Genomic DNA, 55,416 nt, shown 5'->3' on the forward strand with positions numbered 1-55,416 from the left:
CCGCCCTCTGGGCATCAGTGACAGACAACGGCGGAATCTTCGGACCCGGACGACTCATGCCCAACTAACGACGAATCTCCGACTCAGGTCACTAGCTGACTGTCCGCCCCTTGTTGACCGTTGTTCACCGCCCCTACTGGCACGTTGCGGCACGGGCTCCGGGGCGGCGTCGTGGGAGACGACCACCCGCAAGGGCGTTGCTTGGCTTGGTCGAGACACCTCTCCTCCGTAGTTGTCCGCACAGGGCCTCTTGGTTACAGTTATTGCAGATGCAGTTTCGCCTGAGTCAGTGATTGGAGGCGGCCATGGCTCGTTCCAGCGTTCTCGCCCGCGCTGAGAAGGTCGAACCGGATCCCTCTCACCAGTGCGCGCTCGCCGCGACTGCCCGGATGGAGCCGGATTCGATCGAGGTGCTGGTGCGCACCCCGGACGGCGGCGAACTGGCATTGCCGAGGGAACTGGTCCGTCTTCTCCTGACCTCGGCCGGCGAGCTGTCCCGCGGGCATGCGGTGACGGTCCTGGCGTCCGAGGTGCAGCTGTCGCCTTCTGAGGCCGCTGAGCTTCTGGGTCTGTCCCGACCATTCATCGCCCGCCTGCTCGACGCTGGCGACATCCCCTCGACGAATCTTCCCCGTAGCAGCCACCGTGTGGTCCGCCTCGCGGACGTGCTGGCGTTCCAGCAGCGGCGTGAGCGCCGCAGGGAGGGTCGGCGCCAGATCGCCGAAGTCTTGGCGGACACCGACCTGCCCGATTGATGTGGGTGTCACCGGCAGCGGTGAAGTAGGAAGAGGGGGAGCGTGACGGCGCGGGTCTTTGTGGACACCAACGTCTTGTTTCCGTTCTCGGTGATGGACGTGATGCTGGCTCTCACCGAGGATTCAGTCCACGACATCGTGTGGTCCGAGCGGCTGCTCGCGGAGTGGGAGCGGGTCATCGTCCGGGAGGGAAGACGTTCGGCGGAGTCCGCTGCCACAGTTGCCCAGGCCGTTCGGCGCTTCTTCGCCGACTGTGAGATCCCGGCGGTGGCCTATGGCCACCTTGTCGATGAGATGCCAGGCGATGACCCCGACGATCGGCACCATGCGGCGGCAGCGGTGGCTGCAGGGGCGGACGCGCTGATCACGTGGAATCTCGCCGACTTTCCCGCTGGCGACTTGGCCGAGCGTGGAGTGCGGGTGATCGACCCGGATTCCTACCTGTGTGGGCTGTGTGACGAGTTGCCGCATGAGGTGGTGGAGACGGTGGTCAGGCTTGCCCGAGAGAAGCGCAACCCGCCAGTGACGATTGCCGATGCCGTCGCCCGACTCGCGAAAGCTGGCTTGCCGCGCTTCGCGGACCTCCTGACGCATCACCTTGAGCATCGTGCCATGTGAGCGGGCCGGAGTGGTGCACAGGAGTGCGTGAAACAAGAAAAAATGGACAACAAGGAAGCCTTGGGTCGCTGACCTGAGGCTTCCTTCGTGTATGGGTGGCTGGGCTCGGAAGCATCTTCGTCAGCGACTGGACCCGAATGTTGAGAGATGGCGTAGCCGAGCCGACCTCTATGCGGAAGTCGACGGAGGTAAGAGCGTAGCTGCACTTGCATGAGGACGCACATCACGGGATTTCGGTCAAAAGTGAAACCTATCGATCTGAAAGCGTTACTCATATGTGCAATATTTTAGAAATCTACACATCTAAAGTCTCACTTTTGTCACTTAAGTACAACGACATGAAAGTGGCCCCGCGGGATGCGATCATGCTCTTGGCATATCCATGTTAAAGGGATTCGGGTGAAGAGTGTTTGATCTTCCGGCCTTACCGATCGGGCCTAAATATATGACAATCACCCCAGAGATGGCCGAGCTCTGGTTGACTCACTGCAATCCGACGCACAATCGAGTGCTTTCTGACACCGTCTATGAGCGGTACGCGAAGGCGATGGCCAGTGGTGCGTGGAGGACGACGCATCAGGGGATTGCCTTCGATAAGGGCGGCATGCTCCTCGATGGTCAGCATCGACTGATGGGTGTCAAAGTTTCTGGCGTCTCAATTGAAATGCTTGTGATTCCCAATTGTGAGGCAGAGACGTTCGATGTGCTGGACTCGGGGCACCGGCGCCAAGCGGCTCAGCTTCTTAAAATTCCGCACAGGGTAATTGTGGCTGCGGCAGCTCGAATCATCGGTCAAATGTACAAGATGTGGGACCCGGTTACGCTTTTTGATGGTTTCTATGATACGAGAGCTGCGACTTCTGATATTTTGAAGGCTGTAGCGGCGTGGCCGGAACTTACGACCATGGCGCCAGTCGCCGCCGCGTCGTATCGAGCCGCTGGAATTAACCAGCCCACTCACTTGGTGGTGCTGGCTCAGGCCGCGCGAACTGAGCATGCGGATAAAATTGAGGAATGGGCGAATGGGATTATCTCCGGCGCCAATATGGACGCAAAAGATCCTCGTCTTGTTCTCAGGAACCGGTTCTTCCGAGATCGCGTACTTCTCGGAACGAGTGGTGGGCGCAGGGCGTCCTATAACTTGATTGCAAAGTCGTGGAATAGTTGGGCTCAGGGGAAGCTTACAGGGACCCTTAAAACCCTTGATGGTGAGGGAATTATCCCTGTAATCGGGACCGAGAAGTTCAGGCCTTAGCCTCTCTAGTTGCGAGCGTGCTGAGGGGGCGACCAAGTGGCGGGAAGCGGGTGCCGCTCTGCCGGAGTTTCTGTGGGCGGACCTTCAGCGATGCAGGGACTGGTGCACATGGCCATGGGCCGGGCAGTCGACCGAGAGGGCGGCGCTGATCTACCAGCACTCCGACCACGACCGGCAGAAGGAGGTGGCCGGCGGGGCTGGACCGGATGGTGCGGACGGCGCGTGAGAAGCCCAGGAGAAGGCGCGGGAGGAGCAGGAGGAGAGGACAAGGTGGTGCGGGGCGCCTGAGGGGGTCTGGACAACGACGAAGGCCCTGGTCGCTGGCCAGGGCCTTCGTGGAAGAGCGGATGACGGGAATCGAACCCGCGCTACAAGCTTGGGAATCACCCGGTACTTGAGCGCCCTGATGGTCGCTGACCTGCGGAAAGGCCATCAGGTGCAGGGGTTCTCGGTCGTCCGCTCGCGCCTGCTGTTGACCGCTGTCCACCGGTCCTGCCGGCACGTGGTGGCATGGGGCTCGGTCAGCCGGTTCCGCCCCCCACCCGCGCCAGCCCCAGCTCGTAGGCCGCGATCACGGCCTGCGCCCGATCTCGTAGCTCCAGCTTTGCGAACAGCCGGTTGATGTGGGTCTTCACGGTGTGATCCGTGATCGTGAGGCGGTCCGCTATCTCCGTGTTGGACAGTCCCCGGGCGATCAGGGCGAGCACCTCCGCCTCACGTGCGGTGAGTTCCCCCACGGAGTGGACCGGCAGCCGTGAGGTTCGCGCGTGCACGAACTCGCCGATCACCCTCTTGGTGATCTCGGGCGAGAGCAGTGCGTTCCCGGCCGCCACCACGCGCACCGCGTGCAGCAGTTCGGGGAAGGTGGCGTCCTTGAGGAGGAAGCCGCTCGCCCCGGCGGCGAGCGCGTCGTACACGTACTCGTCGAGGCCGAAGGTCGTCAGGATCAGGACCTTGGTCGTGTTCCCGGACCCGGCCAGAATCTCCCGTGCCGCCTCGATGCCGTTCTTGTGCGGCATCCGGATGTCGAGGAGCACGAGGTCGGGCCGGGTCTCGGCGGCGATGCGCACCGCCTGTACACCGTCCTCGGCCTCACCCACGACCTCGATGTCCTCCTGGGTGTCGAGGAGATTGACGAAGCCCGTGCGGACGACCGCCTGGTCGTCGGCGACCAGTGCCCTGATCACACCCTTCTCCTTTTTCACGCCGGTCACCCGGTCCACCAGGGAAGTTCCGCCTCCACCAGGAATCCTCCGTCCGGGCCCGCGCCCGCGCTGAGCCGGCCGCCGACCAAGGCCGCCCGCTCCCGCATCCCGGTCAGGCCGTGGCCCGTGTCGGAATGCGGTCCGGAGCCCGGGCCCGGACCGTCGTCGTGGACACGCAGCGTGAGCAGCCCCTCGGCGCCGTAGTCGATCTCCACGACAGTGCGGGCGCCGGGTGCGTGTTTGCGCGCGTTGGTCAGCGCCTCCTGGGCGATGCGGTAGGCGGACAGTTCCCAGGCCGCAGGCAGCGGCACCCGCTGCCCGGTGATCCGCAGTTCGGCCTCGCCGCCCACCGTCCGGTGCTGATCGACCAGTTCGGCGAGGTGGTCGAGGGTTGGCTGCGGGGCGGTGAGGGCCGTGTCCCGCTGGCCCTGGGGGGTGCGCAGGACGCCGAGGAGCCGCCGCAGTTCGGCCATCGAGGAGCGGGCGGTGCCGGCGATCTGCTGGAAGCCGTCGCGGGCCTCGGGGGTGAGCCCCGGGGTGGTGTATGTGGCGCTCTCGGCCTGCACGGCGATCATCGACACCGAGTGCGAGACGATGTCGTGCAGTTCACGGGCGATGGCCGCCCGTTCGGCCTCGGCCGCCTGCTGCCGCTCCAAGGCGATCAACTGGGCATGGGCCAGGTCCCGTTCGTCGCGGGTCTCCTCCCGGGAGCGTACCGCGTCACCCATCATGACGGCCCCGAAGATGACCACGGTCAGCAGGAACGACTCGGCGAACAGGCTGAGCGATCCCTTCTCCCAGAGAGCGGGCACCGGAAGGTCCATCCGCGACCAGGTGTTGATGTGCACCAGGTTCACGCACAGCGCCCCAAGCGCGGCCCCCATCACGGCCACCGCGGGGTGAAGCACCCGGCTGCGGCCCAGGGTGTAGCAGCCGATCAGCCCGCTCGCCATGATCGAGAGGTACAGGCTCACGTCGCCGGCGAACCCGAGCAGACCCGCGGCGACCGTGAGGACCGCGACGGGCGGGAACGACCGCCGCCATATCAGCGAGGCGGAGGAGACGAGCACTCCGATCGTGGTGGTCACGGATCCGGGAAAAGCGATCAACTCGGCCACGGCGCCGACGGTCAGGAACCCGCCGGTGACCCAGGGGTAGACGGGCGCGGCGATCCAGGTACGGAAGCGCTGTCGGAGGGGCGTACTCATGTGTCCATGGTCCGTGCCGAGGCGGATGTGCGCGTCGCCGCACGGGTTGACTCTGTGCCCGGATGTCATGCCACGGGTGGAGTCGTGGGTCCGGAGCCCCGGTTGACGTCTTCCGGCCCGTGGATTCCTAGCGTCGGTGGACATGACGAAGAACCTCGAACGGTACGTGCGGCATGTCCGGTGCACATGCCACGAGCGGTACGCGTGGGCCGGCTGCGCGCTCGTCGCGCTGGGGCTCGCTCTGGTCTCGGATCTGGGACCGCATCGCATGTGGGGCGTGATGGCGGGGACGGGCTACGGTGTCGCGGCGGCCCTGGCCTGCGGTGAGCGCTCGCGCCCCGCCGCTCGGTCGGTCGCGGTGGCGGGGGCCGTCGTGGTGCCGCTCGTCTCGTCGGTGGCGGCCGGACTCGGCCAGTTGGAGGTCGCGGTCGTCGAGCGGTCGGGGTGGTCGCTGCTCACGACCGGCAGCCCGTACGTCGCCGTCCCCGAGGCCGTCGCCGACTTCAACCCCTACCTGCCTGGAACGGCACTCTTCGGCGTACTGCCCGGGGATCCGCGCTGGTGGCTGGGCGGTGCCTTCGTGGCGGCCCTCGCCGCGGTTGGTCTGCACCGGTCCCGGCTGCTCGCCTGCCCCCTGATCGCGCTGCCCCTCGCGGTGGGTGGAACGGACCTTCCGGTCGTCGGCCTGATGTGCCTCGGCATCGTCCTCGCCGGGCAGGGGCGGCCCGGCCGTGCGGGGCTGGCGCTCGGCGCCGCCGCCGCACTCAAGTGGACGGCATGGCCCGCGCTGCCCGTGGCACTGGCGCTGATCGCGGCGGGCAGGGGCGGCCGGGCCGCGTTGCGGTACGCCGCGGTGGCCCTGATCACCGCGGCGGCGGGTGTGCTTCCCATCGCCCTCTCCGACCCCTCCGGTTTCCACCGGAACGTCATCGCCTTCCCACTTGGCCTCACCGATGCCACCTCACCGGCCGCGAGCCCGCTGCCCGGCCACCTGCTCGCGGTGTACATCCCCGGCGGCAAGGCGATCGCGCTGGTGCTCCTCGTGATGAGCGCGCTGTCCATGGCGGCGTCGCTGGTGGTGCGGCCGTCGGTGACGGTACGGGCGGCCGCCGCCCGGCTCGCGCTCGGTCTGGGCCTGGCGATGGCCCTGATGCCCTCGACCCGTTTCGGCTACCTGGTCTATCCGCTGACGCTCGGGACGCTGGCGTACCGGACGCGGCAACACCGTGGCACCTCTGTTGTCCCCCCTTCCCAGGAGGCCGCCGCCGTATGAAGCACGATGCCCGACCTCGCACGCTGATCGTCACCAATGACTTCCCGCCCCGGCAGGGAGGCATCGAGACGTTCGTCCGCGAACTGGCCGACCGCTTCCCGCCCGACGAGGTGGTCGTCTTCACCTCGTCTCCGAACCGGGCCGCGGCCGACCCGGTACCCGAGGAGTCCTTTCCGTATCCGGTGATCCGCCACCCGGCACGCACCCTCCTGCCCACTCCCCGGGTCACCGCGCACGCCGCGTCCGTGGCCCGCCGGTATGGCTGTGACCGGGTGTGGTTCGGCGCGGCGGCACCGCTCGGCCTGATGGCGGGTCGACTGCGCCGGACGACGGACATCCGCACCGCCGTCGCCACGACCCACGGCCACGAGGTGTGGTGGGCTCGCACCCCCGGGGCCAGGACGCTGCTGCGCCTCATCGGCACGGAGGTCGACGTCCTCACCTGGCTGGGCGAGAGCACCCGCAGGCCGATCGAGGCAGCCCTTGGCCCCGGGACCCGCACCGCACGCCTGGTACCCGGGGTGGACACCACGGCCTTCCACCCCTCCCTCGACGGAGGCCCGGTGCGGGCCCGTTACGGTCTGGGTCGCCGCCCGGTCATCCTCTGTGCGGCCCGCCTGGTTCCACGCAAGGGACAGGACACCCTGATCAGGGCGCTGCCCTGGATCCGCAGGGTTCTCCCGGACGCCATGCTGCTTCTGGTCGGCGATGGCCCGCACGCCCTCGAACTGCGCCGGCTCGCCCTGGCCGAAGGCGTTGTGGACGCGGTCGTCTTCGCAGGCGGCCACCCCCACCACGCCCTCCCCTCCTTCTACGCCGCGGCAGACGCCTTCGCCATGCCCTGCCGCACCCGCAGGCACGGCCTGGAGGTGGAAGGTCTGGGCATCGTCTACCTGGAGGCCGCCGCGTCCGGACTCCCCGTCCTGGCAGGCGACTCGGGAGGAGCCCCCGACGCGGTACGCGAGGGCGAGACCGGCTATGTCGTCGACGGCCGCTCGGTGGCGGCGACGACGGACCGCCTGACCAGGCTCCTCCGCAACCCCGGGCTCGCCCGCGAGATGGGCGAGAGGGGCCGCAGCTGGGTCCGCGAGGAATGGACCTGGGACCGCTCCTACGCGACCTTGGCGGAACTGCTCGGTCCGGCGCGAGCCGACGGGCCGTGACAGGCCGGTCCGGACAACGACGAAGCCCCAGGTCTCTGACCTGGGGCTTCGTTCAAGAGCGGATGACGGGAATCGAACCCGCGCTATAAGCTTGGGAAGCTCATGTTCTACCATTAAACTACATCCGCATTGCGGCCGGATGAGCCGATCGCATCGTTGCACACTGTACCCCATGCGCCACGGGCGGCGTAGTTCGTCTCTCCTCCGGTGGGTCGGAGTGCCGCGTGGAGGGTGCCCCGTTGATCCCCTAATGTGGCTGTCTCGTCCAGCATGTGTGTAGGGGAAGGGACTTGATGGGTTCCGTGGAGCGCACCGTCGTCCGCTGTGCCGAAGGGCACGTGTTCAGTACCGCGTCGTTTCCGCTTCAGCAGCTCGGGGCCGGGAGGATCGGGCCCGGGCGGCTCCTCCGGTGTCCGCGGTGCGCGCGGTTGAGGCACGCGGTGCCGGTGGAGGCCCGGTCGCGCTGACCTGGGCGGTGGGTGGGGCGTGGGCCGGTCCCGATTGGGGAGGTCCGCGCCCTCTGCGTATCGTGGGGGCGTGCTTCTCTCAGACAAGGACATCCGGGCCGAGATCGATGCCGGGCGGGTGCGCATCGACCCGTACGACGAATCCATGGTGCAGCCGTCGAGCATCGACGTGCGGCTCGACCGCTTCTTCCGGGTGTTCGAGAACCACCGTCACCCCCACATCGACCCCGCGATCGAGCAGCTCGATCTGACGCGCGAGGTCGAGCCGGAGGGCGACGAGGCGTTCATCCTGCACCCGGGCGAGTTCGTGCTCGCCTCCACCTACGAGGTCATCACCCTGCCGGACGACATCGCGTCGCGCCTGGAGGGGAAGAGTTCCCTCGGGCGGCTCGGGCTCGTCACGCACTCCACCGCCGGGTTCATCGACCCGGGCTTCTCGGGGCACGTGACGCTGGAGCTGTCGAACCTCGCGACCCTCCCCATCAAGCTGTGGCCGGGGATGAAGATCGGGCAGCTGTGCATGTTCCGGCTGAGCTCGCCCGCCGAGTTCCCGTACGGCAGCGAGCGGTACGGCTCCCGGTACCAGGGGCAGCGAGGGCCGACGGCCTCCCGCTCGTACATGAACTTCCATCGGACCCAGGTGTGAGGCGGTAGCCGGACATGAGTGAAGTACGCGAGAACCTGACGTACGAGGGCTTCGGGACGGCCGTCCGCGAGCTGGCGCAGACCATCGCCGACGACGGCTACGAGCCCGACGTCGTCCTCTCCATCGCCCGTGGCGGCGTCTTCGTCGCCGGCGGTCTGGCCTACGCGCTCGACTGCAAGAACATCCACCTCGTGAACGTGGAGTTCTACACGGGGGTCGGGACGACGCTGGAGATGCCGGTCATGCTGGCGCCCGTCCCGAACGCGATCGACTTCTCCGACAAGAAGGTCCTGATCGCCGACGACGTCGCCGACACCGGCAAGACCCTCAAGCTCGTCCACGACTTCTGCGTGGACCACGTCGCCGAGGTCCGCTCCGCCGTCATCTACGAGAAGTCGCACTCCCTGGTGAAGTGCGAGTACGTGTGGAAGAAGACGGACGAGTGGATCAACTTCCCGTGGTCCGTCGAGCCGCCCGTCGTGAAGCGCGAGGGCCAGGTCCTCGACGCCTGAGCCGCCCCGATACGCGAAAGAGCCCCCGCGAGGGGGCTCTTCTCGTGTGGCGTCCCGTTACAGCGTGCCCAGCTTGATCAGGCTCAGGAGGGCGGCCAGCTGGATGGCGGAGGCGCCGAGGGCCTTGGGCCAGGGGAGGTCGTGGGAGCGGCCGACCATGAGGGTGAAGAGGGCGCCGGCGGCGAGCCAGGTGGCCCAGCCGATGACCTGGACGAGGCCGTTCTCGCCGCCCAGGAAGAGGGCGAAGAGGAGGCGGGGGGCGTCCGTGAGGGACATGATCAGCATGGAGAGGCCGACCGTGGGCTGCCAGGCGCCGTCGCCGCCCAGCTGACGGGCGAGCGTGTGGGTGACCGCGCCGAGGATCAGGCCGCCGAGGACGAAGCCGACGCCGGTCATCAGGACGTACGGGATGGTGCTCGACAGCGTCGCGTTCAGCACCTCCTCGCGGGCCTGGTCGAAGCCGAAGATCGCCAGCAGGCCGTAGAGGAAGGTGACGACCAGCGCCGGGCCCCAGACCGCGTGGTCGCGCATCCGGAGGAAGGTGTCCGCCGGGCGCAGCACGATGCCGGCGAGGAGGGCCTTCCAGGGCAGGCGGGGGCCGACGGGGGCGGGGGGAGCCTGGTAGGCGCCCGCCTGGCCGTAGGGGTCGTCGACGCTGAACATCTGGGTGTGGCCCGGGTTGTTCGCCGTCGCCTGGTGGTGCTGCTGCGCGTGCGGGTCGCCGAAGTACTCGGGCTCCCCGTACGGCTGCTGCTGTGGCTGTTGCTGCCACTGCTGCTGCGGGTACCCCTGAGGGGGCGCTTCGTACCCGTACGGCGCCTGCTGCGGTCGATGCTGCTGCTGCGGGGGGCGGTTGTCCCGGCCGCGTCCGTTCCTGAATCCAGCCACGTCATTGAACGTACCCGTTTCCGCAGGGCACCCGCTCCTTCGGTGCCGAGCTGTGACATCCCCCAGGGGGTCACGGGGTCGTCGTACGGCCGCGCGGTCACTGTTACGAAAAGGACGTATCACCTCAATGTGGGGTCCGTAGCTTCGGCGGGGTCAGCAGCGAAACCCCTGGGGAGTTCTCCGTGCCTCTCCACCGTCGTACCCGTGTCCTCCGTACCGCCGTCGTCGCCGGCGGCACCTCGGTCGCCCTGCTCCTCCCGGCCGTCGTCGCCTTCGCCGACGACGCGTCCGGCGGCTCCGGGGACCGGCAGGCGGCCGTGCGGGACCAGGTCTCCGGCTGGCCGTCGGCCGACGGGTCCACCGCGCGGAAGCGGTGAGCCTCCGGACGTGACGGAGGGCCGCCCCACCAGGTGGGGCGGCCCTCCGTCGACGCCGTTTCCGTGATGCCGTTACGCGGCCGGCTCGGGCTCCGGCGCCTCGGCCGGGGCCTCGGGCTCGGGGTCGACCGGGGTCTTCACCGACTCCAGGAGCAGCTGCGCCACGTCGACGACGGTGACGGACTCCTTCGCCTTGCCCTCGTTCTTCTTGCCGTTGACCGAGTCGGTCAGCATGACGAGGCAGAACGGGCAGGCGGTCGAGACGATGTCCGGGTTGAGGGACAGGGCCTCGTCGACGCGCTCGTTGTTGATGCGCTTGCCGATCCGCTCCTCCATCCACATCCGGGCGCCGCCGGCGCCGCAGCAGAAGCCGCGCTCCTTGTGGCGGTGCATCTCCTGCTGGCGCAGGCCCGGGACGGCCGACATGATCTCGCGCGGGGGCGTGTAGACCTTGTTGTGGCGGCCCAGGTAGCACGGGTCGTGGTAGGTGATGAGGCCGTCGACCGGGGTCACCGGGATCAGCTTGCCCTCGTCGATGAGGTGCTGGAGCAGCTGGGTGTGGTGGATGACCTCGTACTCGCCGCCGAGCTGCGGGTACTCGTTGGCGATGGTGTTGAAGCAGTGCGGGCAGGTCGAGACGATCTTCTTCGCCGACTTCGGCTTCTTCGTCGACTCGTCCTCGTCGTCCTCGCCGAACGCCATGTTCAGCATGGCGACGTTCTCGGAGCCGAGCTGCTGGAAGAGCGGCTCGTTGCCGAGGCGGCGCGGGGAGTCACCCGTGCACTTCTCGTCGCCGCCCATGATCGCGAACTTGACGCCCGCGATGTGGAGCAGCTCGGCGAAGGCCTTGGTGGTCTTCTTGGCGCGGTCCTCCAGGGCGCCGGCGCAGCCGACCCAGTAGAGGTAGTCGACCTCGGAGAGGTCCTCGATGTCCTTGCCGACGATCGGGACCTCGAAGTCGACCTCCTTGGTCCACTCGACGCGCTGCTTCTTGGCGAGACCCCAGGGGTTGCCCTTCTTCTCCAGGTTCTTCAGCATCGTGCCGGCCTCCGACGGGAAGGCGGACTCGATCATCACCTGGTAGCGGCGCATGTCGACGATGTGGTCGATGTGCTCGATGTCGACCGGGCACTGCTCGACGCAGGCGCCGCAGGTGGTGCAGGACCACAGGACGTCGGGGTCGATGACGCCGTTCTCCTCGGCGGTGCCGATGAGGGGGCGCTCGGCCTCGGCCAGGGCGGCCGCGGGGACGTCCTTGAGCTGCTCGGCCGTGGCCTTCTCGTTGCCCTCCATGTCCTTGCCGCCGCCCGCGAGCAGGTACGGCGCCTTGGCGTGCGCGTGGTCGCGCAGCGACATGATGAGGAGCTTGGGGGAGAGGGGCTTGCCGGTGTTCCAGGCGGGGCACTGCGACTGGCAGCGGCCGCACTCGGTGCAGGTGGAGAAGTCGAGGAGGCCCTTCCAGGAGAACTGCTCGACCTGGGAGACGCCGTAGACGTCGTCCTCGCCCGGGTCCTCGAAGTCGACCGGCTTGCCGCCGGTCGTCATCGGCTGGAGCGCGCCGAGCGCGGTGGCGCCGTCGGCGTTGCGCTTGAACCAGATGTTCGGGAAGCCGAGGAAGCGGTGCCAGGCGACGCCCATGTTGGTGTTCAGCGAGACCACGATCATCCAGATGAACGAGGTGCTGATCTTCACCATGGCGGTGAAGTAGATGAGCGTCTGGAGGGTGGTGACCGACAGGCCCTTGAAGGCCAGGACGAGCGGGTACGAGGCGAAGTACGCGGCTTCGTAGCCCTCGACGTGGTGGATCGCGCCCTCCAGGCCGCGGAGCACGTAGATCGCGAGGCCGATGGTGAGGATCACGTACTCGACGAAGTACGCCTGTCCGGCCTTGGAGCCGGCGAAGCGGGACTTGCGGCCGGCGCGCGAGGGCAGGCTCAGCAGGCGGATGACCATCAGCACGGCGATGCCGAGGATCGTCATGACGCCGATGAACTCGATGTAGAGCTCGAAGGGCAGGAAGCCGCCGATGACCGGCAGGGTCCAGTCGGCCTGGAAGAGCTGGCCGAAGGCCTGCGCGAGGGTCGGCGGCAGGGTCAGGAAGCCGACCGCGACGAACCAGTGCGCGAAGCCGACGATGCCCCAGCGGTTCATCCGGGTGTGGCCCAGGAACTCCCGGACCAGGGTGACGCTGCGCTGGTAGGGGTTGTCGGTCCGGGCGCCGGCCGGCACGGGCTGGCCGAGCTTGAAGTAACGGACGAACTGGCCGATGGCGCGAGCGAGCAGGGCAACGCCGACCACGGTCAGCGTCAGCGACACGATGATCGCGGCGAGTTGCATGACGGGCTCCTCGGGCGGGCCTGGGGCGCGGTTGGCGCGGCCTGTGCTCGCCTCACCCTCGCCCTGAGCCTACTAAGCGGTAACTTAATTAGTCCGTGCTGAGATTACCGGTTTCCGGCGCCGCTCTGTAGCGGCCCTCGCGGTGATCTGTGTCGCTCAGGCAAGCCTTGCCGCGCGGGCGGAGGCGCGCCGGAGGCGACGTCGGCGGACTGCTGGAAGCGTACGCGCCAGAACGGCCAGATCCATGCCGAGCCAGTGGTGGTCCACATAGTGGAGGTCGAGCAGCTCACGCTCCTCCCAGGGCAGGTCGGAGCGGTCGCTGATCTGCCACGGCCCGGTCAGCCCCGGCCGCACCGAGAGCCGGCGTCGCGCCTCGCCCGTGCACTCCCGGTGGGTGGGGGAGAGGGGACACGGGCCGACGAGCGACATCTCGCCCCGCACCACGTGCAGCAGCATCGGCAGCGCGGCCAGCGGGCTCCGGGTGCGGAGGGTCAGCATCGTGAAGGGCCGGCCGCGCAGCCCGGCCACCGTGCGGCGGCGCAGGGCGGGGCCCTCCCGGGTGAGCGCGAGGGAGAGGGCGGCCGCCGCGAGCGCGGGGGAGAGGAGCAGCAGCAGCGCCGTGCCGCCCAGGAGGTCGAAGGCGCGCTTGAGGTCGAAGCCGCGCCGGACGTCGAAGGTGCGCGCGAGGTCGGCACCGCGGTGGTTCGCCGTCATGCCCCGGATCCCTCCGACTGAGATCATGGGATGTTCGTGGGATATGCCTGCTCTGCCTGCTTTGCCCGACAAGGGGCAGCAGGACTCTGCCACTTCTCGCGCCGCGCGTCAGGGAACGACGCGCCCCAGGCGTCTCTTTGAGTGAGTGAAGCGGCGAAGACTTGAGCGCACCAGACTCAAGTCTGTTGACGCCCCGCGGTCCGTCATGCATCCTTGAGTCAGTTCCACTCAAGTCAGTCAGCTGGAGGAATCGAAATGGCACGTGCGGTCGGCATCGACCTGGGCACGACTAACTCCGTCGTCAGCGTTCTGGAAGGCGGCGAGCCCACCGTCATCACGAACGCGGAGGGCGCCAGGACCACGCCGTCCGTCGTCGCCTTCGCGAAGAACGGCGAGGTGCTCGTCGGCGAGGTGGCCAAGCGCCAGGCCGTCACCAACGTCGACAGGACCATCCGGTCGGTCAAGCGCCACATGGGCACCGACTGGAAGATCGAGATCGACGGCAAGAGCTTCAACCCGCAGCAGATGAGCGCCTTCATCCTGCAGAAGCTCAAGCGCGACGCCGAGGCCTACCTGGGCGAGAAGGTCGTCGACGCGGTCATCACCGTCCCGGCGTACTTCAACGACTCCGAGCGCCAGGCCACCAAGGAGGCCGGTGAGATCGCGGGCCTCAACGTCCTGCGCATCGTCAACGAGCCGACCGCGGCCGCCCTGGCCTACGGCCTCGACAAGGACGACCAGACGATCCTCGTCTTCGACCTCGGTGGCGGCACCTTCGACGTGTCCCTCCTGGAGATCGGCGACGGCGTCGTCGAGGTGAAGGCCACCAACGGTGACAACCACCTCGGTGGCGACGACTGGGACCAGCGCGTCGTCGACTACCTGGTGACCCAGTTCAAGAACGGTCACGGCGTCGACCTGGCGCTCGACAAGATGGCCCTCCAGCGCCTCCGCGAGGCGGCCGAGAAGGCGAAGATCGAGCTCTCCTCCTCGACCGAGACCTCCATCAACCTGCCCTACATCACGGCCTCCGCCGAGGGCCCGCTGCACCTGGACGAGAAGCTCACGCGCGCCCAGTTCCAGCAGCTCACCTCGGACCTGCTGGAGCGCTGCAAGGTCCCGTTCCACAACGTCATCAAGGACGCGGGCATCGCCCTCTCCGAGATCGACCACGTGGTCCTGGTCGGCGGCTCGACCCGCATGCCCGCCGTCGCCGAGCTCGTCAAGGAGCTGACCGGTGGCAACGAGGCCAACAAGGGCGTGAACCCGGACGAGGTCGTCGCCATCGGCGCCGCCCTCCAGGCCGGTGTCCTCAAGGGCGAGGTCAAGGACGTCCTGCTCCTCGACGTCACCCCGCTGTCCCTCGGCATCGAGACCAAGGGCGGCATCATGACCAAGCTCATCGAGCGCAACACCACGATCCCGACCAAGCGGTCCGAGATCTTCACGACGGCCGAGGACAACCAGCCGTCCGTGCAGATCCAGGTCTACCAGGGCGAGCGCGAGATCGCGGCGTACAACAAGAAGCTCGGCATGTTCGAGCTGACCGGCCTCCCGCCGGCCCCGCGCGGCGTCCCGCAGATCGAGGTCGCCTTCGACATCGACGCCAACGGCATCATGCACGTGACCGCGAAGGACCTGGGCACGGGCAAGGAGCAGAAGATGACCGTCACCGGCGGCTCCTCGCTGCCGAAGGACGAGGTCGACCGGATGCGCCAGGAGGCCGAGCAGTACGCGGACGAGGACCACCGTCGCCGCGAGGCCGCCGAGTCCCGCAACCAGGGCGAGGCGCTCGTCTACCAGACCGAGAAGTTCCTCAAGGACAACGAGGACAAGGTCCCGGGCGACGTGAAGACCGAGGTCGAGGCCGCCGTCGCCGAGCTGAAGGAGAAGCTCAAGGGCGAGGACGCCGCCGAGATCCGCACCGCCACCGAGAAGGTCGCGGCCGTCTCCCAGAAGCTCGGCCAGGCCCTCTACGCCGACGCCCAGGGCGCCCAGGCCGCCGGTGGCGCCGACGCCGGCCAGGCCAAGGCCGACGACGACGTGGTCGACGCCGAGATCGTCGACGACGAGCCCAAGAAGGACGGTCAGGCGTGAGCGAGGAGACCCCGGGCTTCGAGGAGAAGCCCGACGTCCCCTCCGGCGACGCCGCCGAGGCCGCCGAGTCCCCCGAGGACACGGCGGCCCCGGCCGGGGACGCGAACAGCACGCCGGCGGCCGACGCCGGCCTCACCGCCGCACTGGACCAGGCCCGCTCCGCGCTCTCCGAGCGCACCGCGGACCTCCAGCGGCTCCAGGCCGAGTACCAGAACTACCGGCGCCGGGTCGAGCGGGACCGGGTCACGGTCAAGGAGATCGCCGTCGCGAGCCTCCTGTCCGACCTGCTTCCCGTCCTCGACGACGTCGGCCGGGCCCGGGACCACGGCGAGCTCGTGGGCGGCTTCAAGTCGGTCGCCGAGTCGCTGGAGACCGTCGTCGCCAAGATGGGGCTCCAGCAGTTCGGCAAGGAGGGCGAGCCCTTCGACCCGACGATCCACGAGGCCCTGATGCACTCGTACGCGCCGGACGTCACCGAGACGACCTGCGTCGCGATCCTGCAGCCGGGGTACCGGATCGGCGAGCGGACCATCCGGCCCGCCCGCGTGGCCGTCGCCGAGCCCCAGCCCGGGGCGCAGGGCAAGGCCGAGGAGTCGGAGGACTCCGACACGTCCGAGAAGGACAGCGAGTAACAGCCGTACCCGCACGCGGGAGGAGGGACGTCGATGAGCACGAAGGACTTCGTCGAGAAGGACTACTACAAGGTCCTCGGCGTCCCCAAGGACGCCACCGAGGCCGAGATCAAGAAGGCCTACCGGAAGCTGGCCCGCGAGAACCACCCCGACGCCAACAAGGGCGACACCAAGGCGGAGGAGCGCTTCAAGGAGATCTCCGAGGCGAACGACGTCCTCGGTGACCCCAAGAAGCGCAAGGAGTACGACGAGGCGCGCGCGCTCTTCGGGAACGGCGCCCTCTTCGGAAACCAGGGGGGCCGGGCCGGCGGCCCCGGAGCCGGCGGCTCGTTCAACTTCGACCTGGGCGACCTCTTCGGAGGCGGCGCCCAGGGCGGGCCCGGCGGCTTCGGCGGCGGCGGTGGCGGCATCGGGGACGTCTTCGGCGGCCTGTTCAACCGGGGCGGCGGCGCGGGTGCCCGCACCCAGCCCCGGCGCGGGCAGGACATCGAGTCCGAGGTGACGCTCAGCTTCACCGAGGCCATCGAGGGCGCCACCGTGCCCCTGCGGATGTCCAGCCAGCAGCCCTGCACGGCCTGTTCCGGCACCGGCGACAAGAACGGCACGCCCCGGGTGTGCCCGACCTGCGTCGGCACCGGCCAGGTCTCGCGCGGCAGCGGCGGCGGCTTCTCGCTGACCGACCCGTGTGTGGACTGCAAGGGCCGCGGCCTGATCGCCGAGAACCCCTGCGAGGTCTGCAAGGGCTCCGGCCGGGCCAAGTCCTCGCGGACCATGCAGGTCCGGATCCCGGCGGGCGTCTCCGACGGGCAGAAGATCCGGCTGCGCGGCAAGGGCGCCCCGGGCGAGCGCGGCGGTCCCCACGGCGACCTGTTCGTCGTGGTGCACGTCGACGCCCACCCGGTCTTCGGGCGCAAGGACGACAACCTCACCGTCACGGTGCCGGTCTCCTTCACGGAGGCGGCGCTCGGCGGCGAGATCAGGATCCCGACCCTCGGGGGCCCCGCGGTCACCCTCAAGCTGCCCGCGGGCACGCCGAACGGCCGGACCATGCGCGCCCGCGGCAAGGGCGCGGTCCGCAAGGACGGCACGCGCGGCGACCTGCTGGTGACGGTGGAGGTCGCGGTGCCGGAGGAGCTGGACGACAAGGCCCGCGAGGCCCTGGAGCAGTACCGTACGGCGACCGCCGACACGGATCCCAGGGCGGAGCTGTTCCAGGCGGCGAAGGGAGCGTGACGCGGTGGAAGGGCGACGGCGCAATCCGTACGAACTGACCGACGAGACCCCGGTGTACGTCATCTCGGTGGCGGCCCAGCTGTCGGGGCTGCATCCGCAGACCCTGCGCCAGTACGACCGCCTGGGTCTGGTCTCCCCGGACCGCACGGCCGGCCGGGGCCGGCGCTACTCGGCCCGTGACATCGAACTGCTCCGCCAGGTGCAGCAGTTGTCGCAGGACGAGGGCATCAACCTGGCCGGCATCAAGCGCATCATCGAGCTGGAGAACCAGGTCGCCGCGCTCCAGTCCCGGATCGCCGAGCTCTCGGCGGCCGTCGAGGGCGCGGCCGCCGCGATGCGCCAGCGCGAGGCCCAGGTGCACGCCTCGTACCGGCGCGACCTGGTGCCGTACACCGACGTGCAGCAGACCAGCGCGCTGGTGGTCTGGCGCCCGGCGCCGAAGCGCGGCGAGTAGCTCCGGCACGACTCCGCGAGGCCCCTCTCCGCGAGGCCCCTCTCCGTGAGGCCCCCTTCTCCGGAAGGGGGCCTTCGGCGTCCTCAGGGGGCGATGAGCTCGGCGACGATGTCGCCGAGCGTCTCCCACCAGGGCGCCGCGCCGGTGCCGAACGCGGCGGCCAGCGCGGTGCCGACGGCCAGGTCGAGCGGGGTGGGTACGGTGCCGGGGCCGGCGTCCCACTCGTCGGTCACCCGCCCGTCGCCGCTGGAGCTCAGGGTGCCGATCCGCCGGCCGTCCCGGCTGAGCCGGCTCTCCCCGTGCGAACAGGGCACGAGCCGGTACCGGAGGCCCCCGGTGTGGACGTCCACCCGGTACGAGCGCCGCAGCAGCCGCCCGCGGGACGGCCGGACGACGGCGGGCGCGCCGTCCACGGTGAGGGTCAGCAGGGCGGCCTTGCGGGTGCCGATGGGCGTGTGCTCGTCGGCCGGCGTCCCGGCCGCCCGGACGAGCTCCACGACGGGCAGCCCGGTCCCGGAGACCAGGAGGGTGCCGGCGGGGCCGTCGAGCGCGATCTGTACGTCCACGGTGGTCAGTTGTCCCGTTCGAGGATGCCGGACCGGGCGACGAGGTAGCCGAGCTGTGCCCGGCTCCCGCTCCCCAGCGTGGCCGCGAGCTTGGCGATGTGCGCCCGGCAGGTCCGCACGTTCATCCCGAGCCGGCGCGCGATGGCCTCGTCGACGTGGCCTTCGACGAGGAGTTTGGCGATGGAGAGCTGGATGCCGCTGACGCCGTCGACCGAGGTCGTGTAGGGGATGTCCTCCTCCCAGGGGACGCCGTAGAGCCAGAACTGGTCGAAGACGCCGACGAGATACCGGATGAGCCCTTCGTGGCGGAGCTCCAGGGCGACCCGGCGGTCGGTGCGGGCGGGGACGAAGGCGACCCTGCGGTCGACGACGATCAGCCGGTCGATGATCTCCTCGAGGGTGCGGACCTCCAGGCCGTAGGGGCTGATGCGCTCGACGTACCCCATGGTGGCGGAGTGGTGCCGGGCGGTGTGCTGGTAGAGGGTGCGCATCCGGATGCCGCGTTCGAGGAGGGGTTCCATCCGGCGCAGGCCGTCCTGGACGACCTCGGGTTTGCGGCCGCTGCCGGGCTGGATGGTGAGGAGTTCCTCGGTGCACTCGTCGAGGACGCGGTCCAGGGAGTCGTTGATGGCGTCGAGCCCCTCCAGGACGGTGATCGCCTGCACGGCGGAGGCGTCCGGGGTGCTGATCGACATGAACGGCTCGAACGCGTCGGCCAGCGACAGGGCGCGCTGGCGCTGTTGCTGGATCTCCTGCTCGATGGGATGGACCAGCTTGTTCAGGGCGACCGACGGAGGCACGGGACGGAGCCAGCGCACGTCGTCCGGATCGGTGCGGACGAGGGCCAGTTCGATGAGGCACGGATCGCCGGCGAGGTCGGTGCGGGCTATCCGACCGGCGCGGAGAGCGGCGGCGTACCGGGCTTTTCCGGCATCGCAGGGCTCTCCCGGGCGATGGTCGGTGTCCGCTCCCTCCCGTATTGACACCATTTCGGCCCCCCTCAGGGTCTTGAATTACAGGAACATGATGCCTGGCGGTGGTGGCAGAAGGGATCGGTGTGAGTCATCGTCTTAAACGCGGGGGGAGGTAGTGATTAAAAGAGGTGGAGATCGGCCATGACCAGGATGGTTCGTGCACTTGGCGCCATAGCTTTCGCTGCCGCGGCTGCTGTCGGTGGCTTCGCCCTCAACGGCGAACCGACGTGGGACGCTCCGCCCGCGCACGTCGTCGCGGCTCCGGTCGAGCCGACGTGGGACTTCGCCCCGGTCGGTGAGCGGGAGCCCACGTGGGACTCCGCTCTCGGTGCGAGCGAGCCCACGTGGGACGTCGCGCCGGCCGGCGAGCGGGAGCCCACGTGGGACTCCGCCCCGCTGGACCTCGGCGCATGACCGTCCCTCCGGACGACCGGGTCTTCCGTAGGGAGATGGCTTCGGCCTACCGGTCCGGTTGGCACTTCGTCGATCTCGTCACGGCCATCCCCCACCGTGGCGACTCGCTGAAGGTCACCCTGTTCGGAGAACCCGTCGTCGTCGCACGGGAACAGGACGAGGATGTCCGGGCCTACCGGTGCCTCAGGCGCCCCCGTGGCGCACCGCAGCCCATCCGCTGTGCCGTCAGGTACGGCATGATCTTCGTCAATCTCGACCAGCGGGACCACCAGCTGATCGAGCCAGAGACCATCACCGCCACCCCCCGCAGTGCCTGAGCGATTCCCCCGTCGTTGTAGATCGCTCAGGTGCTACCCCCACACAACGGCGCCATCGCGGACCTGAACCGCGATGGCGCCGTTGTGCTTTCCGCGTTCCCGCCGGCCGGGGCTACGCGCGGCCCATCGCCCGGGTGAGGGCGATCTCGATGACCACCCGGTCGGGGTTGGGCGTCGGGGTGCGGCCGTAGCGGTCGGCGTAGCGCGCCACCGCGCCGGCGACCTCCTCCGCCTCCGTGCGGATCCGGGCGACGCCCTCCAGGGTGGCCCAGCGGCCCTTGTCGACCTGGCAGACCGCGACCCGCGCGCCGTCCGGGCCGGCCGCCAGGACGTTCGCGACCTTCCTGCTGTGCTTGTTGGTGATGACCCGCGCCAGGCCGTTCTCGGGGTCGTACGTGACGCCGACGGCGACCACGTGCGGGGTGCCGTCCGGGCGCGGGGTGGTCAGCGTGCACATGTGGTACTCGCGCCAGAAGCTGAGGTACGAGTCCGTGGGGTTCCTCGGGTCAGTCGCCATACCCGGAAACTACCGCCGGTTCCCGCGGCTCCGATACCTTGAGCGGAATAGACTCAACTTTATGTACGCTGTATGAGTCAGACGACGTCAAGGACCACACCCAGGAGGAGACCCCGCACGTGGACGCAGAACTGACCAACAGGAGCCGGGACGCGCTGAACACGGCGAGCAGCCGCGCCGTGTCCCAGGGGCACGCCGACCTCACCCCGGCCCATCTTCTTCTCGCGCTTCTGGCCGGTCACGGACGTCCCGAGGCGGCGAACATCACCGACCTGCTCGCCGCCGTCGAGGCCGACCAGGCCGCCGTCCGCGCGGGCGCGGAGCGGCTGCTCGCCGCCCTGCCCAGCGTGACCGGGGCGACCGTCGCACCGCCGCAGCCCAACCGCGAGCTGCTCGCCGTCATCGCCGACGCCGCCGAGCGCGCCAAGAAGCTCGGCGACGAGTTCCTGTCCACGGAGCACCTGCTCATCGGTCTCGCCGCCAAGGGCGGCCAGGCCGGCCAGGTCCTCGACCAGCAGGGCGCGACCGCCCGGCGCCTCCAGGACGCCTTCGAGAAGGCCCGGGGAGGCCGCCGCGTGACCACCGCCGACCCGGAGGGCTCGTACAAGGCCCTGGAGAAGTTCGGCACGGACTTCACCGCCGCCGCCCGCGAGGGCAAGCTCGACCCCGTGATCGGCCGCGACCACGAGATCCGGCGCGTGGTGCAGGTCCTCTCCCGGCGCACCAAGAACAACCCGGTCCTCATCGGCGAGCCCGGCGTCGGCAAGACCGCCGTCGTCGAGGGCCTCGCCCAGCGGATCGTGAAGGGCGACGTCCCCGAGTCGCTGCGGAACAAGCGGCTGGTCTCCCTGGACCTCGGCGCGATGGTCGCCGGCGCCAAGTACCGCGGCGAGTTCGAGGAGCGGCTGAAGACCGTCCTCTCCGAGATCAAGGAGAGCGACGGGCAGATCATCACCTTCATCGACGAGCTGCACACCGTCGTCGGCGCGGGCGCCGGCGGCGACTCCGCCATGGACGCCGGCAACATGCTGAAGCCGATGCTCGCCCGCGGCGAGCTCCGCATGGTCGGCGCCACCACCCTCGACGAGTACCGCGAGCGGATCGAGAAGGACCCCGCCCTGGAGCGCCGCTTCCAGCAGGTCCTGGTCGCCGAGCCGTCGGTCGAGGACACCGTCGCCATCCTCCGCGGCCTCAAGGGCCGGTACGAGGCCCACCACAAGGTGCAGATCAACGACTCCGCCCTGGTGGCCGCCGCGACCCTCTCCGACCGGTACATCACCTCCCGCTTCCTCCCCGACAAGGCCATCGACCTCGTCGACGAGGCCGCCTCCCGGCTCCGCATGGAGATCGACTCCTCCCCGGTCGAGATCGACGAGCTCCAGCGCTCCGTCGACCGGCTCCGCATGGAGGAGCTGGCCCTCGCCAAGGAGACCGACCCGGCCAGCGTCCAGCGCCTGGAGAAGCTCCGCCGCGACCTCGCCGACCGCGAGGAGGAGCTGCGCGGCCTCACCGCCCGCTGGGAGAAGGAGAAGCAGTCCCTCAACCGGGTCGGCGAGCTGAAGGAACGGCTCGACGAGACCCGGGGCCGCGCCGAGCGCGCCCAGCGCGACGGCGACTTCGACACCGCCTCCAAGCTGCTCTACGGCGAGATCCCCACCCTGGAGCGCGAGCTGGCCGAGGCCACCGAGGCCGAGCGCGAGGTCCAGAAGGACACCATGGTCAAGGAGGAGGTCGGGCCGGACGACATCGCCGACGTCGTCGGCGCCTGGACCGGCATCCCCGCCGGCCGCCTCCTGGAGGGCGAGACGCAGAAGCTGCTCCGCATGGAGGAGGAGCTGGGCCGCCGGCTCATCGGCCAGGGCGAGGCCGTCCGGGCCGTCTCCGACGCGGTGCGCCGCACCCGCGCCGGGATCGCCGACCCCGACCGGCCCACCGGCTCCTTCCTCTTCCTCGGCCCCACCGGCGTCGGCAAGACCGAGCTGGCCAAGGCGCTCGCCGACTTCCTCTTCGACGACGAGCGGGCCATGGTCCGCATCGACATGTCGGAGTACGGCGAGAAGCACTCGGTGGCCCGCCTGGTCGGCGCGCCCCCCGGCTACGTCGGCTACGAGGAGGGCGGCCAGCTCACCGAGGCCGTCCGCCGCCGCCCGTACAGCGTCGTCCTGCTGGACGAGGTGGAGAAGGCGCACCCGGAGGTCTTCGACGTCCTGCTCCAGGTCCTCGACGACGGCCGCCTCACCGACGGCCAGGGCCGCACGGTCGACTTCCGCAACACGATCCTGATCCTGACCTCGAACCTGGGCAGCCAGTACCTGGTCGATCCGCTGACGCCCGAGGCGCAGAAGCGGGAGCAGGTCCTGGAGGTCGTCCGGGCCAGCTTCAAGCCGGAGTTCCTCAACCGCCTCGACGACCTGGTGGTCTTCTCCGCGCTCGACCGCGCCGAGCTGGGCCGCATCGCCCGCCTCCAGATCGACCGCCTCGCCCGGCGGCTCGCGGACCGCCGGCTCACCCTGGAGGTCACCCCGGAGGCCCTGGAGTGGCTGGCGGAGGAGGGCAACGACCCCGCGTACGGCGCCCGCCCGCTGCGCCGGCTCATCCAGACGGCCATCGGCGACCGGCTCGCCAAGGAGATCCTGGCCGGCGAGGTCCGCGACGGCGACACGGTCAGGGTGGACCGCTTCGAGGACGGCCTGATCGTGGGCCCGGCGCGGTAGGCCGGGGCGCGGTTCAAGTCAGCCCGCAGCGGATCCGTACCGGCGGGGCTTGCCACGGACCGGCCGGGATGGGGGAGGATGGCGACATCCGTACGAAGGGAAATACACGGTGAGCATCGACCCGTCCTCGATTCCGAATTTCGGGGGACAGCCCCAGCCCCAGGCAGGACCGGCGGGCCCCGTCGTCCCCGACCAGGACCTGGTGAAGCAGCTCCTGGAGCAGATGGAGCTGAAGTACGTCGTCGACGACGAGGGTGACCTCGCGGCGCCGTGGGAGGAATTCCGCACGTACTTCATGTTCCGCGGCGAGAACGAGCAGCAGGTGTTCTCGGTGCGCACGTTCTACGACCGTCCGCACTCGGCCGACGACCGCGCCAAGATCCTCGACGCGATCGACGACTGGAACCGTCGCACCCTGTGGCCGAAGGTCTACACCCACCTGCACGAGGAGGAGGACGGCTCCGCCACCCTCCGCCTCATCGGTGAGGCGCAGATGCTGATCGGCACCGGCGTCGCCCTGGAGCACTTCGTCTCCTCCACGGTGAGCTGGGTCCGCGCCTCCATCGAGTTCGACAAGTGGATCGTCGAGCAGTTCGGTCTGGCCTCCCCGGAGGAGAAGACCGAGGGCGAGGGCGACGAGGCCTGAGCCCCGCCGCGACCGCGTGGAAGCCGGGTCCCCCCTGGGGGCCCGGCTTCCGGCGTTCTCAGCCCAGCCGCTTGAGGCGGTCCACCGCCTCCTGGAGCACGTCGGTCCGCTCGCAGAAGGGCAAGGCGTGAGCACGGAGCACCGAGGAAACTCTGGCACTCAGAACACAATCTGAGTACAGTCCGAGTATGAGCCTTGCTTACCTGGGAGCCGAGCCCGAGTCGGTTTCGTTCACGGATCTGTCGAGAAACCCGAAGGCTGTAGCCGCCCGGGCCGCCGCCCTCGGTGCTCTGCGTGTCACGCATCGGGACGCGCCCGACATGGTGCTGACGACGGCCGTGCACGCGGAGCGCACCGAGGAGAACCTCACGACGGCGTCCCGGCTCTTCCTCGCGCTCATGAAGCACGATGACGGAGCCCGGTCGCTCCTGCTGGCGCTGCCTGAAGTCTTCCCTTGGGTGCGGCACCTGGACGACGAAGAGATGCGCGCCTTCACCGTGGAGCTCCTGGAAGCTCTGTCCGACGCGGCGGAGCTGGGTGCTCGGGAGGCCGTGCACCGTGCGCTGGTGTCCTGGAGGGCGACGGCTCGCATCAACGCTGATCCGGAACAGCTCAAGGAAGCTCTGCGTCCGCTCGACGGGGATGACCTGGGGCCGGTCGAGGTGGGCGGGTGAGCCCGAAGAAGGGCGATCGTGTCAGTGTCCCACCCCTGAGCGGCTGGAACGTGGTCTTCGGGACCACGGAGGCGGTGACGGGGTGGGAGGAACTGTGCCGCGCGGCGCTGCCCAGCGCCCACCGATGCCTGGAGGCGTTGCGCACCGACCCGCTGTCGCGTGACAACTGGAACCGTCACCACCAGCTGCGCGGGAGGCTCGCCACCAAGGAGTGGAAGGGCTCCGCGCTGGAGCAATGGGAGTTCGAGGTTACGAGTGGCGGCCGTGTGCGCTACCTGGTCAGCCCCGAGACGTCGACCGTCATCCTGGTCTACGCATCCACTCGGCACCCCAAGGACACCGAGTAACTCGTAGTTCTGGTGCGGCACGGGCTCCGGCTGAAAGGCCGGGCCCTGTGCCTGCACCTCCATCTGGCTCGCGGTCAGCGAGCCAGCCGACCGAGGCGTTCAACCGCCTCTTCCAACACAACCGTCCGCTTGCAGAAGGCGAAGCGGACGAAGGGGGCCCCGGCCTCGCGGTGGTCGTAGAAGACGGCGTTCGGGATGGCGACGACACCGGCCCGCTCGGGCAGCGAGCGGCAGAAGGCGAAGCCGTCGTCGGAGCCGAGGGGGCGGATGTCGGTGGTGACGAAGTAGGTGCCCTGCGGGCGGTAGACCTCGAAGCCGGCCTCCGCGAGGCCCTCGCTCAGCAGGTCCCGCTTGGCCTGGAGGTCGGCGCGGAGGGCCTCGTAGTAGGTGTCGGGGAGGCGCAGGGCCTCGGCGATCGCGTACTGGAAGGGGCCGGAGGAGACGTAGGTGAGGAACTGCTTCGCCGAGCGGACCGCCGAGGTCAGCTCCGGGCTCGCGGTGGTCCAGCCGACCTTCCAGCCGGTGAAGGAGTACGTCTTGCCGGCCGAGCCGATGGAGACGGTCCGCTCGCGCATGCCGGGGAGGCTCGCGATCGGCAGGTGCTCGGCGCCGTCGAAGACCAGGTGCTCGTAGACCTCGTCGGTGACGACGAGCAGGTCCCGCTCGACGGCCAGCTCGGCGACGGCGGTGAGCTCGGCGCGGGTGAGGACGGTGCCGGTGGGGTTGTGCGGGGTGTTGAGGAGGATCAGGCGGGTGCGCGGGGTGACGGCGGCCCGCAGTTCGTCGAGGTCGAGGACGTAGCGGCCCTCGTGGGGGCGGAGGGTGACCGGGACGCGGGTGCCGCCGGCCATGGACACGCAGGCCGCGTACGAGTCGTAGTACGGCTCCAGGGCGATCACCTCGTCGCCGGGCCCGACCAGGGCCAGCAGGGCCGCCGCGATGGCCTCGGTGGCGCCGGCCGTGACCAGGACCTCGGTGTCGGGGTCGTACTCCAGGCCGTAGCGGGCGCGCTGGTGGTCGGCGATCGCGGTGCGCAGCTCGGGGACGCCGGGGCCGGGCGGGTACTGGTTGCCGCGGCCGTCGCGCAGGGCGCGTACCGCCGCCTCGCGGATCTCCTCGGGGCCGTCGGTGTCGGGGAAGCCCTGGCCGAGGTTGATCGACCCGGTTCTGGCGGCGAGCGCGGACATCTCGGCGAAGATCGTCGTCCCGAACTCGGCGAGCCGGCGGTTGAGCAGCGGTCGTGTCATGGCGGCCATCCTGGGCCGAAGCTCTGGACTTGCTCAAGTGCGCTTTGCGGGTGGCGCGGGGCGGGAATCCCCGGGGCAGAGGCGGCAGGGTGCCGCCGTACGGGGGGGGACGACGATGGAGATCCTGGTCACGATGTTCGTGATCGTGGTGGTGGCCGGCCTGATCGTGTCGGGTGCCAAGGGCGGCGGGAAGAGGAAGCGGCGCGGCGGCTGGTCCGACGGCGGGAGCGGCTGCGGCGGCGCGAGCTCGTGCGGTTCCAGCTGCGGGGGAGGCTGTGGTGGCGGGGGTGACTGACGGGGCCGGTGGGACGACGGCCCCGGGGCGGGGCGGGACGGGCGTCCCGGACGGCTCCGCCGTTCGCCCGGCGACCGATTCCGTTTGAACAAACGAACTGTGGGGTCCCCGAAGGGGATGGAAACCACGGCAAGTTGGGTAAAAACGCTGCGAGTCGTCCGGCGTCCGTGGTTCTCTCGCTCGTGTCAGAGACAGCCCTCGGACCGTGTGTGGACCCGAGTCGGCGATTCCCCCACTGCCGTTGAAACCCTCTCCGGGGCGCCCCCGGCCCACCCGCCAAACCGTGTTTGCGGAGCCGACCCATGCTCACCACCCTGAAGACCTCATACACCGACACGCGCGCGGCCGACCTGGCCTGGGCGCTGGGCCGCGAGCCGCTGCCCGCGCTCGCCGTGCTCGATCTCGAACTCTCAGGCGCCAAACTCCAGTTGAGACTGCTCGGCGCCTCCCACCAGGTCCTGCTGGAGGAGGAGGGCCGCCACTGCTCCGAGACCGTCGCCTGCATGCCGGGCAGCAGCACCCCGCTGCCGCTCGGCGTCTCCAAGCGCATCGGCGAATGGGAGTACGAATTCGCGGCCCGCGTCGAGACGCTCACGCAGGGCTCCTTCGCGGGCCGGGCGCAGGAGCTGCTCGCCCTGGTCGCGGACCATCCCCACGGCCTGGCCGGCACGTTCCCCGGTTCGCCGCACGCCTTCACGGCGATGCTGGCGCAGCGTCACGAGGGCCAGGTGCGCTGGCGGACCTGGCACGCCTACCCGCAGGAGGGCCAGCTCGTGGTCACCCGCACCAGGATCGGCGCCCGTATGCCCGCCGCGCTCTGATGCGCCTCCCCGGTGCCCCAGGTGCACTCGTGTGGGTGACAAGGGGCGAGTGGGTCGTGACGTAGCGTTACGGGCATGATCGAGCCGACCGTGACCCTGCCACCCACGAGGGTGCGACGCCGACCGCCGCCGCGGCCGCGCGACACGGTGCGGTGGCCGGTCCTCGCCGTCGTCTTCGTCTGTGCCGCCTGCGGTCTCGTCTACGAACTCGAACTCGTCGCCCTCGCCTCGTACTTGATCGGCGACTCGGTCACCCAGGCGTCCGTCGTGCTCTCCGTGATGGTCTTCGCGATGGGCCTGGGCTCGCTGCTCGCGAAGCGGCTGCGCTGCCGTGCCGCCGTCGGCTTCGGCCTGATCGAGGGCGCCCTCGCGCTGGTCGGCGGCACCTCGGCCCTGGTGCTGTACGCGTGCTTCGCCTGGATCGGCGAGTCGCGCTGGGTCCTGGTGGCCTTCTCGCTCGCCATCGGGGTCCTCATCGGCGCCGAGATCCCCCTGCTGATGTCGCTCATACAGCGGGCGCCGGAACGGTCCGTCGCCACCGGCCGGGCGGGCCGTTCCGGCCGGCCGGGGCGGGCCGGCGACCCCGACGACGCGGCCGGCACGGTCGCCGACCTCTTCGCCGCCGACTACGTGGGCGCGCTCGTCGGCGGCCTCGCCTTCCCCTTCCTGCTGCTGCCCTGGCTGGGCCAGCTCACCGGCGCGCTCGTCACCGGCGCGGTCAACGCGGTCGCCGGCGCCGCGCTCGTCCTCTGGTTCTTCCGCCGCGACCTCACGGCCCGCACCCGCGCGCTCGTCATCGGCGTCAACCTCGCCGTCCTCGGCCTGCTCGCCACCGCGACCGTCCTCGTCGGCGACTTCGAGGAGGCCGCCCGCCGGGCCGTGTACGGGGAGCGGGTACGGGTCGCCGTCCACACCGAACTCCAGGAGGTGGTGGTCACCGGCGGCCGCGAGGGCCCGCCCGACCTCTACCTCGACGGCCGGCTGCGGGTCGCCGGCGAGGACGAGTACCGCTACCACGAGGCGCTCGTCCACCCCGCGATGAACGGGCCGCACGCGCGCGTGCTCATCGTCGGCGGCGGCGACGGCCTCGCCGCCCGCGAGGTCCTCCGCTACCCCGGCGTCCGCTCCGTCACCGTCGTCGAACTCGACCCCGGCGTCGTCCGGCTCGCCCGCACCGACCCCGCCCTCGCCGCGCTCAACGACCAGGCCTTCCGCGACCCCCGCGTGGGGGTCGTCCACGCCGACGCCTTCCACTGGCTCAGGGGCTCCGCCGGGCGTGTGCAGGAACGGTACGACGTGGTGATCTCCGACCTGCCCGACCCCGGGATCACCCCCAGCACCAAGCTGTACTCCCAGGAGTTCTACGGCCTCGCCTCGGGCGTCCTCGCCGACGGCGGCCGGCTCGTCGTGCACGCCGGGACCGCCACCGACCGGCCCCGCACCTACTGGACCGTCGACGCCACCCTGCGCGCCGCCGGCTACGCCACCCGGCCGTACAGCACCGAGGGCCGCGCCCCCGGCTTCGCCGCCGGACCCGACCGCACCGGACGGGCCGGCGCCGGCGCCGGCCGCCACGAACCCGACGACTGGGGCTTCCTGCTCGCCGTCCGCGGCGCCCGGCCGTCCGCCCTCGGGCTCGCGGCGGACGCGCCCCCGCCGCGCTCCCTCGCCCCGGGCGATCTGGCCGCCGCCGCCCGCCGCGCCGAGCGCACCCGGCTCACCGGCCTGCCGCCGTCGACGCTGGTGCACCCCCGGTACGGGCACTGACACGGGCACCGACACGGGCACGGGAGCGGGGCGGGGGATCGGTGCGCGGGTCCGTCGCGGAACGGGCGACGACGAGCGCCCCGCTGAGTAGGCTCGGTTCCCATGGAGCATGAGGTGTTCGTCCCGGTCCCGGCCGAGGCCCTGCGGGCCGCCCTCACCGACCCGGCGCGGGTGGCGCGCTGCGTGCCGGGCCTCCAGCGGGACGCCTCCTCGGACGCCCCCGGGACGGGCGCCGGGACGGGCGCCGAGGCGGAGTCGGGGACGGGATCGGGGCCGGAGCCGGGGGCCGGGGCCGACGGCGAGGCGGGCTCCGGAGCGGGCCACGACCTCGTCGGGAGGTTCCGGCTCCGGGTCGGCGGGCACACCATCACCTACCGGGGCGGGTTGCGGATCGTCGAACGGGACGGCGCCATCACCTACGAGGGCGAGGGCGCCGAGGCCCGCGGCAAGGGCGTCGCCGAGGTCTCCCTGACCGTCGTCCTCACTCCGGCGGCCGAAGGCACCGGACTCAGCTTCACCGGCGCCCTCACCGCCACCGGCCGGCTCGCCGAGGAGCCCGAGGAGGCCCGCGCCGCCGCCCGCGACCGCCTCCTGGGCGCCTTCGTGGAGGCCGCCGCGGCCCTCGCGGCCGAAGCCGCCGCCGAGGCCGGCCCCGACGGCCTGACCTCCTTCGGCACCGGCGCCTTCGACGGCGTCCCCGACGCCGTCGAGCTCGGTCTCGGGGAGGACGTCCTCCCCGAGGCGGTCGCGCCCCCGGAGTTCCCCGCGGCGAGGCCCGCCGCCGAGGCCGCCCACGCGCGCCGGACGATGATCGGCCGGAGCGCCGAGGAGGTCGACCACGCGCCGCCGCGCGGCCGGTACGCCCCCGTCCCCGCCCCCGAGCCGAGCGGTGCGGGCGCCACCCTCCGCTGGGTCGCTCCCGCCGCCGCGCTCGCCCTCGCCTCCGCGGTGATCGTCACCCGGGCGCTGCGCCGCCGCCGCTGACCCGGACGGGGTGAGGACGGGGCGAGGACGAGACGGAGACGGTGCCCGGACGGTGCCGCCGAAAGTCCCCGTTGAAACGGTCCAATCAACCGGGCCGGAGGACTTAGGGTCGGGGCGTGAGCAACCTGACGCGACTGACGGCGGGCGACGCCGAGCTGACCATCAACGCCGAGCACGGCGGCCGGATCGAGAGCCTGCGCATCGCCGGCACCGAGGTCCTGAAGCAGGGCGAGCGCTACGGCAGCTTCCCGATGGTGCCCTGGTGCGGCCGGACCGAGAACGGCCTGTTCCGCGACGGGGCCACCACCCACCAGCTTCCCGTCAACGCGGCCCCGCACGCCATCCACGGCACCGTCCGCGACCGGGCCTGGACGGTGGCCCGCACCTCCGCCGCCGAGGCCGTCCTCACCTGCGAACTCGACGACCCGTGGCCGTACAAGGGCCGCGTCACCCAGGTCTTCGAACTGGCCGAGGACCGACTGACGCTGCGGTTCGGGGTGGAGGCGTACGACGACTCCTTCCCGGCCCAGGCCGGCTGGCACCCCTGGTTCCTGCGCAACCTCGGACAGGGCGGCGAGGACGTGCGGATCGACTTCACGCCCGGCTGGCAGGAGGAGCGCGGTGCGAACCACCTGCCCACCGGCCACCGCATCGCCCCGCTCCCCGGCCCCTGGGACGACTGCTTCGGCATGCCCGACGGCGTCGACGTCACCCTCGTCTGGCCCGGCGAGCTGGAGCTCAGGGTGACCAGCCGCGCCGAGTGGGTCGTGATCTACGACGAGCCCGAGGACGCGGTCTGCGTCGAGCCGCAGTCCGGTCCGCCGAACGGCCTCAACACCCACCCGCGCCTGGTCACCCCCATCGACCCCCTGGAGGTCGAGAGCGTCTGGGCCTGGCAGCGACCCTGAGCCCGGCGCCCTTAAGCTCGGGGCATGACTGACGTACGCGCTGAACTGCTCCAGCAGATCAAGGACAAGGCCGTGGTGCACGGCAAGGTGACCCTCTCCTCGGGTCTGGAAGCCGACTACTACATCGACCTTCGCCGGATCACGCTGGACGGCGAGGCCGCGCCGCTCGTGGGTCGGGTCATGCTCGACCTGACCGCGGACCTGGACTTCGACTGCGTCGGCGGCCTCACCCTGGGCGCCGACCCGGTCGCCACCTCGATGCTGCACGCCTCCGCCGCGCGCGGGCAGCGCCTCGACGCCTTCGTGGTGCGCAAGGCGCAGAAGGCGCACGGCATGCAGCGCCGGATCGAGGGCGCGGACGTGAAGGGCCGCCGCTGCCTGGTGGTCGAGGACACCTCGACCACCGGTGGCTCCCCGCTGACCGCCGTCGAGGCGGTCCGCGAGGCCGGCGGCGAGGTCGTCGCCGTCGCCACGATCGTGGACCGGGGCGCCGCCGACGCGATCGCCGGCGCGGGCCTTCCGTACCTCACGGGCTACCAGCTCGCGGACCTCGACCTCGCCTGAGCCGGCGGCCGGACGGGACGGCACCGGCTGGGGAACGGCACCCGGCTCGGGGCCGGGCGTCGCCGTGGGGACCGGCGTAACCGCCGCGAAGTCGTGACTTAGGTCCCGGACCCCGGTAAATGCGTTCCTGACCTGCGCTTTTATCGAAAGGCGGGGTGTTTCACGTGAAACACCCCGCCTTTCGGCATGCGGTGCCCGTGGGAGCCCGTACGAGAGTCTGGAAAGATGGCACCGACGATGACGTCGCCCTAGGTCAGGGATACAGCAACGCCCACACCCGCACATCACAAGGAGCGGACGAATGCCCATCGCAACCCCCGAGGTCTACGCCGAGATGCTCGACCGGGCGAAGGCTGGCAAGTTCGCCTACCCGGCCATCAACGTGACCTCCTCCCAGACCCTCCACGCGGCGCTGCGCGGGTTCGCCGAGGCCCAGAGCGACGGCATCATCCAGATCTCGACCGGTGGCGCCGAGTTCCTGGGCGGCCAGTACAGCAAGGACATGGTCACGGGCGCCGTCGCCCTGGCCGAGTTCGCCCACATCGTCGCCGCGAAGTACGACATCACGGTCGCGCTGCACACGGACCACTGCCCGAAGGACAAGCTGGACGGCTACGTCCGTCCGCTGCTCGACGTCTCCGCCGAGCGCGTCGCCCGCGGTGAGAACCCGCTCTTCCAGTCCCACATGTGGGACGGCTCCGCCGAGACCCTCGCGGACAACCTGTCCATCGCGCAGGAGCTGCTCGCGAAGGCCCACGCCGCCAAGATCATCCTTGAGGTCGAGATCACCCCGACCGGCGGCGAGGAGGACGGCGTCAGCCACGAGATCAACGACGAGCTCTACACCACGGTCGACGACGCGATCCGCACCGCCGAGGCCCTGGGCCTGGGCGAGAAGGGCCGCTACCTGCTCGCCGCCTCCTTCGGCAACGTGCACGGCGTCTACAAGCCGGGCAACGTCGTCCTGCGCCCGGAGCTCCTCAAGGACCTCCAGGACGGTGTCTCCGAGAAGTTCGGCCAGGCGTCCCCGTTCGACTTCGTCTTCCACGGCGGCTCCGGCTCGACCGCCGAGGAGATCGCCACCGCCCTTGAGAACGGCGTGGTGAAGATGAACCTCGACACCGACACCCAGTACGCCTTCACCCGCCCGGTCGTGGACCACGTGTTCCGCAACTACGACGGTGTCCTGAAGGTCGACGGCGAGGTCGGCACCAAGTCCACCTACGACCCGCGCACCTGGGGCAAGCTCGCCGAGGCGGGCATGGCCAAGCGCGTCACCGAGGCGTGCGAGGCGCTGCGCTCGGCCGGCAGCAAGCTGAAGTAAGCCGTGTCCGAAGGGCCCGGCACCCTCGCGTGAGGGTGCCGGGCCCTTCGCGTACCGGTAAGCAGGCGAGGAGGCGATGGAGGGCTGATGAACGACTTCGACCACGACCACGACCACGACGGCGACTACGACTTCGACGGGATACGGGACCGGCGGGGCACCTGGTCGGTCCAGTGGGACGGCATCGCGGACCGCTTCGGCGTCTCCGACCTCCTCCCCTTCACCATCTCCGACATGGACTTCGCCTCCCCGCCCGAGGTCCTCGACGCGCTCCGCGCCCGGATCGACCACGGCGTCTTCGGCTACACCGACTGGCGGCTCGGCGGCGACGACGGCTTCCGGGAGGCGATACGCCACTGGTACGCGACCCGGTACGACACCGCCGTCGACACGGAGGCGCTGGTGTACGCGCCCTCCGTGCTCAACCAGGTCTCCCAGCTGCTGCGGATGTGGACCCGCCCCGGCGACGGCGTGGTCACCCACACCCCCACGTACGACGGCTTCCGCAAGGCGGTCACCGGCCTCGGCCGCGAACTGCGCGGAGTCCCGCTCGGGGACATGGAGGCGCTGGAGCGGGAGCTGGCCCGCCCGGACAGCACGATGCTGCTGCTCTGCTCGCCGCACAACCCGACCGGGCGGGTGTGGACGGAGGCGGAGCTCACGGAGTTCGCGCGGCTCGCCCGCCGCCACGGCGTGCCCGTCGTCAGCGACGAGATCCACGCCGACCTCACCACCGACGGGTACCGGCACATCCCCTGGACCCGGATCGCGGAGGCCGGCGGCGACCGGCGCTGGGCGCTCGTCACCTCCGGCACGAAGGCCTTCAACTTCCCGGCGCTCTCCGGCTCCTACGGCTTCGTCGGCGACCCGGAGGAGCGGGCGGCGTTCGTCCGGCGGATGGAGACCGGCGAGGGCCTCGCCTCCCCGGCCGTCCTCTCGCTCACCGCGCACATCGCGGCCTACCGGCACGGGGCACCCTGGCTCGACGCGCTGCGGGAGTACGTCGCCGGGACGATGGCCACGCTCGCGGAGCGGCTCGCCACCGGCCTGCCCGGGGTGGAATGGAGTCCGCCGCAGGCCGGCTACCTCGCCTGGATCGACCTCCGGCCGCTGGGCGTCGACGAGACGCGCCTCCAGGAGGAACTGGTCCGCGTGGAGAAGGTCGCGATCATGCCCGGCGGCACGTACGGCACCCCCGGCTTCGTCCGCCTCAACCTCGGCTGCGCCCGCGCCAAGGCCGAGCGGGGCATGGACGCCCTGGTCAGCGCGGCGACACGGCTGCGGACCGACGGGGCCTGAGGCGGCGGGGCTGTGGGCCGGTGGAGTCTGAGGCGACACGACTGCGGACCGACGGGGCCTGAGGCGACGCGGCTGCGGACCGGCGGGGTCTGAGGAGGCACGCGTCGCCGGAACGCGGGACCATGCAGGCATGAGTGCGGCCGGGCCCGAGGTGCGGATGGCCTCCACCCGAGGGCGGTGGATCGTCCTGACGACCGTGCTCGGCTCCGCGATGGCCCTGCTCGACTCGACCGTCGTCAACGTCGCCCTGCCCCACATCGGCGAGGACCTCGGCGCCGACCTCGCCGTACTCCAGTGGACCGTCAACGCCTACATGCTGACGCTCGCCGGTCTCATCCTCCTCGGCGGCTCGCTCGGCGACCGGTACGGCCGGCGCCGGGTCTTCGTCGTCGGCGTCGTGTGGTTCGCGCTCGCCTCCCTGCTGTGCGGACTCGCCCCGAACGCCGGCGTGCTCATCGCGGCCCGGGCCCTCCAGGGCGTCGGCGGAGCGCTCCTCACCCCGGGGTCGCTCGCGCTGATCCAGGCGAGCTTCCACCCGGACGACCGGGCCCGCGCGGTCGGGCTGTGGTCCGGGTTCGGCGGGGTCGGCGCGGCGGTCGGGCCGTTCGTCGGCGGCTGGCTCGTCGACGGGCCCGGCTGGCGGTGGGTCTTCCTCCTGAACGTGCCGCTCGCCGCCCTCTGCGTGCCCGTCGCGCTGCGGCACGTCCCCGAGTCCCGCGACGAGGCCGCCCGGGGCCGCCGCTTCGACGTGCTCGGAGCGGTGCTCGGAGCGGCGGCGCTCGGCCTCGTCACGTACGCGCTGATCGACGCGGTGTGGTGGGCGGGGGCGGCGGGCGTGCTGGCCGGGGCCGGGTTCGTGCTGCTGGAGCGGCGGCGCGGCGAGCGGGCGATGGTGCCGCCGTCGATCTTCCGCTCCCGTCTCTTCACGGCGGTGAACCTGGTGACGCTGTGCGTGTACGCGGCCTTCGGCGGCTTCTTCTTCCTCGCCGCGCTCCAGCTCCAGGTCGTCTCCGGCTACTCCGCGCTCGCCGCCGGGACGGCGCTGCTGCCGACCACCGTGCTGATGCTGCTGCTCTCCGCGAAGTCCGGCGAGGTGGGGGAGCGGATCGGGCCGCGGATCCCGCTGACCGTCGGGCCGCTGCTGTGCGCGGCGGGGATGCTGCTGATGCTGCGGGTCGGCGCGGACGCCTCGTACGTACGGGACGTGCTGCCGGCCCTCGTCGTGCTGGGGCTCGGCATGACCGTGCTGGTCGCGCCGCTGACCGCGACGGTCCTCGCCTCCGTCGACGTCTCCCGCGCGGGGCTCGCCAGCGGCATCAACAACGCGGCGGCGCGGGCGGCGGGGCTCGTCGCGGTGGCGGCGCTGCCGTTGCTGACGGGGATGGGGCCGTCGGCGTACCTGTCGCCGACGGAGTTCGACGCGACGTTCGACCGCGCGATGCCGATGTGCGCGGGTGTCCTCCTGCTGGGCGCCGCGCTGTCGTGGACCACCCTGCGCGCCCCCCGCCCGGCCGCCTGCCACCCGACCTGCAGGACCCACTGCGCCGTCTCCGCCCCGCCCCTGGACCCGGGAACCCGGTGAGACCCCCCCCGGGTCCCGCCCGCGACGGACGGGGCCCGCGACGACAGGGACGGCGCCCGCGGCGGAACGGCGGGGCTGGGGCAGACTGGGGGGATGGTTACGCACGAGAATCTGTTGGGTGGGCCCGCGCCCACGCTGTTGCCCGACGACCCCGGCCCCCGTGAGGCCCTCGCGCAGGGCACCGCCCCCGCCGAGGTCGCCGCGAAGTACCCGACGTCCTCCCTGGCGTGGGCGCAGCTCGCGGACGACGCGTTCGAGGCGGGCCGGGTGGTGGAGTCGTACGCCTACGCCCGTACCGGCTACCACCGCGCCCTGGACGCGCTGCGCCGCAACGGGTGGAAGGGGCACGGCCCGGTGCCGTGGGAGCACGAGCCGAACCGCGGCTTCCTGAGGGCCCTGCACGCGCTGGCGCGGGCCGCCGGGGAGATCGGCGAGCAGGCCGAGTACGAGCGGTGCACGACCTTCCTGCGGGACTCCTCGGAGACGGCCGCCGAGACCCTGGGCTGACGGGAGGCCCACCCCCGGCCGGTACGATCCCCGGACCGGCCTGAAACAGGGGGGAACTGTCGTGGGCAAGCGGGGGGCGCCTGACCGGCGCCGACAGAACCGACATAGCGGGCGGAGCCGCCGCGGCGCGAGGACGCGAGTCACGCGTCGCGGACGGCTCGTCCTGTCGACCCTGGTCCTGATGGGCGTCTCGCTCGGCGCGGGCGTGGCGCTCGCGCACTTCCAGGGCGAGCGGGACGCCGCCGCCCCGACCGCCCGGGCCCCCAGGTCCGAGGCACCCCCGGTCCCCGCGCCCACGACGGCCGCGCCGACGCCGAAGCCCACCCCGAGCAAGAAGCCGAAGCCCAAGCCCAAGCCGAAGCCGAAGCCGACCGCCACCACCAGGAAGCCCCCGACCGTGCCGCAGTCCGGGCCCGGCACCTTCACGACCGCCACCGCCTCCGGCAAGGTCTCCGGCACGAGCGGCACGCTGCGCCGGTACCGGGTGCAGATCGAGGAGGGCGTGGACCTGTCGGCGCGGGGCACCGCCGAGGAGATCGAGGCGATCCTCGCCCATCCGCGCGGCTGGGCCGCGCACGGCCGGGGCCGCTTCCAGCTGGTGGCGTCGGACGCCGACTTCGTGATCCGGATCGCCACCCCCGACACCGCCGACGCGCTCTGCGCCCGGCAGGGCTTCAACACGCACGGCGAGCTGAACTGCGAGACCGCCGACGGCGTCGTGGTGAACCTCAAGCGGTGGATGCTGGGCTCGCCGACCTTCGCCGGGCCGCCGGAGGAGTACCGGCATCTGATCATCAACCACGAGGTCGGGCACGAGATCGGGATCCGGCAGCACATGGGGTGCGGAGGGCCGGGGAAGCCCGCCCCCGCGATGATGCAGCAGATCAAGGGTCTGAACGGATGTCGATCGAACGCTTTTCCGTATAGCGAAGACGGGATCTACATCACCGGTCCGATCGTGTCATGATGCGCTTGGGACGCGTGCGAAGGAGCACGCCTCCCGAGGGGACCGGAGCTCCCGTGGCGCGCCGTCGAGCGTGCGCGGTGGAGCGGACCGCTACCCGGTAGCCCGTATCGAGGAGACAGAAATGTCACCCACCCCAGGTTCTCCCGATGCCTCCGGAGCCGGCTCGGTCGTCGACGACCCGAACCTCGACTTCGCAGGTACGACGCCCTACGAGGACTACGTCCAGGCGGACGTCCTCACCCACCTCCAGCACCTCCGCTCGGACGACCCCGGCGAGATGGTCTTCCTGGTCACCACCCAGGTCATGGAGCTGTGGTTCACGGTGATCGTCCACGAGTGGGAGACCGCGAGCCGCGCCCTGCGCGAGGACCGCCTGCCCGTCGCGATCGACGCCCTCAAGCGCTCGGTGCGCGAGCTGGAGGCGCTCAACCACTCCTGGCGACCGCTCTCCCAGCTCACCCCCGCCCAGTTCAACGCCTACCGCGGCGCGCTCGGCGAGGGCTCCGGCTTCCAGTCGGCGATGTACCGCCGCATGGAGTTCCTGCTCGGCGAGAAGTCGGCGTCCATGCTCGTCCCGCACCGGGGCGCGCCCCGCGTCCACGCCGAGCTGGAGAAGGCCCTGCACGAGCCGAGCCTGTACGACGAGGTGCTCGGCTTCCTCGCCCGCCGGGGCCTGCCCGTGCCGCCGTCCGTCCTCGCCCGCGACCTGGCGCAGCGGTACGAGCCCTCGGCGCAGGTCGAGGCCGTGTGGGCGGCGCTCTACGCGGAGCCCGAGGCCGACGGCAACGCCGAGCTGGTCCGGCTCGGCGAGGCGCTCAGCGACGTCGCCGAGCTGGTGTGGCGCTGGCGCAACGACCACCTGGTGGCGACCCGCCGCGCGATGGGCTCCAAGACCGGCACCGGCGGCTCGGCCGGCGTGGCCTGGCTGGAGAAGCGCGCCCAGAAGAACGTGTTCCCCGAGCTCTGGACGGCCCGCAGCCATGTCTGACCTCCACGAGCGCGCACGGGCGCTCGACGCCGCGGACCCGCTGGCCGCCCACCGTGCGAAGTTCGCCCTCGACGACGAGACCGTCTACCTCGACGGCAACTCGCTGGGCGCCCTGCCCGCACACGTCCCCGCCCGGATGGCCGACGTCATCGGCCGCGAGTGGGGCGAGCTGCGGATCCGTTCCTGGGACGAGTCGGGCTGGTGGACCGCCCCGGAGCGGATCGGCGACCGGATCGCCCCGCTCGTCGGCGCCGCCGCCGGACAGATCGTCGCCGGCGACTCGACCAGCGTGAACGTCTTCAAGGCGGTCGTCGCGGCGGCCCGTCTCGCGGGAGAGGGACGCGACGAGATCCTGGTGGACGCGTCGACCTTTCCCACGGACGGGTACATCGCCGAGTCCGCCGCCCGGATGACCGATCACCGGATCGTGCCCCTCGACCCGGCCGACATCCCCGCCGCGGCCGGCGAGCGGACGGCGCTCGCGCTCGTCAACCACGTCGACTACCGCACCGGCCGGCTCCACGACCTGCCCGGCACCACCGCCGCCCTCCACGCGGCGGGCGCGCTGGCCGTCTGGGACCTGTGCCACAGCGCGGGCGCCCTGCCCGTCGGACTCGACGCGCACGGGGTGGACCTGGCCATCGGCTGCACCTACAAGTACCTGAACGGCGGCCCCGGTTCGCCCGCGTACCTGTACGTCGCGGAGCGCCACCAGGACCGCTTCGACTCGCCGCTGCCGGGCTGGACCTCGCACGCCGACCCCTTCGGCATGACCCCCGGATACCGTGCCGCCGACGGCGCCGTCCGAGGCCGCGTCGGCACCCCGGACATCCTGTCCATGCTGGCCCTGGAGGCGGCGCTCGACGTGTGGGACGGGGTCGCGATCGAGTCCGTCCGCGCCAAGTCCCTCGCCCTCACGGACTTCTTCCTGGAGTGCGTGCGGGCGTACGTCCCCGAGGGCCGGGTCACCCCGATCACCCCCGCGGCACACGCCGAGCGCGGCAGCCAGGTGGCGCTGGCCTGTGCGGACGCGCCCACCGTCATGCCCGAGCTGATCAAGCGCGGTGTGGTGGGCGACCTGCGCCGTCCGGACATCCTCCGGTTCGGCTTCACCCCGCTGTACGTCGGCTTCGTGGACGCCGAGCGCGCGGCCCGCGTCCTCGCCGACGTACTGGCCGGGACGCCCACCGGGACGATCGCCGGGACGTAGCCGACTCACCCGTGGTGGACGGCCGATGACCGGTCGTCAGGTCGGATCTTCAGCTGATCTGCGGGGCCCGTGACCCTGATACGGTCCCCGCAGGTCAGGCCGATTCGGCCCCGTCACCGAGAGGTTGGAACCCCCCATGCCGGACCCCGCCGCGCGCGACGCCGCCGAAGAGGCATCGGCCTTCTCGCACCCGGCCGTCCCTCCCGACGCCACCGCCGCGTACGGCGAGCACCCCGACCAGATCGTCGACCTCTACGCACCCAAGGCCGGCGGCGGGCGCGCCCCGCTCGTCGTCGTGCTGCACGGCGGCGCCTGGCGGGCCCCCTACGACCGGCACCACATCAGCCCCTTCGCCGACTTCCTCGCCCGCCGCGGCTTCGCCGTCGCGAGCGTCGAGTACCGGCGCGGCCCCGGACTGCCCCACCAGGACGGTACGGCCCCGGTCGCGGGCCGCTGGCCGGAGACCTTCGACGACGTGGCCGCCGCCCTCGACGCCGTACCGGAGCTCGCCGCCGCCCATCTGCCGCAGGCCGACCCGCACCGCACGGTCCTCACCGGGCACTCGGCCGGCGGCCAGCTCGCCCTGTGGGCCGCCGCCCGGCACGTCCTGCCCGCCGGCTCCCCCTGGCGGCTGCCCGCCCCGCCCGCGCTCCGCGGCGTCGTCGCCCTCGCCCCGATCGGCCACTTCGACCGGGCCCGCGAGCTCGACGTGTGCGGCGGTGCCGTGACCCAGCTGCTCGGCGGCGAGAAGGCGTACGACGAGCGGGCCGCGGCCACCGACCCGGCGCGACTGCTGCCCACCGGCATCGCCACCGCCCTCGTCCAGGGCCGCGAGGACCTCACCGTCCCCGCCGAGGTCGCCGACGCCTACGTGGAGGCGGCGGCGAAGGCGGGCGAGACCGTCGGCCTGACGCTCCTGGAGGGCGTCGGCCACTTCCCGCTCATCGACCCGGCGGCCGACGCGTGCGCCGTGGTCGCGGAGGAGCTGGCGCAGCTCGCGTTCTGAAGGAACCCGGCGGGCTCGCCGGGTTCCTTTTCCCTTACCCGCCGGTTTTTTTCCCTTAACCGTCGCCGACGGCTGCGGATATTCTCTGACTGCTCCAACTGCCGTGACTACAGGGGGACAAGAGGCCATGGGGACGGACGACCAGACAGGTGCGGTGCCGCCGCCGCCTCCGCCGCCGCAGCACCCGCCCTCCTACCCGCCTCCCGCCTCGTTTCCGCAGCCGCCGCCGCACCCGCCCCGGTCGGACCAGCCCCGGTGGGCGTGGTGGGTGGCGGGGATCGCCCTGCCCCTGCTGGGCATCGCGGCCAGCGTGATCGTGGGCATGGACCGGGGCGACACGCCCCCGGCGGCCTCCTCGACCTCGTCGTCGTCCTCCTCTTCCTCCCCCTCCTCGGACTCCTCCTCCGGCGACCGGGCGGAACCGGCCACCTCCACCTCCGCCTCGGCCTCGGCCGACGAGAGCGTGGAGCCGCCCCTCGACCCGCCCGACAGCCCCCTCCCCAGCGGGTCCAGCGCGTCGACGACCCGGGTGGACCTGGCCTCCCCCCGGGGGCACGGCCCGGCGCGCGAGTCCTCGTGGGGCCTCACCCCCGCGCCCTGCACCAACCACGAGCAGCAGCTGATCGACCTCGACACGGGCCAGAGCCGTGTCGAGAGGGAGTCCGGCGGAAGGATCGAGGAACCCGGCGGGGCCGAGCTCCAGTACTGGCCGGACACCTGCACGGGCAGTGACGACTACCTCCTGAGGGGCGTCCCCAACACCCGGGTGGGCCTCCTGCGGGCCGACGACCCGCACACCGCGGAGAACTGCCGGAAGGTGTCGAACACCGGCCTGCCCCCGCTGAACCTGAACGACACCGGGACGATCGAGCAGGCCGGCTTCGTCGTCGGCGCCGCCATCTGCGCCGTGACCACGGAGGGCTCCGTCGCCATGGCGACGATCGACCACATCAGCGACGGCGGCATCGGGGGAGAGGACACCGCCAGCGGCACCCTCTACGTCTGGCCCAGGACGTCCTGACCGGGACGCGGAGGAGCGCGTAGTACTCAAGGGGGACGGCCCGGGATCCGTATCCAGCGGGACGCGGGCCTCCCCGGCCGTTCCGTACCGTGGTCGGCGTGACCCAGACACAGCCCACCGAGACGAGCCGCAGCCCCGAGTACCGCCTGGCGCAGTCCATGGTCGGCGGGCTGCGGCAGGAACTCTTCCACGACGCCCTCGACTACCGGCCGCTGCCGCGCATGGACGCGGAGAGCGGCCCCACCCGGTTCCTGCCGCGCCGGATACGGGCCCACCTGGGCCTGCTGCCGCACGCCGTCGTCGGCTTCTTCGCGGCGATCGTCTTCCTCCTCGGATACGAGAGCGCCCGCGGCGGCGCCGGACCGGTGGCCTTCCTCTACACGGTCGTCCCGCCGGCGATCGTGCTCCTCACCCTGATCCGGCCCGTCTTCGCCTTCTGGGCCTCGCTCGCCGCCGCGCCCCTGCTCGGGATCCTCTCCGGCTTCGCCGGCGGCTGGCCCTGGACCCCGAACGCCTTCGCCGCGCACGTCGTGGTCGTCGTCGTGGCCGCCGCCCGCACCGGGCCCCGCGCCGCCGCCTGGATGTGGGTGGTGACCGCCGGATACGCCCTCTTCGCCGAGATGTTCCTGGGCCTCGGCCGCAGCTCCGACACGGTCCCGCTGCTCTTCGTCACCGCCCTCGGCCTGCTCGTCGTCACCCTCGTGCAGACCCGCCGCCAGGCGGCCCGCGAGGTCACCGCCCAGCAGACCGTCACCGCCGTCGAGCGCTCCAAGCGGACCCTCCTGGAGGAGCGGACCACCATCGCGCGCGAACTGCACGACGTCGTCGCGCACCACATGTCGGTGGTCGCCATCCAGGCCGAGGCCGCGCCCTACCGCGTGGAGAACCCGCCGCCGGAGCTGGAGCAGGCCTTCCTCACCATCCGGGAGAACGCCGTCGCCGCCCTCACCGAACTGCGCCGCATCCTCGGCGTCGTCCGTGCCGAGGACTACGAGGCCCCCGACGCCCCGCAGCCGACCCTCGCCGACCTCGACGGGCTCGTCGGCAACGTCCGGGAGGCCGGGCTCGACGTCACCCTGACGGTCACCGGCGCGGTGCGCGAGCTGCCGCAGGGCGTGGAGCTGTCCGCGTACCGGATCGTCCAGGAGGCCCTGTCCAACGTGCTGCGGCACGCGCCCGGGGCCACTGCGAAGGTCGAGCTCGGGTACGTGCTCGGCGGGCTCGGACTGCGCGTCGTCAACGGCCCCGCGCGGGGACTGGTGAAGCCCTCGCCCGGGGCGGGGCACGGCATCACCGGCATGCGGGAGCGTGTCACGATGCTCGGCGGGGAGATGACCGACGGGCCGACCGACGACTCCGGCTACGAGGTCGCCGTCTTCGTCCCCGTCCAGCGAGAAGGGACCGACCAGTGATCAGGGTGCTGATCGTCGACGACCAGATCATGGTCCGCGAGGGCTTCTCGGTGCTCCTCGGCGCGATGCCGGACATCGAGGTCGTCGGCGAGGCCGTCAACGGCCGGGAGGCGGTCGCGCAGGTCGCCGCCCTCCGCCCCGACGTCGTCCTCATGGACATCCGGATGCCCGAACTGAACGGCATCGACGCCACCCGCGAGATCGTCGCCGCCGACGCGGACGCGAAGGTGCTGGTCCTCACCACCTTCGACCTCGACGAGTACGTGTACCAGGCGCTGCGCGCCGGCGCGTCCGGCTTCCTCCTCAAGGACGCCTCCGCCCGGCAGCTCGCGGAGGGCGTCCGGGTCGTCGCCGCCGGGGAGGCGCTGCTCGCGCCGACCGTGACGAAACGGCTCATCACCGAGTTCGCGAGGGCCGCCGACACCGCGCCGAAGGCGCCCGCCGTCGCCCAGATCGGCGAACTCACCGAGCGCGAGACGGAGGTCCTCGTCCTCATCGCGCAGGGCCTGTCCAACCAGGAGATCGCCGGCCACCTCGTCGTCGCCGAGTCGACCATCAAGACCCACGTCAGCCGGATCCTGGTCAAGCTGGGCCTGCGCGACCGGACACAGGCGGCGGTCTTCGCGTACGAGGCACGTCTGGTGCAGGTCGGGCGGTAGCGTCCACGGCATGGACGCCGTCGCCGCCTTCGACCCCTGGTCCCCGGAGTTCGTCGCCGATCCCTACCCCGCGTACGCGGAGCTGCGGGAGGGAGGCCGGGCCCACTGGTACGGGCGGACCGGGCAGTGGCTGATCCCGCACCACGAGGACGTGTCGGCGCTGCTGCGGGACCGGCGCCTGGGCCGTACGTACACCCACCGCTTCACCCACGAGGAGTTCGGGAGGGAGGCGCCGGACCCCCGGTACGAGCCCTTCCACACCCTCAACGACCACGGGCTGCTCGACCTGGAGGGCGCCGACCACACCCGGATCCGGCGGCTGGTCTCGAAGGCGTTCACCCCGAGGACGGTGGAGCGGCTGGCGCCGACCGTACGGGAGCTGGCGGCCGGCCTGGTGGCCGAGCTGGTCGCGGCCGGCGGCGGCGACCTCCAGGCGACGGTCGCCGAACCGCTGCCGGTCGCCGTCATCGCCGCGATGCTGGGCGTCCCGGAGACGGACGAGGAGCGGGCCATGCTGCGGCCCTGGTCGGCGGCGATCTGCGGGATGTTCGAGCTGAACCCCACGGAGGAGACGGCCCGGGCCGCCGTCCGCGCCTCGATCGAGTTCTCCGACTACCTGCGGGAGCTGATCGCCCGGCGGCGGACCGAGCCCGGCGACGACCTGATCTCGGCGCTGATCGGGGTGGAGGAGCTGACCGAGCAGGAGATGGTCTCCACGTGCGTGCTGCTGCTGAACGCGGGGCACGAGGCGACCGTCAACGTGACGGCGGGCGGCGTGTGGACGCTGCTGCGTCACGATGCCTGGGCGTCCCTCACCCCCGGGAACTCGTCCACAGCTGTGGACGAACTCCTCCGCTACGACACGCCGCTCCAGATGTTCGAGCGCTGGGTCCTCGACGACATCGAGGTCGGCGGGACGCCGATCCCCCGCGGCTCGGAGGTCGCGCTCCTCCTCGGCTCCGCCAACCGGGACCCGGCGCGCTTCGGCCCCACGGCGGACACCCTCGACCTCACCCGCGCGGACAACCCCCACGTCACGTTCGGCGCGGGCGTCCACTACTGCCTCGGCGCGCCGCTGGCCCGCCTCGAACTGACCGCGGTCTTCGAGGAGCTCCGCCGGCAGGCCCCCGCCCTCCGCCTCGCCGCGCCCCCCACGCGCACCCCCGGCTACATCATCCGAGGCCTGACCACCCTCCCCGTGGAACTCTGACCCCCACGGCCCCGCAGCGGTCAGGACTGGAGGTCGCGGTGGCGCAGGGCCGTCAGGCCGGCGGCCGTGAGGGCCACGGCGAGGGCGCCGAGGAGCAGCAGCGGGGGCCAGGACGGGTCGCCGCCCGGGAGCTTGGGGAGGTGGGCGTACGGGGAGATGTCGAGGACCGCCCGCGGGAGGTCCAGCGCGGGGCCGATCCAGCCGAGCGCCAGGCACAGGCCCGCCACGCCCCACCCCGCCCCCGCCGCCCGGGGCACCGCGCCCCAGAGGAGGACGGCGACCCCCGCGAGGGTCCAGACGGCCGGCAGCTGGGCGAGCGAGGCTCCCAGGATCGGGCCGAGGCCGTGGCCGTACGACAGGGCGAGGCCCAGGCCGCTCAGGGCGAGGATCAGCGCGGATCCGGCGTAGGCGAAGGCGAGGTGCCCCGCGGCCCAGCGGATCCGTCCGAGGGAGCCCGCGAGCAGCGGCTCCGCGCGGCCGGAGGTCTCCTCGCCGTGGGCCCGGAGCACCGCTCCGACCGCGTACAGCGCGGCGAGCATCCCGAAGAGGGAGACCATCGTGGCGAGGAAGGCGTCGGTGAGGGCGGCCTGGCCGCCCATCCGCTCGAAGATCTCCCGTGCCTTCTCGTTGTCGCCGACGAGTTCCGCCGCGCCTTCGGCCATGCCGCCGAAGACGAGCCCGCCGAGGAGGAAGCCGAGTCCCCAGCCGGTCAGCGCGCCGCGCTGGAGCCGCAGGGCGAGCGCCCCGGCGGAGGCGAGCCGGCCGGCGGCGGGTCCGGGCCGGGTGGCGAGGAAGGACGCGCCGACGTCGCGCCGCGCGGCGAGCCCGTACGCGAGGACCGTCTGGACGAGCACGGCTCCGGCGATCAGGGCCGGCACCCACCACCGCTCGTCGCCGTAGGCGCGGACGTTCTCGGCCCAGCCGACGGGGGAGAGCCAGGTGAGGAGGGAGCCTCCGGTGGCGTCTGTGGAGTCGCCCGCCGCCCGCAGGACGAACGCGAGGCCGAGGACGCCGCCCGCGATGCCCTTCGCGAGCCGGGCGCTCTCGGTGAGCTGCGCGGCGAGCGCGGCGACGGTCGCGAAGACCATGCCGGTGCCGCCGACGGCGAGGGCGAGGGCGAGCGCTCCGGCGAGGCCCTGGCCGGCGAGTCCGGCGACGATCAGGAGGGCGGTCGCGGCGTTGAGCGTCAGCGCGGCGAGGAGCGCCGAGGTGAGCGGCGCGCGGCGGCCCACCGCCCCGGCGGAGAGCAGTTCCTGGCGGCCCGTCTCCTCCTCCTCGCGGGTGTGCCGTACGACGACGATCAGGCTCGCGACGGCCGCGAGGACGGCGGCGAAGGTGCCGAAGCGCCAGGCGACGAGCCCGCCGAGGGAGTCGGAGAAGACCGGCCCGTAGAGGGAGCGCAGGGAGCTGTTGGCGGTCATGGACGCGGCGAGCTCGGCGCGCGCGTCGGCCGTTCCGTAGAGCCCTTCGAGGGAGCCGGGGCCGGAGGCGACGAGGCCGCCGGTGACCAGGGCCCAGAGGGGGAGGGTCAGCCGGTCGCGGCGGAGCGCGAGCCGGGTGAGGGTGCCGGTGCCGGCGAGGGCGGTCATGACGCCACCTCGGTGTCCGCGTAGTGGCGGAGGAAGAGCTCCTCCAGGGTGGGCGGGGTGCTGGTGAGGGTGCGGACGCCGGCGGCGAGGAGCGCGGCGAGGACGGGGTCGAGCTTGTCGGTGTCGACCTGGAGGCGGACCTTGCGGTCCTCGACGCGCAGGTCGTGGACGCCGGTGAGCCGGTCGAGCCCCTCGGGCGGCCCGGCGAGTTCGGCGGTGACGCTGGTGCGGGTCAGGTGGCGCAGCTGCGCGAGCGAACCCGATTCCACGGTGCGGCCCTTGCGGACGATGCTGACCCGGTCGCAGAGGGTCTCGACCTCGCTGAGGATGTGGCTGGAGAGCAGGACGGTCCGGCCCCGGTCGCGGGCCTCGCGGACGCAGTCCTGGAAGACCTCCTCCATCAGCGGGTCGAGGCCGCTGGTGGGCTCGTCGAGGACGAGGAGTTCGGCGTCGGAGGCGAAGGCGGCGACGAGGGCGACCTTCTGCCGGTTGCCCTTGGAGTAGGTGCGGCCCTTCTTGGTGGGGTCGAGCTCGAAGCGTTCGACGAGCTCGGCGCGGCGGGCCCGGTCGAGGCCGGTGCCGCGCAGCCGCCCGTACAGGTCGATGACCTCGCCGCCGGAGAGGTTGCGCCAGAGGGTGACGTCGCCGGGGACGTACGCGAGCCGCCGGTGGAGGGCGACCGCGTCGGCCCAGGGGTCTCCGTCGAGCAGCCGGACGGTGCCGGCGTCGGCGCGCAGCAGCCCGAGGAGGACGCGGATGGTGGTGGACTTCCCGGCGCCGTTGGGGCCGAGGAAGCCGTGGACCTCGCCGGTGGCGACGGTGAGGTCGAGTCCGTCGAGGGCGTGGGTGCGGCCGAAGGACTTGTGGAGTCCGGTGACGGCGAGAGCGTTCGTCATGCTTCGGAACGTACGCTCATTTCACAAACTTGTGAAGTTAAGGAAGCATATAAAGTCGGTACGGAGGCGCGGAGGCGCGCGAGCGAGGGAGACGATGACGCCATGACCAGGAGTGAAGAGGAAGCGGTGTCCCGGTTCGTGGAGCGCTTCGCCGCCGAACTGACCGAGGCCGGGATGCAGCGCATGGCCGCCCGCGTCTTCGCCGCGCTGCTCGCCTCCGAGACCGCCTCGCTGACCTCGGCGGAGCTCGCCGAACAGCTCGTGATCAGCCCCGCCGCCGTCTCCGGCGCGATCCGCTACCTCACCCAGGTCGGCATGGTCGCCCGCGAGCGCGAACCGGGCACCCGCCGCGAGCGGTACGTGCTCCACAACGAGATCTGGTACGAGACCTTCACCCGCCGCGACCAGGTCCTGATCCGCTGGGAGAAGGTCCTGCGCGACGGCGCCGACACCCTCGGCCCGGCCACGGCGGCCGGCGCCCGCACCGCCGAGACCGCCGACTTCTTCGCCTTCCTCCAGGAGGAGATGATCTCGATGATGGACCGCTGGAAGGAGCGGAAGGCGAGCCGCGAGGCCCAGTCCTGAGCCCCCGCCCTCGGCCCTGAGCGGCCCCGGCTTCCGGCGCGGGCCTGGTGGGGCGGTCGGACCCGTGGAGCGGTCGGACCCGTGGGGCGGGCCGGACCGGTGGAGCGGGTCAGACCGGTGGCGTCGGCTCCCGGGGCAGCGTCAGCCCCCACCCCCCGGCCCGGACCGTCCAGGTGCGGCGGCGGACCGGGCCCGCGACGCGGCCGTCGGCGCGGTAGCGGAAGTCCGGGCCGGAGACCGTGAGGGTGCCGGCGACGGCGCGGCGCGGCGCGGTGGCGGGGCCGGCCGGGTGGACGGTCACCTCCGCCGTGCCGTCGCCGGTGTCCGCCGGGCGGGCCGTCACCGCCGTCACCGGCGCGTCCACGTCCGCGAGCAGCACCCCGTCCGCCTCCACCCGCAGCCGGTGGACCAGGACGCCGGGGAACGGCGGCGCCGGCCGCACCAGGGTGCGGACCAGGGAGCGGCAGGTGCCCCAGACAGAGGGGGCCGTGCCGGCGGCGGGGACGGGCACGGCGGGGACCCGCAGATCGCCCAGGACCACCCCGTCGCTGTCGTCCACCAGCAGGTCCAGGCTCCGTACGGCCCCGTCCAGGACCGTCCGGGCCGCCGCCACCGCGCCGTGCGGCACGCCGAAGCCGTACGCGACCTCCAGGGCGTCCGGCGGGCCGATCGGGACGAGCGAGAGCGGCGCCCGGTCCCGGTGGAGCAGCGTCACCGCGCGCAGCAGCGCCCGGTCGTCGCCGAGGACGACGGGGCGCCGGGAGCCGCGCCGGGACAGGGCGCGGGAGAATTCCTCGGGGGAGTCCGGCAGGCAGATCTTCGCCTCCGCGCCCGCGAACAGGACATCCTTCGCGATCCGCACGGACTCGCCGTCACTTCGGCGGGCGACCGGGTCGACGATGACCAGCAGCTGGTCGTGATCCGACACCTCGGTCCTTCCTCGGGTAGCATCTTTGTGCAAGAGCCCCTTGCGCTATTGCGCCAGGGGCTTCGTCTATTCCGGGGCACACCGGTGAGGCGGCGTACGCCCCCTGACCTTGGACATGCCCCGCCCGGAAGGGGTGTACGCCTGTGCCCGCACTTGTGCTGCTCGGTGCTCAGTGGGGTGACGAGGGCAAGGGAAAGGCCACCGACCTGCTCGGTGGATCCGTGGACTACGTGGTGCGTTACCAGGGCGGCAACAATGCCGGCCACACGGTCGTCGTCGGCGACCAGAAGTACGCGCTCCACCTCCTCCCTTCCGGAATCCTCTCCCCGGGGTGCACCCCGGTGATCGGAAACGGTGTGGTCGTCGACCCGGCGGTCCTGCTCTCCGAGCTGAGCGGACTGAACGACCGCGGCGTCGACACGTCGAAGCTCCTGATCAGCGGCAACGCCCATCTGATCACCCCGTACAACGTCACCCTCGACAAGGTGACGGAACGGTTCCTCGGCAAGCGCAAGATCGGCACCACGGGTCGCGGCATCGGCCCCACCTACGCCGACAAGATCAACCGCACCGGCATCCGGGTCCAGGACCTCTACGACGAGTCGATCCTGGAGCAGAAGGTCGAGGCCGCCCTGGAGCAGAAGAACCAGCTCCTCGCCAAGGTCTTCAACCGCCGCGCCATCGAGTCCGGCCGGATCGTGGAGGAGATGCTCCAGTACGCGGAGCAGCTCCGCCCGTACGTCGCCGACACCACGCTGATCCTCAACAACGCCATCGACGAGGGCAAGGTCGTCCTCTTCGAGGGCGGCCAGGGCACCCTCCTGGACGTGGACCACGGCACGTACCCCTTCGTCACCTCCTCGAACCCGACCGCCGGCGGCGCCTGCACCGGCGCCGGCGTGGGCCCGACGAAGATCAACCGGGTCATCGGCATCCTCAAGGCGTACACGACCCGCGTCGGCGCCGGCCCGTTCCCGACCGAGCTCTTCGACGCGGACGGCGAGGCCCTGCGCCGCATCGGCGGCGAGCGTGGCGTCACCACCGGCCGTGACCGCCGCTGCGGCTGGTTCGACGCGGTCATCGCCCGCTACGCCACCCGCGTCAACGGCCTGACCGACTTCTTCCTCACCAAGCTGGACGTGCTGACCGGCTGGGAGGAGATCCCGGTCTGCGTCGCGTACGAGATCGACGGCAAGCGCGTCGAGGAGCTCCCGTACTCGCAGACCGACTTCCACCACGCGAAGCCGATCTACGAGACCCTGCCCGGCTGGTCGGAGGACATCACGAAGGCCAAGACCTTCGCCGACCTCCCGAAGAACGCGCAGGCCTACGTCAAGGCGCTGGAGGAGATGTCCGGCGCCCCGATCTCCGCCATCGGCGTCGGCCCCGGCCGCACCGAGACGATCGAGATCAACTCCTTCCTGTAGGCGGCACGCCGAAGGGCCCGCGTCCCGTGAGGGGCGCGGGCCCTTCGTGCTTCCGCCGGGCCGGGAGGACGTCAGTCCTCCCGGTGGTACTCGGCCGGCTCGGTGTCCACCATCGGGTAGACCTGGAGGATCTCCTTGCCCTTGTACGTCGTCAGCACCAGGTAGCTGCCGAGGTCGTCGCGGACGCACTCCGCGTCCGCGCCGGGTTCCAGGGCCATGGGCCCGATGACGTACGGGGGCGTGGTGCCCGCCAGGATCGCCGTCCAGGTGCAGTTGACCGCGTCGGACAGCGTGTTGCCCTGCTCGTCCATGCGCGGGTAGACGCTCAGCGAGCGGAAGACGGCCGAGCCGACCGCGCCCTGGGCGATCGTCACCTCGTCGGTGTAGCGGCCCGCCTCGGGGCCCTCGACCAGGGGGTCCATCTTCCAGCGGCCCAGGTACTTCGCGGGCAGGATCTCCGAGCCGGTGCGGGCCTTGTGGAAGGTGGTCCGCGCGGCGCCCGACGTCCATTCGAGGACCTCGGGGGAGCGCAGGGTGAGGGTCTGGTGGGCGGCCGCCATGCACCGCCGGGCGGGCACGCTGGTGGTCACGTCGGACTCGCCGAGGACGACCTTGTCCTCGTCGGCGGAGACGAGCCGTGAGCGGCCCATGCACAGCCGGCCGTCGCCGACGTGGGTGTAGACGGCGGTCTTGGCGCCGGGCGCGCCCTGCCCGAGCTCGATCCGGACGGTCTCGCGCGGGTGCTCCCCGGTGCCCTGGAGGACGCCCTCCCAGGCGCCCAGGAAGGCGGCGGGCACGGCCCCGGCGGGTCCGGAGGAGGCGGAGGAGGAGGACGAGCCGGAGGCGGTGCCCTTGCCGTCGCCGCCGGGGGCGTCGCCGGGGCCGCCCAGCGGCCAGAGGGCGTAGCCGACGCCCGCCGCGGCCGCGACGGCGACGGTCGTGAGCGCGGCGGTCAGGACCCGGCGGCGGGAGCGGGGACGCGGCTCCGGGCCGGGGCCGGGAGCGGGCGGGCCGGACGCCGGGCCCGTCGGGCCGGTCACCCCCGTCGGCCCCGTCCGGTCACCGGCCGCCGCACCGCCCGCCGTACGCTCCGGGGCGCGCTCCGTCCCGTGAGGGCCCTCGGCGCCCTCCGCGCTCTCCGCCTCCAGGAGCCGGGCCGCGTGCCGGCCGAGGCGGGCGAGGACGTCGGCGGGCAGCCAGGGATCGGAGACCGGCAGCGTCTCGGCGATCTCGGCCGCCGTCGGCCGCTGCGCCGGGTCCTTGGCGAGGCAGGCCCGGATCAGCCCGGTCAGTTCGGGCGCCACGTCCGTCAGGTCCGGGTCGTCGTGGGCGATCCGGAACATCAGCGCGTGGACGCCGCTGTCGGAGGTGCCGAAGGGGGAGCGGCCGGTCGCCGCGTAGGCGAGGACCGAGCCCAGGCAGAAGACGTCGGAGGACGGGCCCAGCTTCTCGCCGCGCACCTGCTCGGGCGACATGAAGCCGGGGGAGCCGACGACGGCGCCGGTGCTGGTGAGGCCGCCGTCGGTGACGGTGTCGACGGCCCGGGCGATGCCGAAGTCGATGATCCGGGGGCCGTCGACGGTCAGCAGCACGTTGGACGGCTTGAGGTCGCGGTGGACGAGCCCGGCCCGGTGGATGTGGTCGAGGGCCCGGCCGAGGCCGGAGCCCAGGGCGCGGACGGTCGCGGACGGCAGCGGCCCGTACTCGTCGCCGACGACGGTCCGCAGCGAGGGCCCGGGCACGTACCCGATGGCCACCCACGGGGAGGCGGCGGTGGTGTCGGAGCCGAGGACGGGCGCGGTGCCGGTGCCGCCGACCCGTTCGAGCGCCTCGACCTCACGGGCGAAGCGGCGCCGGAACTCCTCCTGGGCGGCCAGTTCGGCGTGCACCACCTTCACGGCGACGGTCCGCCCGCCGGCCGAACGCGCGAGGAACACCCGGCCCATGCCGCCGACCCCGAGCCGGCCGACGATACGGAACGGGCCGATGCTGACCGGGTCTTCCGCGTTCAATGGCTCCACGTGGCAAGAGGATGCCAGACCGGGCGGAGGGGCCGGGGCACGCTCCGGGTCACGGTCCGGTGTCGGCCGCCCCCGTGGATCCGCACCCCCGCCGGGTGCGCGGGGGCTCGTCCGGCCGGGCCCGAGGGGCTCCTCGGGCCCGGCCCGAGGGGGGCCGGGGGCGGGGTCGTCCGGGTGGCCCGGCCGGGGTTGCCCGGGCCGGAGGAGCGTGGATGTAATGGCCGTGAGGGGGCCCTTCCGGAGGAGGAACCCCATGCGTGTCGTCGAAGTGAGCGCCTACGGCGGACCCGAGGTCCTCAGATCGGTGCGCCGTCCCGAGCCGGATCCCGCCGACGCCCCGGGGCGGGTCCGGGTGAGGCTCAAGGCCGCCGGGGTCAACCAGGCGGACCTCAAGATCCGCTCCGGCCGGTTCGCCGCCGCGCTCGGCGCGCTGGCCCCGCCCTTCGTGCTCGGCTACGACTTCGCGGGCAACCTGCTCGATCCGGCCCCGGGCCTCGCCGTGGGCACCCGGGTGGCCGGTTTCGTGCCCTGGGTGGCGGAGGGGACCGGGGAGGGGACGTACGCGGAGACGATCCTGGTGGAGCCCGGGTGGCTGGCCCCGATCCCGGACGAGGTGGACTTCACGGCGGCGGCCTCGCTGCCGCTCTCCGCGCTGACCGCCGCGCAGGCGCTGGACCTGATGGCGCTGCCGGAGGGCTCGACGCTCCTGATCACCGGCGCGAGCGGGGTGGTGGGCCGGTTCGCGGTGCAGCTGGCGGCGCGGGCGGGCCACCGGGCGATCGCCCTCGGCGACGCCGACGACGCGCACGAGCTGCGGCTCCTCCACGCCGACGGCATGGTGCCGCGCGGGGCGCCCGAGGACGTGATCACCGGGGTGCTCGGCTTCGCGCCGGACCGGGTGGACGGGATCTTCGACGCGGCCCTGATCGCCGATCCGCTGCTGCCGGCCCTCAAGGACGGCGGGGTGTTCGTCTCCGCCTCCGCCGAGCGGGTGCCGGTGGCCGAGCGGGGCGTCCGCGTGGACGTGGTCGAGGGCCGCCCGGACGCGGCGCGCCTGAAGGAGCTGCTCGAACTGGTCGGCGCGGGCGGCCTCGCGACCCGGGTGGCCGACGTGCTGCCGCTGGAGTCGGCGGCGGAAGCCCACCGGCGCGCCGAGGCGGGCCACCGGCCGGGCCGCATCGTCCTGATGATCTGAGCGAACCCGACCTGACGCCACGTCAATCATCTTCCCCTCGCCCCCTGGTGACCTCCGTCCCAGGGGGCGGATTCTGGTCTAGACCTTGACAGGTACAGACCAGTGCCGCTTCGCTGGCCTTCCCCCCACCGGAAGGACGACAGCGCATGCGACGTCTTCTCGCCCTGATCGCCGCCCTCTGTACGGCAGTCGGGCTCGCGGTCCTGCTCCCCGCCACCGCCGGCGCGGCCCCCGCCTGCGTCACCGCCTGGAGTTCGGGCCAGGTCTACACCGGCGGCATGACCGCCTCCTACAACGGCCACAACTGGTACGCGAAGTGGTGGACGCAGAACGAGCGTCCCGGCTCCAGCGACGTCTGGCGCGACGAGGGCGGCTGCGGCACGGGCGGCGGGGGCGGCACCCCCGACCCCTCCGGATTCGTCGTCACCGAGGCCCAGTTCAACCAGATGTTCCCGAACCGGAACCCCTTCTACACGTACGCGGGTCTGGTCGCCGCCACCAAGAAGTACCCGGCCTTCGCCGGCACCGGCAGCGACACCGTGAAGAAGCAGGAGGCCGCGGCCTTCCTCGCCAACGTCTCCCACGAGACCGGCGGCCTCTACTACATCGTCGAGCAGAACACCGCCAACTACCCCCACTACTGCGACGCGAACCAGCCCTACGGCTGCCCCGCCGGCCAGGCCGCCTACTACGGCCGCGGCCCGATCCAGCTCTCCTGGAACTTCAACTACAAGGCCGCCGGCGACGCCCTCGGCATCGACCTCCTGAACAACCCCTGGCGCGTCGAGCGCGAGCCGGACGTCGCCATGATGACCGGCCTCTGGTACTGGAACACCCAGAACGGCCCCGGCACCATGACCGCCCACAACGCCATGGTCAACGGCGCCGGCTTCGGCGAGACCATCCGCTCCATCAACGGCTCCCTGGAGTGCAACGGCGGCAACCCCGCCCAGGTCCAGAGCCGCGTCACCAAGTACCAGCAGTTCACCCAGATCCTCGGCGTCCCGACCGGCGCGAACCTGTCCTGCTGATCCCGCACGGCCCTCCTCGGCTCGCCCCGACCACCCGGTCGGGGCGAGCGCGGGCATGAGCGAGCCGAGGAGGCCGGGCGGCCGGTCGCGCCCCGCCGGTCACCCCTCCCGCTCCGTCCCCGCCTCGACCTCCTCCAGCGCCGCCGAGAGCCGGTCGAGGACCCGTACCGTCTCCTCGAAGGCGGCCGGACCGCCCAGCGCGGCGGTCAGGCGGGCGGCCAGCTCCGCGTGGCCCGGGTCGATGCGGGCGATCGCCGCGCGGCCGGCGTCCGTGGGGGCGAGCAGCTTGGCGCGGCGGTGCGCCGGGTTGGGGGCGTAGGCGGCGAGGCCGTCGCGGACGAGCAGGTCGGCGATCCGCTGGACGCTCTGCCGGGTGATGCCCATGACCCGGGCGATCCCCGCCACCGGCAGCGGTTCGGGGAGCACCGCCCCGAGCACCTGCCACCACGCGGCGGTCAGCCCGGCGGGCTCGGCCAGCTTCTCCGCGACGGAGAGGAACTGCCCGTTGAGCCGGAAGACGCCGAGGGCGGTCCGGCTCAGGGCGTCCTGCTCGGTGCGGCGGCTCATCCGTTCAGCTCGGCGAACGCCGCCAGGTCGGAGTCGTGGAAGAGCCGGAACCAGGCGTCCCGCCGCCCCTCGTACGCGCCGAGCCGGGCGAAGATCTCGCGGGCGAAGGCGACCGGCTCGGTCGGCCCGGCGGTGACGAGGTCCCCGTCGGTGACGGCGTCGGCCTCCACGTACCGCTCCGCGCCCGCGTACCCGGTGGCGGCGAGGTAGAAGGGCGCGGCGCTGGTGTGCGCCCGGTCGTCGAGCAGCCCCTCCCGGGCGAGCCCGGCGGTGGCGCCGCAGATGGCGGCGACCGGCACCCCGGCGTCCAGGAAGCTCCGGGCGGCGGCGGTGAAGGGGGCGAGCTCGTCGCCCTCGTCGTACTTCTCGGCCCCGGGAAGGATCAGCAGGGCGCTGTCCTCGG

55 protein-coding genes and 1 tRNA gene (1 of these 56 only partly in view) are annotated in these 55,416 nt (G+C 71.8%); 40 read left to right on the top strand and 16 right to left on the bottom strand.

What is annotated here, in order from left to right; all coding sequences use genetic code 11:
• Positions 1–305: 305 nt before the first annotated feature.
• The 3 genes from ACFQ8C_RS08925 (at position 306) to ACFQ8C_RS08935 (ending at position 2,628) form a co-directional block, all read left to right on the top strand.
• A complete protein-coding gene (locus ACFQ8C_RS08925; protein ID WP_383453742.1) occupies positions 306–755 on the top strand; it encodes a helix-turn-helix domain-containing protein in 450 nt (149 codons plus the stop codon).
• Positions 756–797: 42 nt separating this feature from the next.
• Positions 798–1,373, top strand: a complete 576-nt coding sequence (locus ACFQ8C_RS08930; protein ID WP_383453744.1) for a PIN domain-containing protein — start codon at positions 798–800, stop codon at positions 1,371–1,373.
• Between the two features lie 463 nt (positions 1,374–1,836).
• On the top strand, positions 1,837–2,628 hold the full coding sequence (locus tag ACFQ8C_RS08935; protein ID WP_383453746.1) for a hypothetical protein: 792 nt from the start codon (positions 1,837–1,839) through the stop codon (positions 2,626–2,628).
• 521 nt (positions 2,629–3,149) lie between these two features.
• On the opposite strand, the gene ACFQ8C_RS08940 is transcribed toward ACFQ8C_RS08935, so the two are convergent.
• Together ACFQ8C_RS08940 and ACFQ8C_RS08945 are read right to left on the bottom strand one after the other, a co-directional pair.
• Positions 3,150–3,815 (bottom strand): response regulator, encoded by a 666-nt coding sequence (locus ACFQ8C_RS08940; protein ID WP_383453748.1) that lies wholly within the window; start codon positions 3,813–3,815, stop codon positions 3,150–3,152.
• Positions 3,816–3,838: 23 nt separating this feature from the next.
• A complete protein-coding gene (locus tag ACFQ8C_RS08945) occupies positions 3,839–5,041 on the bottom strand; it encodes a sensor histidine kinase (RefSeq protein WP_383453750.1) in 1,203 nt (400 codons plus the stop codon).
• Positions 5,042–5,183: 142 nt separating this feature from the next.
• Between ACFQ8C_RS08945 and ACFQ8C_RS08950 the strand changes: the two genes are divergently transcribed.
• Together ACFQ8C_RS08950 and ACFQ8C_RS08955 are read left to right on the top strand one after the other, a co-directional pair.
• A complete protein-coding gene (locus tag ACFQ8C_RS08950) occupies positions 5,184–6,314 on the top strand; it encodes a glycosyltransferase 87 family protein (RefSeq protein ID WP_383453752.1) in 1,131 nt (376 codons plus the stop codon).
• A complete protein-coding gene (locus ACFQ8C_RS08955; RefSeq protein WP_383453754.1) occupies positions 6,311–7,477 on the top strand; it encodes a glycosyltransferase family 4 protein in 1,167 nt (388 codons plus the stop codon). Before ACFQ8C_RS08950 ends, ACFQ8C_RS08955 begins: the two co-directional genes overlap by 4 nt.
• A 57-nt stretch (positions 7,478–7,534) precedes the next feature.
• On the opposite strand, the gene ACFQ8C_RS08960 is transcribed toward ACFQ8C_RS08955, so the two are convergent.
• Positions 7,535–7,605: transfer RNA gene (locus tag ACFQ8C_RS08960), tRNA-Gly, on the bottom strand.
• Between the two features lie 409 nt (positions 7,606–8,014).
• Between ACFQ8C_RS08960 and dcd the strand changes: the two genes are divergently transcribed.
• The gene (gene dcd / locus ACFQ8C_RS08965) at positions 8,015–8,590 is read left to right on the top strand and encodes a dCTP deaminase (protein WP_046910319.1); all 576 of its coding nucleotides are present in this window, start codon (positions 8,015–8,017) and stop codon (positions 8,588–8,590) included.
• 14 nt (positions 8,591–8,604) lie between these two features.
• Positions 8,605–9,102, top strand: coding sequence for a phosphoribosyltransferase (locus ACFQ8C_RS08970; protein WP_383453756.1), 498 nt, complete (start codon positions 8,605–8,607; stop codon positions 9,100–9,102).
• A 57-nt stretch (positions 9,103–9,159) separates the two neighbouring features.
• Here ACFQ8C_RS08970 and ACFQ8C_RS08975 read toward each other — a convergent pair whose 3' ends face one another.
• Complete coding sequence (locus ACFQ8C_RS08975) at positions 9,160–9,990, bottom strand: Yip1 family protein (RefSeq protein ID WP_383453758.1); 831 nt, start codon at positions 9,988–9,990, stop codon at positions 9,160–9,162.
• A gap of 182 nt (positions 9,991–10,172) precedes the next feature.
• Here ACFQ8C_RS08975 and ACFQ8C_RS08980 point away from each other — a divergent pair, with 182 nt between their 5' ends.
• The gene (locus tag ACFQ8C_RS08980) at positions 10,173–10,367 is read left to right on the top strand and encodes a hypothetical protein (RefSeq protein ID WP_383453761.1); all 195 of its coding nucleotides are present in this window, start codon (positions 10,173–10,175) and stop codon (positions 10,365–10,367) included.
• Between the two features lie 72 nt (positions 10,368–10,439).
• On the opposite strand, the gene ACFQ8C_RS08985 is transcribed toward ACFQ8C_RS08980, so the two are convergent.
• Both ACFQ8C_RS08985 and ACFQ8C_RS08990 read right to left on the bottom strand, forming a co-directional pair.
• Positions 10,440–12,704 (bottom strand): heterodisulfide reductase-related iron-sulfur binding cluster, encoded by a 2,265-nt coding sequence (locus ACFQ8C_RS08985; RefSeq protein WP_383453762.1) that lies wholly within the window; start codon positions 12,702–12,704, stop codon positions 10,440–10,442.
• A gap of 156 nt (positions 12,705–12,860) precedes the next feature.
• A complete protein-coding gene (locus ACFQ8C_RS08990; protein ID WP_383453765.1) occupies positions 12,861–13,418 on the bottom strand; it encodes a sugar transferase in 558 nt (185 codons plus the stop codon).
• 255 nt (positions 13,419–13,673) lie between these two features.
• On the opposite strand from ACFQ8C_RS08990, the gene dnaK reads away from it, so the two are divergent.
• The 4 genes from dnaK to ACFQ8C_RS09010 are packed head-to-tail and all read left to right on the top strand — an operon-like array spanning position 13,674 to position 17,834.
• Positions 13,674–15,515 (top strand): molecular chaperone DnaK, encoded by a 1,842-nt coding sequence (gene dnaK / locus ACFQ8C_RS08995; protein ID WP_383453768.1) that lies wholly within the window; start codon positions 13,674–13,676, stop codon positions 15,513–15,515.
• Positions 15,512–16,147, top strand: a complete 636-nt coding sequence (gene grpE, locus ACFQ8C_RS09000) for a nucleotide exchange factor GrpE (RefSeq protein ID WP_383453771.1) — start codon at positions 15,512–15,514, stop codon at positions 16,145–16,147. Before dnaK ends, grpE begins: the two co-directional genes overlap by 4 nt.
• Positions 16,148–16,180: 33 nt before the next feature.
• A complete protein-coding gene (dnaJ, locus tag ACFQ8C_RS09005; RefSeq protein ID WP_383453774.1) occupies positions 16,181–17,380 on the top strand; it encodes a molecular chaperone DnaJ in 1,200 nt (399 codons plus the stop codon).
• A gap of 4 nt (positions 17,381–17,384) precedes the next feature.
• Positions 17,385–17,834 (top strand): heat shock protein transcriptional repressor HspR, encoded by a 450-nt coding sequence (locus ACFQ8C_RS09010; protein WP_383453777.1) that lies wholly within the window; start codon positions 17,385–17,387, stop codon positions 17,832–17,834.
• Between the two features lie 83 nt (positions 17,835–17,917).
• Here the strand turns inward: ACFQ8C_RS09010 and ACFQ8C_RS09015 are convergent, their stop codons facing one another.
• Both ACFQ8C_RS09015 and ACFQ8C_RS09020 read right to left on the bottom strand, forming a co-directional pair.
• Positions 17,918–18,400, bottom strand: coding sequence for a hypothetical protein (locus tag ACFQ8C_RS09015; protein ID WP_383453778.1), 483 nt, complete (start codon positions 18,398–18,400; stop codon positions 17,918–17,920).
• Between the two features lie 5 nt (positions 18,401–18,405).
• A complete protein-coding gene (locus ACFQ8C_RS09020) occupies positions 18,406–19,389 on the bottom strand; it encodes a helix-turn-helix transcriptional regulator (RefSeq protein WP_383453781.1) in 984 nt (327 codons plus the stop codon).
• A 135-nt stretch (positions 19,390–19,524) separates the two neighbouring features.
• Here ACFQ8C_RS09020 and ACFQ8C_RS09025 point away from each other — a divergent pair, with 135 nt between their 5' ends.
• On the top strand, positions 19,525–19,788 hold the full coding sequence (locus ACFQ8C_RS09025; protein WP_383453784.1) for a hypothetical protein: 264 nt from the start codon (positions 19,525–19,527) through the stop codon (positions 19,786–19,788).
• Positions 19,785–20,105 carry a hypothetical protein gene (locus tag ACFQ8C_RS09030; protein WP_031008718.1) on the top strand — a complete coding sequence of 107 codons (321 nt, stop codon included), beginning with the start codon at positions 19,785–19,787 and terminating at the stop codon, positions 20,103–20,105. The genes ACFQ8C_RS09025 and ACFQ8C_RS09030 overlap by 4 nt, the downstream gene beginning before the upstream one ends.
• A 112-nt stretch (positions 20,106–20,217) precedes the next feature.
• On the opposite strand, the gene ACFQ8C_RS09035 is transcribed toward ACFQ8C_RS09030, so the two are convergent.
• The gene (locus ACFQ8C_RS09035) at positions 20,218–20,622 is read right to left on the bottom strand and encodes a pyridoxamine 5'-phosphate oxidase family protein (protein WP_383453787.1); all 405 of its coding nucleotides are present in this window, start codon (positions 20,620–20,622) and stop codon (positions 20,218–20,220) included.
• Positions 20,623–20,741: 119 nt separating this feature from the next.
• On the opposite strand from ACFQ8C_RS09035, the gene clpB reads away from it, so the two are divergent.
• The 4 genes from clpB (at position 20,742) to ACFQ8C_RS09055 (ending at position 25,003) form a co-directional block, all read left to right on the top strand.
• Complete coding sequence (gene clpB / locus ACFQ8C_RS09040) at positions 20,742–23,336, top strand: ATP-dependent chaperone ClpB (protein WP_383453790.1); 2,595 nt, start codon at positions 20,742–20,744, stop codon at positions 23,334–23,336.
• A 109-nt stretch (positions 23,337–23,445) separates the two neighbouring features.
• Positions 23,446–23,982 (top strand): YbjN domain-containing protein, encoded by a 537-nt coding sequence (locus tag ACFQ8C_RS09045; RefSeq protein ID WP_383453793.1) that lies wholly within the window; start codon positions 23,446–23,448, stop codon positions 23,980–23,982.
• Positions 23,983–24,170: 188 nt separating this feature from the next.
• Positions 24,171–24,656, top strand: coding sequence for a prevent-host-death family protein (locus ACFQ8C_RS09050; protein WP_266352722.1), 486 nt, complete (start codon positions 24,171–24,173; stop codon positions 24,654–24,656).
• Entirely contained in the window at positions 24,653–25,003 is a 351-nt protein-coding gene (locus ACFQ8C_RS09055; protein WP_383453796.1) for a hypothetical protein, read from the top strand. The genes ACFQ8C_RS09050 and ACFQ8C_RS09055 overlap by 4 nt, the downstream gene beginning before the upstream one ends.
• Before the next feature lie 74 nt (positions 25,004–25,077).
• Here the strand turns inward: ACFQ8C_RS09055 and ACFQ8C_RS09060 are convergent, their stop codons facing one another.
• Positions 25,078–26,259 carry a pyridoxal phosphate-dependent aminotransferase gene (locus ACFQ8C_RS09060; protein ID WP_383453798.1) on the bottom strand — a complete coding sequence of 394 codons (1,182 nt, stop codon included), beginning with the start codon at positions 26,257–26,259 and terminating at the stop codon, positions 25,078–25,080.
• Between the two features lie 106 nt (positions 26,260–26,365).
• On the opposite strand from ACFQ8C_RS09060, the gene ACFQ8C_RS09065 reads away from it, so the two are divergent.
• The 18 genes from ACFQ8C_RS09065 (at position 26,366) to ACFQ8C_RS09150 (ending at position 44,774) form a co-directional block, all read left to right on the top strand.
• On the top strand, positions 26,366–26,545 hold the full coding sequence (locus ACFQ8C_RS09065; RefSeq protein ID WP_383453801.1) for a hypothetical protein: 180 nt from the start codon (positions 26,366–26,368) through the stop codon (positions 26,543–26,545).
• A gap of 302 nt (positions 26,546–26,847) precedes the next feature.
• Entirely contained in the window at positions 26,848–27,366 is a 519-nt protein-coding gene (locus tag ACFQ8C_RS09070; RefSeq protein ID WP_383453803.1) for a DUF2617 family protein, read from the top strand.
• A 75-nt stretch (positions 27,367–27,441) separates the two neighbouring features.
• Positions 27,442–29,133 (top strand): polyamine aminopropyltransferase, encoded by a 1,692-nt coding sequence (locus ACFQ8C_RS09075; RefSeq protein ID WP_383453805.1) that lies wholly within the window; start codon positions 27,442–27,444, stop codon positions 29,131–29,133.
• A 102-nt stretch (positions 29,134–29,235) separates the two neighbouring features.
• On the top strand, positions 29,236–30,117 hold the full coding sequence (locus ACFQ8C_RS09080) for a carbon monoxide dehydrogenase (RefSeq protein WP_383453806.1): 882 nt from the start codon (positions 29,236–29,238) through the stop codon (positions 30,115–30,117).
• A gap of 116 nt (positions 30,118–30,233) precedes the next feature.
• Complete coding sequence (locus ACFQ8C_RS09085) at positions 30,234–31,025, top strand: aldose 1-epimerase (protein ID WP_383453809.1); 792 nt, start codon at positions 30,234–30,236, stop codon at positions 31,023–31,025.
• Positions 31,026–31,049: 24 nt separating this feature from the next.
• Positions 31,050–31,589 (top strand): orotate phosphoribosyltransferase, encoded by a 540-nt coding sequence (pyrE, locus tag ACFQ8C_RS09090; RefSeq protein WP_383453811.1) that lies wholly within the window; start codon positions 31,050–31,052, stop codon positions 31,587–31,589.
• Between the two features lie 301 nt (positions 31,590–31,890).
• Positions 31,891–32,913 (top strand): class II fructose-bisphosphate aldolase, encoded by a 1,023-nt coding sequence (fbaA, locus tag ACFQ8C_RS09095; RefSeq protein ID WP_383453813.1) that lies wholly within the window; start codon positions 31,891–31,893, stop codon positions 32,911–32,913.
• An 87-nt stretch (positions 32,914–33,000) separates the two neighbouring features.
• Positions 33,001–34,212: a MalY/PatB family protein gene (locus tag ACFQ8C_RS09100; RefSeq protein ID WP_383453816.1), complete on the top strand. Its 1,212-nt coding sequence runs from the start codon at positions 33,001–33,003 to the stop codon at positions 34,210–34,212.
• A gap of 130 nt (positions 34,213–34,342) precedes the next feature.
• Positions 34,343–35,794: an MFS transporter gene (locus tag ACFQ8C_RS09105; RefSeq protein WP_383453819.1), complete on the top strand. Its 1,452-nt coding sequence runs from the start codon at positions 34,343–34,345 to the stop codon at positions 35,792–35,794.
• 93 nt (positions 35,795–35,887) lie between these two features.
• Positions 35,888–36,301: a DUF3151 domain-containing protein gene (locus ACFQ8C_RS09110; RefSeq protein ID WP_383453822.1), complete on the top strand. Its 414-nt coding sequence runs from the start codon at positions 35,888–35,890 to the stop codon at positions 36,299–36,301.
• A 181-nt stretch (positions 36,302–36,482) separates the two neighbouring features.
• Complete coding sequence (locus tag ACFQ8C_RS09115; RefSeq protein WP_383453824.1) at positions 36,483–37,268, top strand: DUF3152 domain-containing protein; 786 nt, start codon at positions 36,483–36,485, stop codon at positions 37,266–37,268.
• 121 nt (positions 37,269–37,389) lie between these two features.
• On the top strand, positions 37,390–38,256 hold the full coding sequence (locus tag ACFQ8C_RS09120; protein ID WP_383453827.1) for a tryptophan 2,3-dioxygenase family protein: 867 nt from the start codon (positions 37,390–37,392) through the stop codon (positions 38,254–38,256).
• Positions 38,249–39,466: a kynureninase gene (gene kynU, locus ACFQ8C_RS09125; protein WP_383453830.1), complete on the top strand. Its 1,218-nt coding sequence runs from the start codon at positions 38,249–38,251 to the stop codon at positions 39,464–39,466. The genes ACFQ8C_RS09120 and kynU overlap by 8 nt, the downstream gene beginning before the upstream one ends.
• A 136-nt stretch (positions 39,467–39,602) precedes the next feature.
• Complete coding sequence (locus ACFQ8C_RS09130) at positions 39,603–40,472, top strand: alpha/beta hydrolase family protein (protein ID WP_383453833.1); 870 nt, start codon at positions 39,603–39,605, stop codon at positions 40,470–40,472.
• A 268-nt stretch (positions 40,473–40,740) separates the two neighbouring features.
• Positions 40,741–41,493 (top strand): hypothetical protein, encoded by a 753-nt coding sequence (locus ACFQ8C_RS09135; RefSeq protein WP_383453836.1) that lies wholly within the window; start codon positions 40,741–40,743, stop codon positions 41,491–41,493.
• Positions 41,494–41,582: 89 nt separating this feature from the next.
• Positions 41,583–42,905, top strand: a complete 1,323-nt coding sequence (locus tag ACFQ8C_RS09140; RefSeq protein ID WP_383453839.1) for a sensor histidine kinase — start codon at positions 41,583–41,585, stop codon at positions 42,903–42,905.
• Positions 42,902–43,564 carry a response regulator gene (locus ACFQ8C_RS09145; RefSeq protein ID WP_383453841.1) on the top strand — a complete coding sequence of 221 codons (663 nt, stop codon included), beginning with the start codon at positions 42,902–42,904 and terminating at the stop codon, positions 43,562–43,564. The genes ACFQ8C_RS09140 and ACFQ8C_RS09145 overlap by 4 nt, the downstream gene beginning before the upstream one ends.
• A gap of 10 nt (positions 43,565–43,574) precedes the next feature.
• Positions 43,575–44,774 (top strand): cytochrome P450, encoded by a 1,200-nt coding sequence (locus ACFQ8C_RS09150; protein WP_383453844.1) that lies wholly within the window; start codon positions 43,575–43,577, stop codon positions 44,772–44,774.
• Positions 44,775–44,794: 20 nt separating this feature from the next.
• Here ACFQ8C_RS09150 and ACFQ8C_RS09155 read toward each other — a convergent pair whose 3' ends face one another.
• Both ACFQ8C_RS09155 and ACFQ8C_RS09160 read right to left on the bottom strand, forming a co-directional pair.
• Positions 44,795–46,363 (bottom strand): ABC transporter permease, encoded by a 1,569-nt coding sequence (locus tag ACFQ8C_RS09155; protein ID WP_383453847.1) that lies wholly within the window; start codon positions 46,361–46,363, stop codon positions 44,795–44,797.
• Complete coding sequence (locus tag ACFQ8C_RS09160) at positions 46,360–47,259, bottom strand: ATP-binding cassette domain-containing protein (protein WP_383453849.1); 900 nt, start codon at positions 47,257–47,259, stop codon at positions 46,360–46,362. The genes ACFQ8C_RS09155 and ACFQ8C_RS09160 overlap by 4 nt, the downstream gene beginning before the upstream one ends.
• 102 nt (positions 47,260–47,361) lie before the next feature.
• On the opposite strand from ACFQ8C_RS09160, the gene ACFQ8C_RS09165 reads away from it, so the two are divergent.
• The gene (locus ACFQ8C_RS09165; RefSeq protein WP_383453852.1) at positions 47,362–47,844 is read left to right on the top strand and encodes a GbsR/MarR family transcriptional regulator; all 483 of its coding nucleotides are present in this window, start codon (positions 47,362–47,364) and stop codon (positions 47,842–47,844) included.
• Between the two features lie 109 nt (positions 47,845–47,953).
• Here the strand turns inward: ACFQ8C_RS09165 and ACFQ8C_RS09170 are convergent, their stop codons facing one another.
• A complete protein-coding gene (locus tag ACFQ8C_RS09170) occupies positions 47,954–48,772 on the bottom strand; it encodes a diacylglycerol kinase (RefSeq protein ID WP_383453855.1) in 819 nt (272 codons plus the stop codon).
• 143 nt (positions 48,773–48,915) lie between these two features.
• Here ACFQ8C_RS09170 and ACFQ8C_RS09175 point away from each other — a divergent pair, with 143 nt between their 5' ends.
• A complete protein-coding gene (locus ACFQ8C_RS09175) occupies positions 48,916–50,199 on the top strand; it encodes an adenylosuccinate synthase (RefSeq protein ID WP_383453858.1) in 1,284 nt (427 codons plus the stop codon).
• A gap of 71 nt (positions 50,200–50,270) precedes the next feature.
• On the opposite strand, the gene ACFQ8C_RS09180 is transcribed toward ACFQ8C_RS09175, so the two are convergent.
• Positions 50,271–52,220: a serine/threonine-protein kinase gene (locus tag ACFQ8C_RS09180; protein WP_383453861.1), complete on the bottom strand. Its 1,950-nt coding sequence runs from the start codon at positions 52,218–52,220 to the stop codon at positions 50,271–50,273.
• A 253-nt stretch (positions 52,221–52,473) separates the two neighbouring features.
• On the opposite strand from ACFQ8C_RS09180, the gene ACFQ8C_RS09185 reads away from it, so the two are divergent.
• Together ACFQ8C_RS09185 and ACFQ8C_RS09190 are read left to right on the top strand one after the other, a co-directional pair.
• Positions 52,474–53,415 (top strand): NADP-dependent oxidoreductase, encoded by a 942-nt coding sequence (locus ACFQ8C_RS09185; RefSeq protein WP_383453863.1) that lies wholly within the window; start codon positions 52,474–52,476, stop codon positions 53,413–53,415.
• A gap of 146 nt (positions 53,416–53,561) precedes the next feature.
• The gene (locus ACFQ8C_RS09190) at positions 53,562–54,446 is read left to right on the top strand and encodes a glycoside hydrolase family 19 protein (RefSeq protein WP_383453864.1); all 885 of its coding nucleotides are present in this window, start codon (positions 53,562–53,564) and stop codon (positions 54,444–54,446) included.
• A gap of 99 nt (positions 54,447–54,545) precedes the next feature.
• On the opposite strand, the gene ACFQ8C_RS09195 is transcribed toward ACFQ8C_RS09190, so the two are convergent.
• Positions 54,546–55,013 carry a MarR family winged helix-turn-helix transcriptional regulator gene (locus tag ACFQ8C_RS09195; RefSeq protein WP_383453867.1) on the bottom strand — a complete coding sequence of 156 codons (468 nt, stop codon included), beginning with the start codon at positions 55,011–55,013 and terminating at the stop codon, positions 54,546–54,548.
• Positions 55,010–55,416: the 3' portion of a DJ-1/PfpI family protein gene (locus tag ACFQ8C_RS09200; RefSeq protein ID WP_383453870.1), read on the bottom strand. The gene runs 187 nt beyond the window's last position; the window shows 407 of its 594 coding nt (coding positions 188–594); the start codon falls outside the window, past its right edge; it ends in the stop codon at positions 55,010–55,012. Before ACFQ8C_RS09200 ends, ACFQ8C_RS09195 begins: the two co-directional genes overlap by 4 nt.

Source organism: Streptomyces sp. NPDC056503, assembly GCF_042794995.1.
Taxonomy (GTDB): Bacteria; Actinomycetota; Actinomycetes; order Streptomycetales; family Streptomycetaceae; genus Streptomyces.

Coding starts and splice junctions, on each gene's coding strand:
- ACFQ8C_RS08970 (WP_383453756.1), top strand. CDS start 8,605: ATGAGTGAAGTACGCGAGAACCTGACGTACGAGGGCTTCGGGACGGCC.
- ACFQ8C_RS09115 (WP_383453824.1), top strand. CDS start 36,483: ATGGGCGTCTCGCTCGGCGCGGGCGTGGCGCTCGCGCACTTCCAGGGC.
- ACFQ8C_RS09100 (WP_383453816.1), top strand. CDS start 33,001: ATGAACGACTTCGACCACGACCACGACCACGACGGCGACTACGACTTC.
- fbaA (WP_383453813.1), top strand. CDS start 31,891: ATGCCCATCGCAACCCCCGAGGTCTACGCCGAGATGCTCGACCGGGCG.
- ACFQ8C_RS09030 (WP_031008718.1), top strand. CDS start 19,785: ATGACCGTCCCTCCGGACGACCGGGTCTTCCGTAGGGAGATGGCTTCG.
- ACFQ8C_RS09165 (WP_383453852.1), top strand. CDS start 47,362: ATGACCAGGAGTGAAGAGGAAGCGGTGTCCCGGTTCGTGGAGCGCTTC.
- ACFQ8C_RS09020 (WP_383453781.1), bottom strand. CDS start 19,389: ATGGTGTCAATACGGGAGGGAGCGGACACCGACCATCGCCCGGGAGAG.
- ACFQ8C_RS08935 (WP_383453746.1), top strand. CDS start 1,837: ATGGCCGAGCTCTGGTTGACTCACTGCAATCCGACGCACAATCGAGTG.
- ACFQ8C_RS08925 (WP_383453742.1), top strand. CDS start 306: ATGGCTCGTTCCAGCGTTCTCGCCCGCGCTGAGAAGGTCGAACCGGAT.
- ACFQ8C_RS09110 (WP_383453822.1), top strand. CDS start 35,888: ATGGTTACGCACGAGAATCTGTTGGGTGGGCCCGCGCCCACGCTGTTG.
- ACFQ8C_RS09035 (WP_383453787.1), bottom strand. CDS start 20,622: ATGGCGACTGACCCGAGGAACCCCACGGACTCGTACCTCAGCTTCTGG.
- kynU (WP_383453830.1), top strand. CDS start 38,249: ATGTCTGACCTCCACGAGCGCGCACGGGCGCTCGACGCCGCGGACCCG.
- ACFQ8C_RS09190 (WP_383453864.1), top strand. CDS start 53,562: ATGCGACGTCTTCTCGCCCTGATCGCCGCCCTCTGTACGGCAGTCGGG.
- ACFQ8C_RS08985 (WP_383453762.1), bottom strand. CDS start 12,704: ATGCAACTCGCCGCGATCATCGTGTCGCTGACGCTGACCGTGGTCGGC.
- ACFQ8C_RS08945 (WP_383453750.1), bottom strand. CDS start 5,041: ATGAGTACGCCCCTCCGACAGCGCTTCCGTACCTGGATCGCCGCGCCC.
- ACFQ8C_RS09130 (WP_383453833.1), top strand. CDS start 39,603: ATGCCGGACCCCGCCGCGCGCGACGCCGCCGAAGAGGCATCGGCCTTC.
- dnaK (WP_383453768.1), top strand. CDS start 13,674: ATGGCACGTGCGGTCGGCATCGACCTGGGCACGACTAACTCCGTCGTC.
- ACFQ8C_RS09195 (WP_383453867.1), bottom strand. CDS start 55,013: ATGAGCCGCCGCACCGAGCAGGACGCCCTGAGCCGGACCGCCCTCGGC.
- ACFQ8C_RS09065 (WP_383453801.1), top strand. CDS start 26,366: ATGGAGATCCTGGTCACGATGTTCGTGATCGTGGTGGTGGCCGGCCTG.
- ACFQ8C_RS09185 (WP_383453863.1), top strand. CDS start 52,474: ATGCGTGTCGTCGAAGTGAGCGCCTACGGCGGACCCGAGGTCCTCAGA.
- pyrE (WP_383453811.1), top strand. CDS start 31,050: ATGACTGACGTACGCGCTGAACTGCTCCAGCAGATCAAGGACAAGGCC.
- ACFQ8C_RS09160 (WP_383453849.1), bottom strand. CDS start 47,259: ATGACGAACGCTCTCGCCGTCACCGGACTCCACAAGTCCTTCGGCCGC.
- ACFQ8C_RS09155 (WP_383453847.1), bottom strand. CDS start 46,363: ATGACCGCCCTCGCCGGCACCGGCACCCTCACCCGGCTCGCGCTCCGC.
- ACFQ8C_RS09150 (WP_383453844.1), top strand. CDS start 43,575: ATGGACGCCGTCGCCGCCTTCGACCCCTGGTCCCCGGAGTTCGTCGCC.
- ACFQ8C_RS09120 (WP_383453827.1), top strand. CDS start 37,390: ATGTCACCCACCCCAGGTTCTCCCGATGCCTCCGGAGCCGGCTCGGTC.
- ACFQ8C_RS08990 (WP_383453765.1), bottom strand. CDS start 13,418: ATGACGGCGAACCACCGCGGTGCCGACCTCGCGCGCACCTTCGACGTC.
- ACFQ8C_RS09025 (WP_383453784.1), top strand. CDS start 19,525: ATGGTTCGTGCACTTGGCGCCATAGCTTTCGCTGCCGCGGCTGCTGTC.
- ACFQ8C_RS08950 (WP_383453752.1), top strand. CDS start 5,184: ATGACGAAGAACCTCGAACGGTACGTGCGGCATGTCCGGTGCACATGC.
- ACFQ8C_RS09050 (WP_266352722.1), top strand. CDS start 24,171: ATGAGCCTTGCTTACCTGGGAGCCGAGCCCGAGTCGGTTTCGTTCACG.
- ACFQ8C_RS09060 (WP_383453798.1), bottom strand. CDS start 26,259: ATGGCCGCCATGACACGACCGCTGCTCAACCGCCGGCTCGCCGAGTTC.
- dnaJ (WP_383453774.1), top strand. CDS start 16,181: ATGAGCACGAAGGACTTCGTCGAGAAGGACTACTACAAGGTCCTCGGC.
- ACFQ8C_RS09070 (WP_383453803.1), top strand. CDS start 26,848: ATGCTCACCACCCTGAAGACCTCATACACCGACACGCGCGCGGCCGAC.
- ACFQ8C_RS09080 (WP_383453806.1), top strand. CDS start 29,236: ATGGAGCATGAGGTGTTCGTCCCGGTCCCGGCCGAGGCCCTGCGGGCC.
- ACFQ8C_RS09075 (WP_383453805.1), top strand. CDS start 27,442: ATGATCGAGCCGACCGTGACCCTGCCACCCACGAGGGTGCGACGCCGA.
- ACFQ8C_RS08955 (WP_383453754.1), top strand. CDS start 6,311: ATGAAGCACGATGCCCGACCTCGCACGCTGATCGTCACCAATGACTTC.
- ACFQ8C_RS09105 (WP_383453819.1), top strand. CDS start 34,343: ATGAGTGCGGCCGGGCCCGAGGTGCGGATGGCCTCCACCCGAGGGCGG.